Raw genomic sequence first — 56,557 nt, 5'->3', positions numbered from 1 at the left:
GACCCGCTTACTTTTAACCTCCGACTCGTTTTGGAAATCACCCTCGACAAAAAAGACGAACAGCAGGGCGCCCTGCTGACCGTGCGCCTCACGGAAGCTGACTACGCCGAAGCCGTAGAAAAGCAGATCAAGGACGTCAGCAAACGGGCGCAAATCAAGGGCTTCCGGCCGGGCAAGGTGCCGGTAGGGCTGGTGCGCAAAATGTACGGCAAGGGCGTACTGGTGGACGAAATCAACAAGCAGCTGAACTCGGCCGTCGACGGCTACATCAAGGAGCACCAGTTGCGCCTCATCGGCGACCCGCTGCCGGTGCCCACCAACGTGGACTTTGACTCGCAGAAGGACTACGAATTCCAGTTCGAGCTGGGCCTGGTGCCCGAATTCACCCTGCCCACCGGCGAAGGTTTCGAGGTGGAGCGCCCCAAGGTGGAGCTGGACCAGAACACGCTGGAGGAAACCTACGAGCAGATTGGCCGCCAGTTCGGCGAAAACACCAACCCCGAAACCTCGGAGGCCGGTGACTACATTTCGGGCCAACTGAAGCAGGAAACCACTGATTTTTCGCAGAAAGTGCTGCTGCCCACCAACAAGGTGAAAAACGGCGCCGACAAGTTCATCGGCGTGAAAGCCGGCGACGTGGTGACCTTCGACCTGAAAGACGCTTTCGGCGGCGACGTATCGGCCATTGCCAACTTCTCGGGCCTGTCGAAAGAGCTGGCTGCCGGCGTAGAAGGCGAATACACCTTCGAAGTGGAGCAGATTCACCGCTCCAAGCACGCCGAGTACGACCAGGACCTGTTCGACAAGGTGTTCGGCAAGGACGCGGTGACCTCGCGCGAGGAGTTCGACGCCAAAATCAACGAGACGATTCAGCAGAACTACGACCGCGAAGCCGACAACGTGCTGACCCGTCGCCTGATCCAGAAAATCGTTGAGCAGACCGAAATCAACCTGCCCCGGGAGTTCTTCAAGAAGTGGCTGCTGGCTGCCAACCAGGGCAAAGTAACCCAGGAGCAGATCGATGAGCACTACGAGGACTACGCCAAAGAGCTGAAATGGTCGCTCATCCGCAACAAAGTGGTGGAAGAGCAGGGCCTGAAGGTGACCAACGAGGAAATCCTGGAGCGCACCATGGACAAGATTCTGGCCCAGTTCAACATGCCGGAAGTCGGCGACGAACTGCGCGAATCCGTCCGCGGCTTTGCCGACAACTACCTGCGTCAGGAGAACGGCAAGAACTACGTGCAGGAGTACGAAGCCATTCTGGCAGATAAAGTAGTCGAGAACCTGCGTGGTCAGATTGTTGTGAAGGACCAGCCGATGACGGCCGAGGACTTCCGGAGCAACCCGCAGGCGTAATTTCCGCGCCGGGGTTGATTCCCGCTAAAAAAAAGCCCTTACTTCGTCGGAGTAAGGGCTTTTTTCGTACCCTTGGCTTCCGGCGCAGTAGCCACCATCAGCCGTACCAACCATCCCTCCTACCTTTTCAGTCAATGCTGAACAAACAGGAATTCCGCAAATTCGCCGTTAAGGGCCAAGGCCTGAGCGGCTTGGGTGTCGACCAGTATCTGCACCACATCGAAGGGCAAAGCCGCCATTTCGTCACGAACATGACGCGGTCGGTTATCGAGGAGCGCCCCACGCGCTTCGCCGAAATCGACGTGTTCTCGCGCCTAATCATGGACCGCATCGTGTTCCTGGGCACGCCCGTCGACGATTACATTGCCAACATCATTACCGCCCAGCTGCTGTTCCTGGAGTCGGCCGACGCCAAGAAGGACATTCTGCTGTACATCAACTCGCCCGGCGGCTCGGTGTACGCCGGCCTCGGCATCTACGACACGATGCAGTACGTGGGTCCGGACGTGGCTACCATCTGCACCGGCCTGGCCGCCTCCATGGGCGCCGTGCTGCTCGCCGGTGGCGCCAAGGACAAGCGCTCGGCCCTCCCCCACGCCCGCGTGATGATTCACCAGCCTTCGGGCGGCGTGCAGGGTCAGTCGTCGGATATCGAAATTACCGCCCGCGAAATTCTCAAGCTGAAGAAAGAGCTGTACGACATCCTGGCCAAGCACACCGGCAAAACCTACCAGGAAGTGCACGACAACTCCGACCGTGACTACTGGATGCGCGCCGATGAAGCCAAAGAGTACGGCATCATCGACGAGGTGCTGGAGCGCCACAAGCTGGATAAGTAAGCAGGTGAAACGACTAAATAGAACGTCATTCCGAGCGAAGCCGAGGAACCGAAGGAAGGCGAAGCCAATCTCGCTAGATAGTATTGTCATGCTGAGCCCCGCGAAGCATCTCTACTGTCAGTAATTCCTGATTCCAACGAAGCGGTAGAGATGCTTCGGCTGCGCTCAGCATGACGTTCTTTTTGCACCGTTCTATTGGCGGCTCAACGTCAGCACGCGAGATGTCTCGACAAGCTCGACATGACGTTCTGATTAGCCAATGCAATAATTGCCCAGCCAGTAATTCCGATCGTTCGGCGACAAAGTTCTGGTGACGAACGGCCGCTCATGCAACCGTCTCATTCTGAATGGTAACTTCAGGGTGAGACGGTTGTTCTTTTTGTAGAAGCCCCGCAGTTCGGCACTTTTATGTGAGAGCGGGGCGTTTGCAAATCCGTACCTTTGAGACGGTATTCGGCCCAGCACGGCTAATTCCGTTAGTTTTTCGACTTTCCTTCGACAATGGCAGATATCACCTGCTCGTTTTGCGGCAAAAGCAAGCGCGAGGTTTCCATCATGATTTCCGGCATCAACGCGCACATCTGTGAGCGGTGCGTCGGGCAGGCGCAGCAGATTTTGAACGAAGAGAACAAGATTCGTTCGAATTCGAAGACGCCGAAGTTCAACCTCGTGAAGCCCCGCGACATGAAGGAATACCTCGACCAGTACGTGGTAGGCCAGGATGAAGCGAAGAAGGTGCTGGCCGTGGCGGTGTACAACCACTACAAGCGCCTGATGCAGAAGCCCGTCGGCAAGGACGACGTGACGATTGAGAAATCGAACATCATCATGGTGGGCGAAACCGGCACGGGCAAGACCTTCCTGGCCAAAATGCTGGCCTCGGTGCTGCAAGTGCCCTTCTGCATTGCCGACGCCACGGTGCTGACCGAAGCCGGCTACGTGGGCGAGGACGTGGAAAGCATTCTGACCCGCCTGCTGCAGGCCGCCGACTACAACGTGGAAGCGGCCGAGCGCGGCATCGTGTACATCGACGAGGTGGACAAGATTGCCCGCAAGAGCGACAATCCCAGCATCACCCGCGACGTGAGCGGTGAGGGCGTGCAGCAGGCCATGCTGAAGCTGCTGGAAGGCACCACGGTGAACGTGCCCCCGCACGGCGGCCGCAAGCACCCCGAGCAGAAGATGATTACGGTGAACACCGAGAACATCCTGTTCATCTGCGGCGGCGCCTTCGTGGGCATCGACCGCATCATCAAGAGCCGCCTGAACACCAAGCCGCTGGGCTTCGCCAAGACGATGCTGGATGAGAAGGTGGACACCAACAACTTCCTGCGCTACATCACGGCCCAGGACCTGAAGCAGTTCGGTCTCATTCCCGAACTGATCGGCCGCCTGCCCGTGCTGACGCACCTGAACCCACTGGACAAGGCCACGCTGCGCATGATTCTGACGGAGCCCAAGAACTCCATCCTGAAGCAGTACAGCCGCCTGTTCGAAATGGAGGGCATCACGCTGACCTTCACCGACGAGGCCCTGGACTACATCGTGGAAAAGGCCGACGAGTACCGCCTCGGCGCCCGCGGCCTGCGCTCCATCTGTGAAAGCATCATGACCGACGCCATGTTCGACATGCCCTCGGTGACGGACACTACGGAGCTGGTCATCGACCTGGACTATGCCCACGAGAAGTTCGAGAAGTCGCCGCTGAAGCAGCTGCGGGCGGCGTAAGGCTTGCACGGATTAAATGCAAGAAAGCTCCGCGACAAAAGTTGCGGGGCTTTTTTGTGTAGCAGATGTGCAGCGTTTATGCGACAACCCTGCACAGTTTCGGGGTGCATCTCGTATCAATCGTGCAAGGATGCAGCACAAATGCTGCACGTCTGCGTATATTCGCCCTGTCAGCCGGTCGGGCGGACACAAAAAGTGGCAGAACGCCGAAGCCTCCTGCCACCTGCTACTACAGCAGCTGCTTAATCAGGTACTCTAACCCGACCCGCATTGCTGCCCCGAAGAACTGCAACCACAGTTTTTCGGTTTTCCGAAAGAAGCCGCGTAGCCACGACTTCTTTTTCGCACGTCCCTTTTTCATCTTGGCTGGAAGAAAGGGTGTTCGAGCACCCACTTCCTGAAGCCCCGGTTGTTCCTGCAGCCGGGGCTTCGTCTTTATAAGACGACGCTTTGGCGGGGTGACTACCGTGCGATAGGCCGAAGATACGCCTTTGCAAACGCCAATGGCCCCGGAAACAGCTGTTCCCAGGTCCATTGGCGTTTGCAAAGGCAGTAACCTTACTTCTTCAAATACCCCACCATCAGCTCCGCCGCTTTATCAGCCGCATTGGTGCGGCCCAGCTTCTCGCGGATTTCGGCGTAGCCGGCTTTCACCTGAGCAATGTATTTCTCGTCGTCGAGCACCTTGTGCAGCTCAATGACGAGGTTGCGGGCGGTGAAGTCGCCCTGGATCAGCTCTTTCACCACTTCGCGGTCGGCAATGAGGTTGACCAGGGAAATGTACTTAACCTTGATAAAGGACTTGGCCAGCTGGTACGACACGGCGCTGGTGCGGTAGCACACCACCTGGGGCACATCGAACAGGGCGGTTTCCAGGGTGGCAGTGCCGCTGGTGACGATGGCCGCCTTGGCATGGCGCAGCAGGTCGTAGGTCTGGTCGACCACGATGCGCACGTTGATGCGCTCGAAGTGGCGGTAGTAGGCCGGATCGAGGTTGGACACGCCGGCCACCACAAACTGGTAATCGAGGAAGGGCGGCAGGATGCGCAGCATTTCGAAGAGCATTTCCTCAATTTCCTGCTTGCGCGAGCCGGGCAGCACCGCAATAATGGGCCGCTTGGGGTCGAAGCCGTTACGCTGGTGGAAGTCGTCGCTCAGGGCGTGCTCGTGCACGGCGTCGGCGGTGGGGTTGCCGATGTAGTCCACGTCGTAGCCGAAGCGCTGGTAGAACTCCCGCTCGAAGGGCAGGATAACGAACATCCGGTCGACCAGGGCCTTGATTTTATGGACGCGGCCCTGGTTCCAGGCCCAGATTTTGGGCGAAATGTAGTAGAATACCTTAATGCCGTGCGCCTTGGCAAACTTGGCCACGCGCAGGTTGAAGCCCGCGTAGTCGACCAGAATGAGCACGTCGGGCTTGTTGGCCAGCAAATCCTGCTCGCACTCCTTGAGGAAACGGCGGAACTTGAAGATGCTGGTGGCGGCTTCCAGGAAGCCCATAATGGCCATTTCCTGGTAGTGGTGCACCATAGTGCCACCGGCTTCCTCCATCATGTCGCCGCCCCAGCAGCGGAATTCTGCTTGGGTGTCGCGCTGCTTGAGGGCGCGCATGAGGCGGGCGGCGTGGAAGTCGCCGGACCGTTCGCCGGCAATGAGGTAGTATTTCATTTCCAATTAAGAATTAAAAATTAAGAATTAAAAATTGAACTGCAGACGGCAGCTGTCGGCAATTATGGGCTGCCAAAGCTGTGTTTGAAGGTCGGGAACTGGACGTTCCGATGAGCTTCAATACGCAATTCTTAATTTTTAATTCTCAATTTTTAATTGATTCACTCGCCAAAATATTCGACGAAGTTGCGGGGCGTCTCGTAGATTTTAATGCCGTGCAGCTGGGCCGTGCTGGTAATACGAGGAAGCTCCCGCTGCAGGATTTCCCAGAAGGCCACGGCCAGGTTTTCGGTGCTGGCGAGCTTGCCACTCATAAAGGGCACGTCGAGGTTGAGGTTCTTGTGGTCGACGTGACGGATGATATGCTCACGGATCAGCGTGCTGAGGGCTTTCAGGTCGACCACGAAGCCGGTATCGGGGTCGGGCTGGCCTTTGACGGTGACAATGAGGTCGTAGTTGTGGCCGTGCCAGTTGGCGTTGGCGCAGGGCCCGAACACCTCCTTGTTGCGCTCCTCGCTCCACGCAGGGTTGTAGAGCTTGTGGGCGGCGTTGAAGTGTTCCTGGCGACTGATGTAAATCATTTGGCGGGATCTTGGGGACTTGGGGGCTTAGGGTCTGGGGGCCATCGGAGTTGAAACTGCGTTCCAAGCTCCCACGCTCCCAAGACCCTAAGCCCCCTTACGTCGCAGCAAATATACGAAGAACGGTACGCCGAACAGGGCCGTGACCAGCCCGACGGGCAGGCCGGCGGGCGGATTGAGCAGGCGGGCCAGCAGGTCGCAGCCGAGCAGGAAGGTGCCACCGAGCAGGGCGCAGAAGGCCACGTTCAGCCGGCCCGTGACGCCCAGCAGCCCCCGCGTGGCGTGCGGTACAATGAGCCCCACGAAGCCCAGCGGCCCGCACAAGGCCACCACGCCCGCCGTAATGCCCGACGAGGCCAGCAGCAGCAGCCAGCGGGTGCGCCCCACGTCGAGGCCCAGGGCGGCGGCCCGTTCTTCGCCCAGCAGCAGCACGTTGAGGTGGCCGCGCAACAGCCAGGCAGCCACCATACCCAGCAGCACCGCCACGGCCGGCCCGCCCAGCAAGGGCCAGCCGGCCCGTTCCAGGCTGCCCAGGCCCCAGGAAATGGCTGCCCGCAGCTGCGAATCGGTTTGGGCGCGGAAGGTGATGAGGCCGCCGAAGGCGTTCAGCAGGGACGACAGGGCCACGCCGGCCAGCAGCAGCTGCGCGGGAATCAGGTGGCCGCGGCGGCTGCCCAGACCGATAACCAGCACCGTGGCCCCTACGGCCCCGGCCAAGCAGCCCAGCGGCACCAGCCAGGGCGTGACGGCGCTGGCCGTGGGCAGCAGAATGTTCATCACCAGCGCGCCAAGCGAGGCACCCGAGGCCGTGCTGAGCAGGTACGGGTCGGCCAGCGGGTTGTTGGTCATGGCCTGCATCAGGTAGCCGCTCAGGGCCAAGCCGCCACCGGCCAGCAGGGCCAGCAGCAGGCGCGGTAGGCGCAGCTCGATGAGCACGACGTGGGCGGGGTTATCGGCATCGAAGTGGTTGAGGGCCTGCCAGAGGGTCGCATAAGTGGCGCCCGCCACGCTGCCTACGCGCAGCCCGACGAGCAGCAGCGCGGCGGCCGCGAAGGCCAGGGCGAGGAACAGCAGCGGGGCGCGGCGGCTCATCGGGCAGGGCGTAGCAGGCGCTGCAGCTCCCGCACCGATTCCACCACGCGCGGGCTGGGCCGGTCCATCAGGTCGCCGGTGACGGGATACACGCGGCGGGTGCGGTAGGCCGTGGTGCGGCGCAGCTCGGGGTACATGCGGAAGAAGGTGCTGTCCATCTGCCCAAACCGCCCGCCGATGATGACATCGGGGTTGAGCTTCAGGATGTACTCCCGCGTGAGGGCCGGGTAGGGCTGCGGAAAGTCCTCAGCCAGCGCATTCTGCCCGCCGGCCAGTCGGATTTTGTCGGTGAAGATGGTATTGCGGCCGAAGGCATAAATCGGGTCGGCGGAAATGACGGCCAGGGCGCGGGGGCGCGGGCCGGCCCCGGTATCGGCCGCCAGCTGGCGCAGCTCCCGCGTCAGCGAATCGGTGAGTCGCCTGGCCTGGGCTTCGCGGCCGAGCAGGCGGCCCAGGTCGCTGAGGCCTCGGAATACGTCGGTGACTTTCTGGTAACGCTGGTAGTACACCGGAATGCCCAGCTCCTGCAGCCGCGCGGCGTCGGCGGGGCTGGTGATGCCTTCGACGGTGAACACCACGTCGGGATGCAAGCCGACGAGCGTTTCAAAATCCAGCGGGTAGCTGTTGACGACGGGCTTGCGCCGGGCGGCGGCCGGAAAGTCGCACACCTGGGTGCGGCCGACGACGGTGCTGGTATCGGCCACGGCGTAGAGCATTTCCGTCATTGAGGCGGCCAGGGCCATGATGCGGCGCGGCGGCGCTTTGAACGTGACCGGGCGGCCGAGGTCGTCCTGCACCGTGAAGGGATGAGGGGCGGCTTGCGGCGTCTGGGCGGTTTCGGGGGCCTGGGAGCAGGCAGCCAGCAGCAGAGCCCCTAGCAGTACGGAATAAAGTTGGCGCATGGCCCGGCAAAGGTAGACGGCAGATGCTGACGGAGGCCAGCGCCGCCGGCCCGATTTCGGATGGTGCCCAGGTGCCGTGCCTGCATCAGACCGAACTTTCCGGGCTTGCGCGGCCTGGTCCTCTGCTGCTGGTGCAAAAGCTGGCACCGGTAGGGGCGGTGCGTGGCCGGAAGCGCCGGCTCCTCGGCGTCGACCAAGTGCTGGAGCCGGCCAGCGGGTCGAGGCCGCGCAGCGGGTTGCCCGGGCTGTAGCACCAGGCAAGCTGGCGGTGGACCATGCGCAGCAGCCGAGCCGCTTCGCTCCCGGGCAGTTGCTGCGGGTCGATAAACTGGTCAGCTACCTTCAGCTCATCGAAATTGAAATTAAACTGGCAACGCTTTCGTTGGCTGCCGGCAAGGTCCGTCGTATCTTCACTTATCCCCTAACCCCTGATGCGTTGTTACCCGCCTCCGCTTCCCGCGCTCTGCTGGCTGGCCTGCTGACGACCAGCTTCACCGCCTCAAACCCGCCGCAAACGACCGGTGGCGCCGCGCCAGCAGCGGTACCGGTCGTCCCGCCAGCTACCAATGAGCGGGTGTATACCGGCACTATCGGCCCGTACCCAGTGGTGCTGAACCTGGAGCTGAGCGACACCACCGGGCGGGTGACGGCCCGCTACTATTACCTACGGCGGGGCGCCGACCTGGCCCTGACCGGCAGCCGCTGGTCCGACTCCCTGGAGCTGGGCGAGTCCGCGGCGCCGTCCTACAACGGGGCATACTCTGAAGCCACGGCCCAGATACGCGCCCGCCTCCACGGCGACAGTCTGCTTACCGGGTACTGGCAGGCCACGGGCAAGGCCCGGCGGCTGCCCTTGAAGCTGCGCCGCCGTCGGCAGGCCTACGACTACGCGTATGCCGCCAAGCTCAGCCCCGGCTACTGGCAGGGTGATTTGTACGTGCAGCCGGTACGCCGAACCGATGATTCGCCGCTCTTCAAGCCCGACCCGGACGAGCCCGAGCCCACGGTGGATCTTTACTCCGACCACCGCTATCCGCTGGTGGCCGGCCTGGCCGACAAGCAAGCCGAAGCCGCGCTCAACGACCTGCTGGCCCAGGACGCCAATGAATGGGCCCCGACGCGGCTGCACCCCGCTAAATCGTACGCCTGGCTGAACCCCTGCTACTCCCATACCACTACGCTGGAGCTGCTCACGCCCGAGCTGGTGAGCATTGCGCGCGAAGACCGGGTCGACGGCTGCGGCAGCCCAGGGTTTCAGCGGCAGCACGAGTACACTGTCCTTTCGATGCCGGGGCTGCGCCCCCTCCCGCTGGATGCCCTGCTGCAAGGTGACTACCGGGCGCTGTTTCGGCGCTACTTCCAGCAGGAGCTGGCCTGGGTGCTCACGGACCTGGTGGACAAGGCAGATTCAGACGACCCCGACGAGCAGTGCACCCGGGCCCACATCCTGCAGACGATAAACGAAACCGTTGCCGCCGCCACTACCACCGAGCATATGCTGCTGACCCACCAAGGCCTCGTTATTCACGAGTTTAACCTGTACGAGTACTGCGTGGGTCCGGGCGTATACGAGCTGAACGTGCTCATCCCCTACGCGGCATTGCGGCCCTACATCCGCCCGAACTCGGCCCTGGCCCGCGCCCTGCCCGCCCCGGCGCGGAGGCCCTGAGCGCGTCCGACCGGCCGGAAACTGCGTACTTCGCAGCTCAGACGAACCCAACTCCAGCTTATGATTATCGTGACGGGCGCAGCGGGCTTTATTGGCAGCTGCCTGGTGAGCCGGCTCAACGCCGACGGCTTCAACGACGTGGTCGTGGTCGACAACTTCTCGGTGGAGCGCAAGCTGCTCAACCTGAAAGGCAAGCGCCTGCGCGAGTACGTGGACCGCAACGAGTTTTTCGACTGGCTCGACCAAAACCACGAGCAGGTGGAGTTTGTCTTTCACCTCGGCGCCCGCACCGACACGGCCGAGCAGGACGTGGCCGTGTTCGATTTGCTGAACCTGAACTACTCGAAACAGCTCTGGCAGGCCTGCGTGCGGTATCAGCTGCCGCTGGTGTACGCCTCCTCGGCCGCCACCTACGGCTCGGGCACCCTGGGCTACTCCGACGACGAGGCCCTGCTGCCGCTGCTGCGCCCCCTGAACCCCTACGGCGAATCGAAGAACGACTTCGACAACTGGGCCGTGCAGCAGGCGGAAAAGCCGTTTTTCTGGGCCGGGCTGAAGTTTTTCAACGTCTACGGCCCCAACGAGTACCACAAGGGCCGCATGGCCTCGGTTATCTTCCACACCTTCCAGCAGGTGCAGCGCACGGGCTCCATGGAGCTATTTCGCTCGCACAACCCCGACTACGCCGACGGGGAGCAGAAGCGGGACTTCATCTACGTGCGCGACCTGACCGACGTGTGCGTGTTTCTGATGCACCAGCGCCGCCACTCGGGCATCTACAACCTGGGCACCGGCGAGGCGCGCACCTTCCTCGATCTGGCCCTGAACACCTTCGCCGTGCTGGAAAAGACGGCCGACATCAAGTTCAAGGACACGCCCGAGGACATCCGCGACACTTACCAGTATTTCACCCAGGCCGATATGAGCAAGCTGCGCAGCATCGGCTACGAGCGGCCGTTCACGCGCCTCGAAGACGGGATTCACGAGTACGTGCGCGACTTTTTGCTGCCGGGCGCGTACCTGTAGGCCCGGACGCGCCGCCCCCCTGCCAATAGCTCCGACAGCGGGTTTGTCCGGAATTTTCCCTTTTTTCGGACGAACTGCCCGGCTCTGCCCGGGCCTGGCCTGACCTAGCATGACGCGGCGCAACATCGTAATTATTGGGGGCGGAGTGGCCGGCAGCCTGCTGGCCCTGCAGCTCACGCGCCTGCCCGGCGGCCCCTGGCCCCTCGATGTCAGCATCGTGGAGCCGCGCCCCCGCCTGGGCCCCGGCACGGCCTACGGCACCGAGCGGCCCGAGTGGCTGCTGAACGTGCGCAGCGGCGGCCTTTCGGCTCTGCCCGAGCAGCCCACGCACTTCGCCGACTGGCTGCAGCGCCGCGGCCTGCCCGACTGCCCCCACGGCTTCTGCTCCCGCCAGACCTACGGCCGCTACCTCGAAAGCCTGCTGGAGCCCCTGCTGGCCGCCCCCGCCCCCAACGGCGTGCGCCTGCGCTGGCACCACACGCGGGCCCTGGCCGCCCAGCCCCTGCCGGGCCCCGGCCCGGCCTTGCGCGTGCAGCTGGCCGACGATACCAGTCTGAACGCGCATACCCTGGTGCTGGCCTTGGGCAACTTCCCGCCCGCCCTGCCGGTGCGCCCCGCCACCGATTACCAGTTGCACCCGCGCTTCCACGCCAACCCCTGGGTGCCCGGCGCCCTGCGCGGCATTGCCCCCGACGCGTCGGTGCTGCTCATCGGTACCGGCCTCACGGCCCTGGACGTGCTGGTGGCCCTGCGCGCCGACGGCCACCGCGGGCCGCTGCTGGCCGTGTCGCGGCACGGGCAGTGGCCGGCGGCGCATACGCCCGCGCCGGCCGCGCCCTACCCGAATTTCTACGCCACTCACCTGGCGGGCCTGCACACCGTGGGCGCGGTGCTACGGGTGGTGCGGCAGCAGGTGGCCCGGGGCGCAGCCGAAGGCTACAACTGGCGGGCCGTGCTCGACGCGCTCCGACCCGATTTGGGTCGTATCTGGGCCGGCTGGCCGCCGGAGGAACAGCGCCGGTTTATGCGCCACCTGGCCACGCGCTGGGGCAATCTGCGCCACCGCAACCCGCCCCAGAACGCCGCCGTGCTGGCCGAGCTGCTGAGCAGCGGCCGCCTGCAGGTGCACCACGGCCGGGTGCGCCAGATTCAGCCCCGGGGCGACAATCAACTGGCCGTGCGCCTGACGCGCCACTACGTCTCCACCGAGCTGACGGCCGACCACGTGGTGCTCTGCACCGGTCCCCAGCTCGACTACGCCCAGCTCGACGAGCCGCTGGTACAGCAGCTGCGCCAGGCCGGCCTGCTCCGCTCCGACGCGCTGCACCTGGGCCTGGCCACCACCCCCGAAGGCGCCCTGCTCGACGCCGCCGGGGCCGCTTCGGCGCACCTGTTCACCCTAGGTCCCAGCCTGCGCCCCCAGTGGTACGAGTCGACGGCGGTGCCGGAGCTGCGGCAGCAGGCGGCCAATCTGGCGGCCCTGCTCGGGCGGCAGCACGGCGCCAGCGTGGCGCAGCCCGACGCGCTGCGGCTGGTACCCTGACCAACCATATTGCCTGCCAGACGGCAGCAGGTACACAAAAAAAGCGGCTCCAAAAGGAGCCGCTTCGGTTAGCAGTAATCCACAGCCGCTTAGGCAGCCAGATCGGTTTCGGGGTAGAGCGGGCGGATGGCGGCGTCGACGGGCTGGGGCAGCACGGCGGCCTCGGGCTCCTGGGAGCGGCGCAGGGCGCGCATCAGCAGGTAGCGGTATTTCTCGGCGTCGGCCAGGGCGGATTCTACGGCGCGCAGCGCGTCGTCGTAGGTTACCACGGGCACCATTTCCACGTCTTCACCGGTGGGATAAGTCAGCTGAAAAGTCGGCACGTTGAGGTATTCGGCGGGTGCTTTCATGGGTGTTATCGGCTGGTTGTCAGTGTCAGATTCAAAACACCAAAGCCGGCCGCGGCATTCCCGAAAACGGCCTAAAAGCTAAAATTATTAGCCCTGACTTTCAACTGGTTACTGCCTCATTTTATTCGCAGCACCAGCTTGCCGCACTGCTCCCCTTCGGCCATGCGCCGCAGGGCCTGCTCACCCTCGGCCAGGGGAAAAACGCTGTCGATGATGGGCACCAGCTTCGTCTCGTTGACCAGCTCCAGCAGGCCCGCAAAATCCTGGGCGGTGCCCATGGTGGAGCCCAGAATATCGAGCTGCTTCCAGAAGATGTGGCGCGGGGGCACGTTGGTCATGGTGCCAGTGGTGCCGCCGTAGAACACCAGTCGGCCGCCGGGCGCGGCGGCTTCCAGCAGCTCGGCCACCCCGGGTCCGGCCGCGCTGTCGATGATGAGGTCGAAGGGCCCGCCGGCCAGCTGCACCAGGGCCTTGCCGCAGCCCGCCTCGCGGTAGCTCAGGCCGCCGCGGGCGCCCAGCGTCTGGGCCCGCTCGATTTTTTCGGGCGTGCCCGACGTTACCCACACCTCGGCACCCCGGGCCACGGCCAGCTGCAGGGCCAGCAGCGCCACGCCGCCGCCGATGCCGGTGATGAGCACCCGCTCCCGGGGCTGCAGGCGGCCGCGGGTAAACAGCGCCCGGTAGGCCGTGACGCCGCCCAGCGGCAGGGCCGCCGCCTGCTCGGCCGTGAGGTGGGCCGGGCGCGGGTACACGTTGGCGGCGGGCACGCGCACGCACTCGGCAAAGGTGCCGTTCTGGGGCAAACCCAGAATCTGGAAGCTGCGGCCCTGGGCGCGCGGGTTGTCGCCCCATTGCTGGCCGGGGTCGATGATGACGGGCTGGTGGAGCAGGCTCGCGTCGACGCCCTCGCCCAGCTCAGCGACGGTGCCGGCCCCATCGGAGCCGAGGATGATGGGGAAGCGCAGACCCGCGTACTGGCCCTTCTGAATCCAGACGTCGCGGTGGTTGAGGGCGGCGGCCTGGAGGCGCACCAGCACCTCACCGGGGCCGGGCTGGGGCGTGGGCACGTCGCGCAGCTGCACCGGCTGGCCGATGCCGTCGAGAACTAAAGCTTTCATGGGAGGCAAAAAGCCGCAAAGCGCGGCCGGGGTGGGGTTTTGGGGAATGGTAAACGGTGCTACTGTCAACCTGTTTACCGCGGTTTTCGTTAGAGCAGAATGTCATCCACCGGCCGCCGCGGCGGCGCAACCTACCGAAATTCCCATGGCCTTACCGCTCGATCCACTGTTTACGTTTGAAGGGCCGGACGTCAATCCGGGGTTTCTGCTGGCGCAGGCCACGGCCCACTGGCAGCGCAGCTTGGCGCAGGTGCTGCAGCCCATGAACCTTACGCCCAGCCAGTTTTTGCTGCTGGCCACGGTGCAGCGCCTGGGGCAGCAGCCCGAGCCGGTGACGCAGGCCATGGTGGCCCAGCGCGCCCACTACGACAAAATGACCACCAGCAAGATTGTACGCGCCCTGGAGGAGAAAGGCCTGCTGGAACGCCCCGCCAACGAGCAGGACGCCCGCGCCCGTAGCCTGCGCCTGACGCCCACCGGCCTGAAAGCCGTAGTGCGCGCCGCCTGGGCCCTGGAGGAGTTCGACCAGCAGTTTTTCGGCCCCGAGGCCGCCGGCCTGGTGAAAACGCTGAAGCGTCTGCTGCCCGGCAGCGGCCCCGACGAAGCCCAGCAGCCCCCGGCCGCTTCGGCCGCCTAAGCTCCCGAGCCAGATATGCACCGGCCGGGCCTCACTGTGGAAGCAGCGGGGCCCGGCCGGCGTGCGTAGCAGCGGGGCGTATCAACTCAGAAAGCGGGCTTTCAGCTCGGCAGTGGGAAGCCAGCATTCGGTCTGGCGGCCAAACCAGCGGTAGCGGTGCCGGGCCACGAAGCGGTAGGCCGCGTCGCGCAGGGGGCGGGGCAGCAGATAGCCGACGCGGAGCAGGCGCCAGGGGCCGCCCAGGCGACTCAGAATGCGCAGAATGGCCGCGGAGTGGGTGTAGGCACGGCCGTTGTCGATGAGCACCACCGAATCGGGGTTGTCGGGGTCGGGGTTGACGCCGGCGGGCATCAGCCGCTGCCCGGCCTCGGACTGCAGGGAGGCGAAGCGGAAGCGGGCTTGCGCATCCCGGGCAATGATGAACTGCACCAGGCCGTGGCACAGGTTGCACACCCCGTCGAAGAGGATGATGGAAGAGTCGGCGGGCATGGCGCGCGGGCGGTGGGGCGAAGGAAGCGGCTCGGGTGGTACGCAGGCGGCGCGCCGGAGTTGGCCGGCGCACCTTTTTACCGGGGCCGACTCCTTTTCTTACCTGCAAAAAATGTGCACAAAAATTTCCGGTTAAAATCTCAGCTTAGGCCGGGTCGGCGGCGTATAAGCCCCTTGTGTTGCCTGTCGCAACGACTTCATAATCAACACCCACAACCAACACCCCCGCCCTATGAAACGCACTCGCATGCTCGGCATGGTGGGCGCCCTCAGCGCGCTGCTGGCCCTGGGCGCTTGCAGCAACGACGGCAACTCCAACGCCGGCTCCGGCATGGGGGCCGATGGCAACCACTCCAAGCCCGGCACCAACATGAGCTCCGACACCGCCCCCGATACGACCATGAGCAGTTCGGCCACGGACACCAGCACTACTACGCCATAGCTATTTCGTCGGTCTTACTACGCTTCGCACTATTTGGAAAGAGGAGGGAGAAAAAGGACGTCACGCTGTGGCTGTCCTTTTTTTCTGCCCTTGCGGGGCCCGCAACGGCCTTTTTGACAAGCTCGGCGCTATCCCAAATGCCGCGGCTGCGTAGTACCGGGGGCAAGCCGCTCTGGTCCCACCCAGCCTGGTCACCGGCCGGGCACCGTTTCGTTTCCCAATTCACCCACAACCAACACAACCATTTCCGATGAAAAAGTCCTTTGTCCCGGCCCTGGCCTTTGGCGCCGCCCTGCTGCTGAACGTAGCCGTTAGCAACTCCGCCGCTGCCCAGACCACCGGCACCACCACCGCCGGTACGACCGGCACGACCGGCACGACCTTGGGCTCGACCACCGGCACTACCACCATGGGCACCACCACCAGCGGTACCACTGGTACAACCACGATGGGCACCACCGCCGGTACTACAACCACAGGCACCACCAGCGGCACCACGACCCGCGGTACGACCAGCGGCACCACCGCGGGCTCGACCACCATGAGCACTTCGGGCACCACCGCCGGCTCGACGACGATGGGCACCACCGCTGGTACCACTTCGGGCACGACCAGCGGCTCGACCACGATGAGCACCTCGGGCACCACCAGCGGCACGACCTCGGGCCGCCGCGGCCGTACCACTTCGGGCCGTAGCACCTCAGGCAGCCGCACGACCAGCGGCCGCACCACTTCCGGCTCGACGTCGGGCTCGACCACGCGCTAATCCCAGCTGACTTTGCAGTACTCGGCCGACTTGCTGGACCGGGCGTCAGGGCAACTTCCCCCCGCGGAAGTTGCCCTTTCTGCGCCCTCCCCTGCCCCGCCTCCCGAACGGCCGGCCGCGCGGGGGTGGGCGGTGCTGCGGCGGCCCTTCGTACTCGATTTGCGCGCCCTGGCGCTGCTGCGCATGGCCGTGGCGGCCGTGGTGCTGCTCGACCTGGCCATCCGCAGTACCGACCTGGAGGCACACTACACCAACCTGGGCGTGCTGCCGCTGTACGTGCTGTTTGAGCGCGCCTGGAACCCCTACGAGTTTTCGGTGCACACCAGCAGCGGGCTGTGGCAGGTGCAGGCCCTGCTGTTTCTGACGGCGGCCGGCTGCGCCGTGGGGCTGCTGCTGGGCTGGCGCACCCGGCTGATGACGGTGCTGTCGTGGATGCTGCTGGTATCGGTGCAGAACCGCAACCCGATGATAGTGCAGGGCGGCGACGATTTGCTGCGCATGCTGCTGTTCTGGGGCATTTTCCTGCCCTGGGGCCGGGTGTGGGCCAAGGATGCCCAGGACCAGCCCCCGCCCGCCCGCTACGAGTACTTCAGCGCCGCCACGGTGGCCTACGTGGTGCAGCTGGCCCTGGTGTACGTGTGCACGGCGGCCCTAAAAAGCGGCCCCGAATGGCGCACCGAGGGCACGGCCCTGTACTACGCCCTGAGCTTGGACCAGCTGCTGATGCCCGGCGGCCGGCTGCTCTACCCGCACTACGAGCTGCTGCGGGCCCTCACGCACCTCACCTTCTACATGGAGCTGCTGCTGCCGGTGCTGCTGTTCATTCCGGTAGCCACCCCGGTGTGGCGGCTGGTGTTCGTGGCGGCCATCTTCGGCTTTCACACCATCATCAGCCTGACGCTGTTCGTGGGGCTGTTCTTCCTCATCAACTTCGCCTCCGTGCTGGGCCTGCTGCCCGCTTCGGCCCTCAGCTGGCTGGAGCGCCGGCTGGGCCCACCGCTGCGCCGCGCCTGGGGCTACCGGCCCCGCCTGCCCACCTGGCAGTGGCCCTGGCAGCTGCGGGTGCAGGCCGACTGGCACCCGGCGGCGCGGGCACACCGGCACTTCCGTCTGCTGCCCGCCCTGCGCGACACCGTGCTCTACGTGCTGCTGGCCTACACCATCTGGTGGAACCTCGACGGCATTGCCCGCCCCGACTACGCCCTGCGCGAGCCGCTGCGCTGGTTTGGCTACCTGTTTCGCACCGACCAGCACTGGGGCATGTTTGCGCCCACCGTGTTCAAGGACGACGGCTGGTACATTCTGGAAGGCCGCACCCGGGACGGCCGCCTGCTCGATTTGTACCGCGGCGGCCGGCCCGTGACGTACCGGAAGCCCTACTCCATCATGGCGCTGCACAAAAACGACCGGTGGCGCAAGTACTCCGAGAATTACCTGTTCGTGAGCAACAGCTGGATGCGGCCCTACTACTGCAACTACCTGCTGCGCCTCTGGCAGGAAAACCCGCGCAACCCGCGGCTCAAGCAGCTGGAGGTGGTGTACATGAAGGAAGTGTCGCTGCCGCGCTACCGCACCGAGCCGGTGAAACGGGAGGTGCTCTGCGGCTGCGCGCCCTGAGTGACTGAGTGAATGAGTGAATGAGTGAATAAAGCGTACTGACTTCTTTCTGGCAGGTGGGTTGTTCCGCTGACTTGCCGTTTCTGCTTCTCCTGGTCGGCGCTGCCCGTGCGCAACGCCGGCTACTTTCCTTCTGACCATCCGACCTTCATTCCCTATGAGCGAGTATCTGGACCACCTCAAAGCCCGCCCCAACCGGGCCACCACGCCCGAGCTGCAGTTTGTGGCCCCCGGCGTGTGGGCGCTGCGCAACGTGTTCGTCAACCTGTTCTTCGTGCGCCAGGGCTACAACACCGGCCCCTGGGTGCTCATCGACGCGGGCCTGCCGGGCGCGGCCGGCAAAATCCGGCGCACGGCCGAGCAGCTGTTCGGCCCCGATGCCCGCCCCGAGGCCATCATCCTCACCCACGGCCACTTCGACCACGCCGGCGCCCTCGAAAGCCTGGCCAACTACTGGAACGTGCCCGTGTACGCTCACCCGCTCGAAATGCCCTACATCACCGGCCGCTCCAGCTACCCCCCGCCCGACCCCACGGCCGGCGGCGGGGCCATGGCCTGGCTGTCGGGGCTCTACCCCAAGCACCCCTACGACGTGAGCCGCCGCGCCCAGCCCCTGCCCGACGACGGCTCGGTGCCGGTGCTGACGGACTGGCGCTGGGTGTTTACGCCCGGCCACTCGCCCGGCCACGTGTCGTTTTTCCGCGAGTCCGACCGGGTGCTCATTGCCGGCGACGCCTTCGTGACCACCCAGCAGGAATCGGCGCTGGCGGTGTGGGAGCAGCGCCAGGAGGTGCACGGCCCGCCCCGCTACTTCACCTGCGACTGGGAATCGGCGCGCCGCTCGGTGGAGCGCCTGGCCCGGCTACAGCCCGCCGTGGCGGCCACCGGCCACGGCATCCCGATGCGCGGGGCGGTGCTGCAGCGCGAGCTGACGGAGCTGGCCCAGCACTTCCGCGAGCTGGCCGTGCCCGCCGCGGGCCGCTACGTGGATGCCCCCGCCGTGGCCGACGAATCGGGCGTGCGGGCCGTGCCCCCGCCCGCCCACGACGCGCGCCTGCCGTGGATTCTGGGTGGCCTGGCCGCGACTATCGGCCTGGGCATCGGCATCTGGCTCAGCCAGCGCGACGAGGGCCGCAAGTCTTACAAGCGCTACCGCCGCCACCGCCAGCACCACCTCGACGACCCGGCCGCCTACAGCGTCGACCCGTTTACGCCGGTGGACGAAACCGACGGCTGGTTTCCGGGGCCGCAGAACCTGTAGGTGCGCCGGCCGATTCAGCCCGCTGTGATATGAAAAGTGCCCACCGATTACTCGGCGGGCACTTTTGTATTACGAGAAACCCTTTGCCACCAGCTCAGGAGGCACTTTCCAAAGCGTAAAAGCCTGCTCCGACTACTCAGCGGACACTTTTTCAGTCGTAGAGGCCCGCCCCGACTACTCAGCGGGGACTTTCGCATCATGCCAAACCCCGCCCTGAGTTGCCGGCGAAGCCATTTTCGGGTTGCCCCCCCCGCCCGGACTTATCGGCAGCCGCACGGCGGAAGTGCGCAGCCCGCCGGGACTTGTCTCGAAGCACTTCGGTGAGGCGAAAAGTGGCCCGCGATTAGTCCCGGGACGCAACATCAAGTGTAGAAATGTCCCGCGTCTAGTCGCGGGGCACTTCGACAACCTGGAATAGTGCCTCGCGACTAGACGCGGGGTATTTCATTACTTATTGCAGGGCGTCGAGAGTTGAAGCGGGACGCGGCAACAACCAGAATGAGGCACCGCGACTTGAAGCGGAGCACTTCAACAAGCTGAAATGCCCGCCGCTTCTCGAAGCGGTGGGCTTTGGCGCCGGACTACGTCCCGGCCGGCAGCAGGTCGCAGTACCAGAAGGCGGCGCCAAGGGGGTCGGGCTCGTCATCGGTAGCCGCGGCGGGGCTCTGGTAGGTGCGGCGCAGCAGCTCGCCGCGCTGCACGGCTATGGGCTGGCTGAAATAGGGCGCGTCGTACACGAAGCTGTGGTACTCGCCGTTTTCGCCGCAGCTATCCACCGTGGCGGGCAGGTCGCGGATAAAGTCGCGGTCCAGCTCCCGGCCGCAGAAGCTTTGGTCGAGGTGCTGCTCGCTCACGCACACCACAATGGCCCGGAAGCCCAGATCGAAGAACTCGGCCAGCAGCTCGGCGGCGGGCTTATGCCAGATGGGAAAGCGCGCCTGCCAGCCGATGCGGGCCAGCTGCTGCTCGCGGTACTGGCGCAGATCGGCCAGGTGCAGGTCGCCGAAAAGGCTGGTGCGCACGCCCCCGGCCGCCAGCTCATCCAGGGCCGCCGTCATGCGCTGCTCGTAGATTTCCATCGAGGGCATTTCGGGCAGCCACACCTCCGTCAGCGGCAGGCCGATGCGCCGGGCCTGGGCCTGCAGCAGCTCGGCGCGCACGCCGTGCATGGCCACGCGGCCGTAGTGCTCATTGAGGGTGGTGAGCAGGTGGGCGGGGCGCAGCGCGGGGGCGCGCAGGGCGTGGTAGAGGCCCAGGGCCGAGTCTTTGCCCCCGCTCCAGCTCATCACGGCGGGCAGCGGGCGGATGTCAGTAGGATGCACAGCCGCAAACCTACGGCGTGGCGCGAATTGCCGGCAGCCCGGCAGTACCGAAAAAATCCGGTTGCTTCACGCGCCGGAGAATCGGCCGGCATGACCATATTTGGCCTCGCCCGCGTATACGGGCACACGCACTGCGCTTCTCTCATTCCAAACCCTCCCGCATCCGCTATGCTGACCTCCCTTCGCGTGCTCGGCGCCGCTCTGCTTCTGCTGCCCCTAGCCTCCTGCGACAGCGGCAACCCGCTGAACCCCGGCGTCAACGACCGCACCAACAACGACTCCTTCGCCTCGGCTCCCCCCGCCACCCGCGTCGATACCGAGCGCGACAGCGTGTCGGGCGGCGGCAAGGCCTACCGCCCCGTCGGCACCGGCTCCCTGAACCGCTCCACGGCCGAAGCCATCAGCTCGCAGCCCGGCGGTGAGCCGAACACCTCTAAGTACACCGACGGCGGCACCACCGACGGCAGCAGCACCACCAGCGGCCGGAGCCTGACCAACCGCGGCACCTCCGACACCGAAGTGCCGGGCACTACCAGCGGCGCCAGCAACAGCAGCGGCCAGGGCCGCGGTACCCTCGGCAACGCCCCGCGCGAAACCAACCCGACGGGCGCCAGTGAGTCGATGAATGGCACCGGGTCGACGCAGCAGACCAACCAGCCCCGGCGCGGCGCCCAAAACTAAGCCTGCTGCTACCGCCCCGTTTACGGCCGCCCTCTGCGTCACCGCGGAGGGCGGCTTTTTTTCGGCCGGCCTACTTCGATTTGGGTATAACCCCGGAGCCCGCGCCCGCATAACGCATTAAAAATCAGTATTATTTCAGTTGGCGCCACCCCCAAAAAGGGCATCTGAAACGCGTATAAGAGCCAGAAGAGCATTGCTCATTTTCTCATCCAAATTCTGACTTGTCATGCGTAAACCCTGGCTTCCACTGCTGCTGGGCCTGACCCTGTGCGCGGCCCCTGCCCTGACCTCCTGCGACGACGATGATTCGCCGAGCACGACCTCCGGCACTACATCCGGCACGACCTCGGGTACGACCTCGGGCACCACGTCCGGTACTACATCAAGCACCACCTCCGGCACTACTGGCACTACCAGCAGCACCACTTCTGGCACAACTGGCACCACTAGCAGTACCACTTCGGGTACTACCAGCAGCACCACCTCAGGCACCACCAGCAGTACCACCTCCGGCACGACCGGCAGCACGACCTCCAGTACCACTAGCGGTACTACTTCGGGCACCACGGGCTCGACCAGCGGCACTACGACTGGTAGCACTTCGGGCACTACTGCCGGTACCACCAGCGGCACCACGACCTCGGGCACTACTACGTCGGGCACGACCAGCGGCACTACCTCGGGTACGACTTCGGGCACTACGGGCTCGACTACCTCGGGTACCACCGGCGGTACTACGGGCTCGACTACCTAAACTCGCTTCGCAGCCTGGCTCCGGCCTCTGCTACCCTGACGCCCCGGCGCGGGGCGGCAGGGGCCGGTTGCATTGGTGACGAATACGGAGTGGGCCCGGAAGCTAAAATCAGGGTTTTCCGGCTTAAAATCCGGGTAAAGCGGCCGGGGCGGCTTGCGTAAACCGGAGGGCAACCACTACCCCTAGCCATGAGTTTTTCGGCCTCCCAACCCAAATCCTATTCCCGCTACTCCGCAACCGTAGTAGCCACCAGCTCCGCCCCTCGCTACTGCTACTCCTCGTCGGCGGCGCCTACGGGCCAGTACCACCGCTACCGCTACGGGCGGCACGGCCGCACGCCCCGCAGCCAGGAGCCCCGCTCCGACGCCGCGGCGGAGTAGCCCGCAGCACGGAAGTCCGCTGCGTCTCGCGGCTACCTGAACGCCAAACGGCCCCGCAACGCAGGTTGCGGGGCCGTTTGGCGTTTTGTATTCGGGCTTACTGCTGCTTGGCGGCCCAGGCGTCCATTTTCTGCTCCAGCACGGCCAGGGGCATTACCCCGTCCTTGAGCAGCTCGTCGTGGAAGTCCTGGATCTTGAACTTCGCGCCCAGCTGCTGCTCGTACTTCCGGCGCAACTCCTGGATCTTGAGCTGCCCGATTTTGTACGACAGCGCCTGCCCTGGAATGGCCATGTACCGCTCGATTTCGGCCGTGGCCCCGTCCAGGTCGATGGCCTCGTTGTCCATCATGTACTTGATGGCCTGCTCGCGCGTCATGCCCTTGGTGTGCATGCCCACGTCGACGACCAGGCGGATGGCGCGGTGAATTTCGTCGCCCAGGGCGCCCATGTACTGGTAGGGGTCGGTGTAGAGGCCCAGCTCCTTGCCCAGGCTTTCGGTGTAGAGGGCCCAGCCTTCGCCCATGGCCCCGTACCAGGCAAAGCGGCGGAATTTGGGCAGGTCGGTGTTTTCCTGCTGCAGCGAGGTCTGGTAGTGGTGGCCCGGAATGGCCTCGTGCAGAAACAGCGACTCCATGCCCGAAGTGGTGCGGAAGGTTTTCGCGTCGAGAATGGGCACGTAGAAGATGCCGGGGCGGGAGCCGTCGGGCGTGCCGGGCTGGTACTCGGCCGAGGCCGATTTCTCGCGGAACTCCTCGGTCTGGCGAATTTCAAACGGCGTTTTGGGCGTGCGGCCGAACAGCTTGGGCAGGTTGGGCGTGATGCGCGCCTGAATGCCGCGGAAGGCGTCGAGTACCTGCGCGTCGGTTTTGTAGGGCGTGAAGCGCTTGTCGGAGCGCATGTAGTTGAAGAAGGCGTTCAGGTCGCCCTTGTAGCCCACCTGCTGGCGCACGCGCTCCATCTCGCCCCGGATGCGCTTCACCTCGGCCAGCCCGGTCTTGTAGATTTCGTCCTCCGGCTTGTTGGTGGTGGTCCAGTAGCGCACGAAGTAGCGGTAGATGCCCGCCCCACCCGGCACCGACACGATGCCGGTGCTGGTGCGGGCCTTGGGCAGGTACTCGTTCTTCATAAACTGGCCCAGCTTGCGGTAGGTGGGCACCAGCTCGTTCTGAATGGCCGCCCGGTAGGCCGCGGTGATGCGCTGCTGGTCGGCGGCGGCAATACCGGTCTTGCCCAAGTTGCGGATGGGGCCGTAAAAGTCGCTCTGGGTGGGGTCGGCTTTCACCTGGGCTTCCAGCTGCGGAATGATCTTCAGCACCAGCGGGCGGGGCAGCACCACGCCGGCCTGCATGCCGCGGCGGAAGTTGCTGATGGCCGTATCGGCCCACACCGAGAAGCCGCGCACCCGGCCCAGCCAGTTGTCGTAGTCCTGAGCGGTTTTGAAGGGCTGAATACTCTCGCCGGCCCCGTACTGGGCCATGCTCAGCGGCAGGCCCCAGAACTGCTGAAACGGAATCATCCAGGTGTTCAGCTTCAGCCCTTCCAGGCTCATCTGCAGGTCGTATTTGAAGATATCGTAGCTGATGCGGTCATTGTCCGACAGCTTTTCGCGGTCGAACTGTCCGAGCTGGTCGAGGTACTTCTGGTAGTACTGGCGCTGCTGCTCGCGGAAGGCGGCCGTCTGGTCGTTGGGCAGCTGGTCGTTGTAGCGGTTGTCGCCGTTGGTGGTGGCGTTCAGCGGGAAGAGCTTGGCGTTTTCCTCCCAGTACTGGTCGAGCAGGGTGCCCAGGTCTTTCACGTCGGCGGCGGTGGCGTTCTGCGACGCTTGGTTTTCGGTAGTGGTAGCCTGCTGCGAGCAGCCCAGCAGCAGGGCGCCGGCCAGCAAACCGGCGGCGAAGTAGCGGTTCTTCATGCGGGGAGAAGGAGGAAATGCAAAAGAGTGGGCTGAATCTAGCGGCTTTCGGGGCATTTTTCCGCATCCGCCCCGCCAATTCTGCTCTCTCCCGAAAGGAGGTACGTTGTGGCTTTTAGCGCTGCTTCCCATTGCGGGGACGTCCGGCGTGCCGCAAGTCGGCTGCCTCTGCTATTTTCGTCCGTTATGCCCAATTCCATTCCCGACGCCTGCTACTTCCAGAACCCCGCCGCTACCATCAACCACGTGGCCGGCGAGGATTTTCTGCGTTTGCACTGGAGCGCCGCCAAAACCAGCCCCGACGAGCTGCGGGCCGTGTACCAGCACACGCTGCGCGCTTTCACGCACTTCGGCTACCGCAAGCTGCTCAGCGACCATTCGCAGCGCCCGCCCATGCCGAGCGAGGTAAGTACCTGGCTGGCGGAGGAGTGGATTCCGCGGGCGGTACGGGAGGCCGGCTATTCCCACTGCGCCGTCGTCGACAACAGCACGCCGCTGGGGCGGCTGGCGGCCCAGGCCGTGGGGGCGCAGCTGCCGCCGGGGCTGCTCACTTTCCGCTACTTCCCCACGCTGGCCGAGGCCCTGGGCTGGCTGCGGACGCAGTAAACCAAGCGCACAAAAAAGCCCCGCCTGATGACCAGGCGGGGCTTTTGCTTGGGAGGGGCGGCTATTTCTTGTGCTGTTTGAGGTACTCCTTGGCTTCGCGATACTCGCTGGATTTGTGGTCGGCCTTGTCCTGCACCACGGCGTAGTAGCGGCGGGCGGTAGCCACGTCGCGGCGGTCGGCGGCCAGGCGGGCCAGGTGCTGATTGGCCAGCACGTAGAAGCCCGGGCCGGTGTCGCCGGTGCTTTCGGCAAAGACGATGCAGCGCTGGTAGTAGTCCTGGGCCTTGGCCGGGTCGTCGTAGCGGTTTTCGTGGAGCCAGGCCAGGAAGAAAGTGGCGTAGCGGCCGCTCACGGCCTCGTAGCCGGGCAGGCCGCGGTTGAGTTTGTCGAGAATGTCGCGGCTTAGCTTTTCGCACTCGTCGTACTCGCCGCGGTTGTAGCACACCAGGGCGCAGAAGCGCTGGAAATAGGCGTTGTCGGGGTAAGTGGCCACCAGCTTGCGGGCCACGGGCAGGGCGGCGGCGGGGTCATTTTCGTCGTTGTAGAGAATCTTCATCAGGAAGAACCGCGCCTCCGGGGCCGTGTAGAAGCCGTTGTCGGCCACGTTGCGCAGCTGCTGCAGGCCCAGCTGCTTGTTGCCCTTGGGAAAAAACAGCAGCACCGGCCGCAGCAGCGGGTAGTTATCCGAAATCCAGGGGGCGTAGTAGTTCATCAGCGCCTGCCCAAACAGAAATTCCGGGCTCAGCCCGTTGGCTTCCTGGCTTTTGGCGAGGTAGTTCAGGGCCTCCTTGCTGTAGACGGTGGCCTTGCCCCAGTTCTTCCGCTCGGCGTGCAGGCGGGCGGCAAAGCCGTAAGCGGCCGAGAGGAAAAAGCAGGCCTCGTAGTTCTGGTCGTCGGCCTTGTACTGGGTTTCGGCCTTGGTAATGGCCGTGTCCATGTAGGCGAAGAAGGGCCGGTCGTAGAGCTTGACCTGCACGTTCGAGGGCACGATTTTCCACCACTGGCTCAGGCCCAGCAGAAAGTACGGCATGGGGTGCTGGGGGTAGCGGCGGCGCAGGGAACGGAACTGCTTTTCGGCCCGGTCGAACTTGAAGTTGTAGAGGTTGCGCACGGCCCCGTCCAGCTCCAGCTGAATGTCCTTGTCGAGCAGCAGCCAGTTCTTGGTGTTGATGGCGTCGGGCAGCACCACCACGCTGTCGAGCTGAATGGGCGGGCGGCGCCGGGTGGTATCGGGCGTTTGGGCGACGGCACTGCCCGCCAGCGCCAGGCACCACACCAGAATAGACACGAATAGCCCCGCGGGGCGTGGCAGCAGATGCATAGAGTAGACACAAAGGGCCCGGCGGAGCACGGCAGGCTCGGGGAACAACGGCCGGTGCGGGGCAGCTAACATACGCGGCGGCCAGCTTTTCGGCTGCATTATCGTCGGGCTTCGCGCAGAAAATGGATTCAAAACGGGAAAACCCGGTCTGCAAATCGGAGTTATACAGGCTTTCCAATCTTATCTATTTCCCTTCAACATGGAAGTACTCAACGGTAAAACGGCACTGGTAACGGGCGCCGGGCAAGGCATCGGGCGGGCCGTAGCGCTGGCCCTGGCGCAGGAAGGCGTGCGCGTAGGCCTGCTGGCCCGCAGCGAAGCCCCGCTGCGCGAGCTGGCCCGGGAAATCGAGGCGCTGGGCGCCCAGGCCGCCGTGGTAACGGCCGACGTAGCCGACCGCGCTGCCGTGGAAGCGGCCGTGGCCCAGGTGCAGCAGCAGCTCGGCCCCATCGACATTCTCATCAACAACGCCGGCACGGCCGCCTTCGGCAAGTTTCTGGAATTGGAGCCCGCGGCTTGGGAAAACATCATCCAGGTGAACCTGCTGGGTACCTACTACACCACCCGCGCCGTGCTGCCGCCGATGATTGAGCGGCAAACGGGCGACATCATCAACATCAGCAGCACGGCCGGGCAGCGCGGCGCCCCCGTCACCAGCGCCTACAGCGCCTCCAAAGCCGCCGTGCTGGCCTTGTCGGAATCCCTGATGCAGGAGGTGCGCAAGCACAACATTCGCGTGACGGCCCTTACGCCGAGCACCGTGGCCACGCCCCTGGCCGCCGAGCTGAAGCTCACCGACGGCAACCCCGAGAAAGTCATGCAGGCCGAGGACCTGGCCGAGCTGATTGTGGCCCACCTCAAGCTCAACCGCCGCGTATTCGTGAAGGAAGCCGGCCTGTGGAGCACGAACCCGTGATGAGCGGATACAGCAGAACGTCATCCTGACGAAGGAAGGACCTTCCTCCCACCCCGCACCGCCGCTGATGTCAACGTGCAGACGCCAATCAGCCAGAACGATAAAAGCGCAGCTACCACCATTAGGGCGTTGGTAGCTGCGCTTCTTCGTTGGTGCAGGGTTCGAGCAAGGTCCTTCCTTCGTCAGGATGACGTGCCGGGTTTACCCGCTCATTCACTTACCTTTTTTACTCCCTGCCCGGCGCGGGCGTAGGCGAAGCGGGCCAGGGGCTCGGCGCGCAGGTAGCCGTCGAGGCCGCTGATGCACACGTCGTCGAGGGCGGCCAGGTCCAGGGTACCGTCGGGGCGCAGGGCTTCGGGGGCCAGGTATACGTGCTCCACCGCCCCGATCAGCAGCACCGTGCCGTTGGCCTGAATGGGCAGCTCCTCCAGCAGGCGCAGGCCCACGCTCAGCTGGCTTTCGGCCACGTAGGGCGCCGGAAATTCGTCGCGGTACGCCGGCGTGAGGCCGCAGGCGTCAAACTCCGATTCGGCGCGGGGGAAGTTGGCCGAGGTGTAGTGCGCCTTGTCGACGAAACCGGCGTGCACGTGGTTGAGAGTGCAGCAGCCGGTGGCCCGGATGTTCTCGTAGGTGTGGCGCGGCACCGTGGTCGGGCGCGTTACCAGGCCCAGCAGCGGCGGGTCGGAGCCCAGGTGCAGGGCCGAGCTGAAAATGGCCAGGTTGGTGGCCCCATCGGCCGCAGCCGTGCCAATGAGGTTGGCCGGCTTGTAGCCCGAGAGGGCGTTGACGAGGTTGAGCCGGTAGATTTTGTCGAAGCCCTGAATGTCGGCGCGGGTGAGGTGGTGCATGGGGGCGAAGCTGTGCGTGGCAACTGCACAGCTCTACTGCCGGAGCGCCCCGGAAGTTTACCCCGGCCGCTGGTTGTGGCGCTTTCCGTGTCCAGCCCGGGCTACCCCGACCGCGGTCCGTCGTCCTCTACCAGTCCCGGGTTTGGGGCGGAACCTTTCGCGGTGGCTACCGGGTTAGCCCCGCGCATCCCATGCAGGCGTTTGGTTTCGTCCAATGCTCAGGAGCGAAACCCGCCGAAAAGGCCCGGCCACTTGGTCGGGCTTTTTATGTTGGTCCGCCTGATTTCTACGCAGGTCGAGAAGCCGTAGTAATACGCGGCAAAATAGTAGCAAACCACTGTATACCAGTGCGGCGGCTTCGCGTATACGGGGGCACCGATGCGCCACCGGGGCGCTGCCACGGTTTATCCCGCTCGCTATGTCACTGCACGCCATCCCACCCGCCTCCCACCAGGGCCTGCCCCCCGCCCGCCCTTCCGACCCGCTTCGCTCCCCGCGCCCGCGCCGCTCGCAGCAGCCCGGCCAGGAGCCCGAGCAGCCCAACTGCACCCAGCCCGCCTCGCAGCCCCGCTCCGTAGGCCGCTGGTGCTGATACTGCCCCTTCGACTCCGATAATCATTGAGCCCGGCCCATCGGCCGGGCTTTTTTGTGGCCGTCTGCCAGCTGACTGGCGCCCCCCCTGCGGCTACACCTGCCTGGTCCCGCCCTGGCTGTACAAAGACGCCCCCGCTGAAGAGCTGCGGCGGCGCCACCCCGACCCGCAGCTGGCCTCGCTGCGCCTGAGCCAGCTCGTCGACCACTTTGCGGGCATCGTCGGGGCGCTGCCCGAGAAGCCCGTGCTCATCGGCCACTCCTACGGCGGCCTGCTCACCCAGCTGCTGGTGCAGCGCGGCCTGGCCGCCGCCGGCGTGGCCATCGACTCGGTGCCGCCGCAGGGCGTGTTTACCTTCAAATGGTCGTTTTACCGGGCCACCTGGGGGCCGCTGGGCTTCTTTACCGACGTGAACAAACCGTTTATGATGTCGCTGCGGCAGTGGCAGTACGCCTTCGTCAACGGCATGCCGCTGGACGAGCAGCGCGCCGCCTACGAGCAGCTGACGATTCCCGAGTCCAAGCGCATTTCGCGCGACGGGCTGACGCGGGCCGCCCGGGTCGACTTCAGCCGGCCGCACGTGCCGCTGCTGCTGGTAGCCGGCGCCGTCGACCACATCATGCCCGCCGCGCTGAACCGCTCCAACTACCGCCGCTACGCCCGGTACGCAGGCAGCGTCACCGACTTCAAGGAGTTTGCGGGCCGCAACCACTTCATCCTCGGCCAGCCCGGCTGGCAGGAAGTGGCCGATTACGTGCTGAGCTGGCTGCAGCGGCACGCGCTGGCCCCCGCCCGGGCCGAGGCCACCCCGGAGCTGGCGGCCTACTAAAGCCGATGAGCAGTGGCCGCGAACCAAAGCAGCGTAGCCAATCGACAGGTCGCGGCCACTGCTCAGGCACTGCTTCGACGTTGCGGGGCCCGGCGGCAGCGCGCCGGGGTGCCTGAGGCAGCGGCAGTTAACCAGAGGTGCCGCTCAGCCGTATCCGAAAGCGGTTTTACCCCCGCATGCACCACATTATCTACGTCAGTACCGCAACCCGCCCTTTGACTTCGGCCGAGCTGCAACAGCTGCTGCGCGAGGCGCGCCTGCGCAACGCCCGCTACCACGTCACCGGCATTCTGCTCTACCACGAAGGCCGCATTACCCAGATTCTGGAGGGCGAAGAGGCGGCTGTGCGTTACCTCTACGAGCGAATTGAGCAGGACCCGCGCCACCACGGCGTGGTAAAGCTGGCCGATGAGCCCCTACCCCACCGCCGCTTCGCCCAGTGGCACATGGCCTACTGGGAAACCGAGCCCGACGAGTTGGCCTACGCCGCCGGCTACATTCCGCTGCAGCACTGGCAGCTGCCGCCCGGCCGCTTCAGCGAGGAAGACGTGCTGCGCCTGGAAGCCCTGCGCTACTTCGTGACCAACCAGGACGACGACCTGCCGCTGACCTCCTAAGCCGGCGCTCAGGGGCGTTGACTGAGGCCGGTGGGCTGCACCTCCAGGTAGCTCGTGCTGCTGCCGCTCAGTCCGTCGGCCGTGAGGCCCTGCACCACCACCAGGTAGCGGCCGGGCTCATCGCCGGTACTGAAGCGGAGCTGCCCGCGCCCGTCGGCGGCGGTAGTAGCGGCGGGGTTCCAGTAGAGCAGGTGGCGCAAATCGGCGCGGCGGCTATGGCGGTCGGCCGCGGTGGCGTAGCGCGGCACGTAAAACTCCCGCTCCCACTGCAGCCCCTCGTAGTCCTGCACCAGGGCCCGGGCCGCGGGCGTGTAGCCGGCCAGGTTGCCGCGGTAAGTGGAGTAGCTCACGATGCCACTGTAGAGCAAAGGCCCCTGCAAGTACAGGCCCTTCACCACCTCCAGGCGCTGCACCAGCAGCGGGTCGAGGCGCATCACGGCGTTCAGATCGAAGATGGGCACCCCGTCGAGCAGCACCAGCGGGTCGGCCTGGAAGGTGCTGCGCGTGATGTCGTCGAGCACGCGGAAGTGGTAGCCGTTGCCGCGGCGGCGCACCAGCACCCCGGGCACGTACTCGCGCATCACGTCCTCCATGGTCTTGAAGCGGGTGTAGTCGTCGAGGCGGAACCGCTCCCCGCCCACCCCGAAAAAGGCCAGCGAATCGGCGGGGCGGAAGGGGCGCGGCTCCAGCAGGGCGCGGAAGTAGGCGCTCTGCGTTTGCACCTGCAGGTGGCGCTGACTCAGAATGGCCCGGTAGGCTTCCGTCAGCACCAGCGGCGCGGCAGGGCGGGCCGGAGCGGGCGGCGGGGCGAAGGGGCTCAGCAGCTCGAAGCGGTAAGTACTGTCGCGGCGCGGGTCGGTTTGCAGCACCAGGCGGTTCGGCCCCTGAAACTCCTTTAGCTCAAACTGCACGTGGCCGTCGGGCTGGCTCAGGGCGTTGTAGAGGCGCGGGTAGCGGCTGGGCGCCGCCAGAAATGCCGCCACGCCCGCGGCCGGGGCGCCCGTGCCGCTGTGCAGCACCCGGGCCTGCACCAGGTGCCCGTGCAGCTCCGGCGCGTAGGGCCGCGGCGGCGGTGAGCCGGCCAGCACCTCGGCCCAGCGGAAGCGCCGCCAGCCCTGGGTCAGCATGAGGTTATCGGCAGCCTCCTCGGCGGCGGCGGTAGCTTGCAGGTAGTAGCCGGCGTTTTCCACCTCGCCGCGCAGCTCCGAACCCAGCCAGAGCGCGGCGCTGATGTCGGCCGGAGCGGGCACGGAGGCCATGAGCGTATCGAGCCGGTACACGGCCACCGAGAGGCTGGCGGGCCGGGGCCGGCCGGCGGCATCGGCGGCGGTCAGGTTCAGCGCCACGTCGGTCCGCTCGCCGTAGCGGGGCTGCTCGGGCGTGGCCGCGAGCTGCAGGCCGGCCGGGGGCCGCTGAAAGAACAGCCGCTCGGCCACGGGCTGGCCGCCGGCGGTGAAGGCCGTGAAGTGCAGCACCCCAGGGGGCAGGCTGGCGCGGTCGAGCAGCAGCTCGGTGCGGCCGTTCTGCAGGGGCAGCAGCCGGGCCAGGAAGATCTGCTGGCGGGCGTGGCCGAGCACGTACACGTCGGGGGCCGCGCCCGGGCTGGCCGCCACCGTCAGGCACAGCTGCTGGGGGCTGGCCGCATCGAGGCGCAGCACGTAGCCCTGAGCCTGGGCCGCGGGCAGCACGCACGTAATGCGGGGCCATTCGGGCGGGCCCATGATGGCCAGGTAGCGGCCGCCGGAATGGGGCGTAAACTCCACCCGGCCCATGCCGAACGGCCCGGTGCGGAAGCGCGCCACCGGTTGGCTACGCTCATTTATGATTACCCCGTCGCCGGCCAGGCCGCGGCCGTCGGGGCCGGTAAACTTCACGCCCAGCCGGGTCGGCAAGCCTTCTACCAGCTGTCCGCCCTCCGGAAATACCTGCAAATCGGGCTGGCGCCGGGCGGCCGAGTCGGCCCCGGCCGCCCCGCCGGGCACGAAGGTGTTGACCACCGTGATGCTGGTGCGGAAGAAGTAGTCGGCGTCGAAGTTGCGCATCCAGCGGGTGTAGGCCCGCACGGTGTAGCGGCCCGAGGCCAGGGTGGCCGGCAGCTGCAGGGAGCCGTGCCCGGCGGCTTCGCGCAGGGCTACCTTGGTTTGCAGCACGGGCCGCTGGCTTGCGTCGAGCACCTCCACGTAGGCCACCTGGCTGAGGGGCAGCGGCCGGTTGCGGGTGCCCTCCACGGCGTAAATCTTAAACCACAGCAGTTCCCCGCTCAGGTACAGGGGCCGGTCGAGGTGCAGGTAGAGCTTTTCGTACAGATCGTGCTGGTGGTAGCGGGCCAGGGCGGCGCCGAAGTCGGCGGGCTGCTGGGCGGCGGCGGGGCGGGCCAGCAGCAGGGCAGCGGCACCGAGCAGGCCGGCGGGCAGAAAGTAGCGCGGCTGCATCATTGCCAGAAAGGAGGACGGACGTTGGTGCCCCGCAGGCGGCAGTCGACGCAGGCCGTGGGCGCCCCGATGTAGCCCAGCAAGAACCCGTTGACGATATAAGGCTCCACCGGCAGAATTGAGGGGTTGTTGTTGAAGTACACCAACGCCAGCGGCAGCTCGATGGTGTCGGGCGGGCAGACGTTGGCGGTGTAGCCCACGTTGGGCATGCTCCACAGCGGCGGCAACTGGCTGCGGCTGATGAACAGGCGCTTTTCGGCTACCGAGTATACACCCACGTAGCCCAGCACCGGCGCCTCGGGCGTGCTGAGGCAGCGCAGGTTGCCGGTCAGCTGCGCGGGCAAGGGGTCGAAGAGCCCCCCAATGCTTTCGGTGTTTTTGCGCAGCAAGTCCCAGTAGGCAAATTCTTCCGCCGTCTGGGCGTACTGGCGCACCAGCATGCTGTACTTGTAGCGCAGTTGCACGGCCGTGGGCGGCAGCGTCAGCAGCGGGTACTGCGACACCACATCCTGGCTGAGGCGGGTGGTGCTGCTGAGCCGGATGGCCGTGCTCGGGCGCGAGGCCCAGCAGCGGTAAATATCCTCGGTGCGCGGCCGGAACTGTCCCCCGCCGGCGTACTCGATGGTGGAGCGGAAAGCCGAGGTGTACTCCCAGGTCTCGTCGTAGCTCCAGCGGTAGTAGCGCGTCTGGTTGCTCGGGTCGTGGGTATTCACGTTGATCTGCACCCCGTCGGGCGTCAGGCGCCAGGTCACCGAGTCGATGGGCGGGGTGGGGCGCACGGCGGTGTAATCGGAGGCGTACTCCTGGCCGCCGGCAAACAGGTGCAGGCGGTACTTGCCGGCCGGGTTCAGCCGCAGCGCAGCCGAGGCGTAGTTGCCGGGGGCCGCGGCCGCCTCGGTCAGCGGGTAGCGCGCACCCTGCTCGTCCTCCACGTACACCTGCGCCCGGCTTTCCACCGGAGCCGTGCCGCTGGCGGCCGTACTCACGCTGAAGGTGCGCGAGAGTTTGATATTGCTCACCCCGTCGCTGTTGATGAAGCCGTCGACCACCAGGTAGTTGGTGGCCACGTCCTGCACCTCGGGCCGGAACGGGTCGATGCAGCTGCCCAGCAGCAGGGCCAGCAGCGCGGCGGCCCCCGCGGCCCCGGAAAGAAGTCGGCGGCGAATCATGGGCTAGAACTTGAAGTTGTAGGTCAGGTTGGGAATAGGCCGGGCGAAGATGGACAGCTGGTAGCCGTTGATGCGCCCGTTTTCGGCCTTGAAGTACACCGAATACGGGTTGCGCCGGCCGGTCAGGTTGTACACGCCCAGCGTCCAGTAGCCGTGGGCCAGCTTGCGCACCTTGTGGTTGCCCTCAATGTTGAGGCCCACGTCGGCGCGGAAGTAATCGGGCACGCGGTAGGCGTTGCGGTCGGAGTAATACACGCGCAGCGAGTTGCCGAGGTAGTACTGGGCCAGGGGCAGCGTGATGGGCCGGCCGGTGCTGTAGGTCACGTTCAGCGAGGCGCTGAAGCGGCGGTTGACGCGGTAGTTGCCGGCCAGCGTCGCGTCGTGGGGCTTGTCGAAGTTGCTGGGGTACCAGCGCCCCCCGTTCACCATGTCGGTGGCCACGGCGGGGGGCACCCGCAGCAGGGCGCGGGAGTAGCTGTAGCTCAGCCAGCCGTTGAGCTTGCCGGTAAGCTTCTTCACCAGCAGCTCCACCCCGTAGGCCCGCCCTTGGGCATTCACCACGTCGGTTTCCAGGTTGCGGTTCAGCAGCAAGGAGGCCCCGCTCTTGTAGTCGAGCACGTCGCGGAGCCACTTGTAGTACACCTCCACCGAGGTTTCCACGGTGTTGCGCTGGAAGTTGTGGTAGTAGCCCAGGGCCACCTGGTCGCCCAGCTGGGGGCGCAGGTGGGCGTCGCTGAGCTTCCACACGTCGGTGGGCGACACGGCCGCGGTGTTGGTGAGCAGGCTGATGTACTGGCGGGTGCGGTTGTAGCTGGCCTTGAGCGAGGAGCCCGTGGTGAGGGCGTAGCGGGCCGAGAGGCGGTACTCCGGCCCGTGGTAAGTAGCCAGCACCCGGCCCCGGCCGTACTGCACGGTATCGAGCACGGTGGCTTCGGAGCGGGGCACGCCGGCCAGGTAGCGGCGCACGGCCTGCGGGCCCAGGGCCTGGTACAGGGAGTAGCGCAGCCCCACCGCCACCGACAGCCGCGGCCCCAGCTCCAGGCGGTCCGACACGTACAGGGCGCTTTCCTGGCCCTGCTCCCGCGCCAGCACCTCGGGCCGAATCAGGGACTCGGTGCCCCGGGGCTGCAGGCTGCCGGGCTGCACGCGGTAGCGGGTGCTGCTGGCCCCGAACTCCAGGGTGTGGCGCTGGCTGAGGAAGTAGCTGAAATCAAGCTGCCCGCCGCCCTGGGCCAGCTGGTAGCCCAGCTCCGAGGCGTTGACGGCATTCTGCTCGCTGCGGATGCGGTACTGGTAGCCGCTGTAGTTGGCCGTGGCCACCGCGTACAGCTTGTTGGTGAAAATGTGCTTCCACTTCAGGCTGGCCGTGCGGTTCTGGTAGCGGAACGTCGTGTCGGAGGCCAGCCGGAACTGGTCCTGGCTGAGGTAGCCGGTGGCGTACACGGAGTTTTTGGCGTCCAGCTCCCAGCTCAGGTGGGCGCTCAAATCGTTGAACGAGGCCGAACTCTCGCGGAAGCTCTTGACGGGCAGGCGCCGCAGTAGCCAGTCGGAGTACGACGAGCGGCCGCTGATGATAAAGGAGGCGCGGTCTTTCAGGATGGGGCCTTCCACCGTAAGGCGGCCGGTGAGCGGGCCGATGCCGCCCGAAGCCCCGAACTTCTTGTTGTTGCCCTCGCGCGTGACGATGTCGAGCACCGAGGACAGGCGGCCGCCGTACTTGGCCGGAATGGCGCTTTTGTACAGCTCCACGCTCTTGAGCATGTCGGGGTTGAAGGCCGAGAAGAAGCCGAACAGGTGGGCCGGGTTGTACACCACCGCGTCGTTGAACAGGATCAGGTTCTGGTCGACCGCGCCGCCGCGCACGTTCAGGCCGGTGCTGCTCTCCCCCACCGACTTCACGCCCGGCAGGGTCAGCACCACGCGCAGCAGGTCGGCCTCGCCGAAGGCGGTGGGCACCTGCCGGATGGTCTTGATGTCGAGCCGCTCCAGGCCCATCTGCAGGCCCGACACGTTCTTGTCCTTTTCGGCCTCGATGACCACTTCGCGCAGGGCCGTCACGTCCTCCTCCGTCTCGATTTCCAGCTTGCCGTCGGCGTGCAGCACCACGGTGCGCCGGCTGTCCTTGAGGCCAATGCCGCGCACCAGCACGGTGTGGCGGCCCAGCGGCAGGGTGAGGGCGTAGTAGCCAAACTCGTCGGTGGCGGTGCCCGCGCTGGGCTGCTCGGTGTACACGGTGGCGCCCACCACCGGCTCGCCGCTGCGGGCGTCGCGCAGGTGGCCGGCCAGGGTGGCCTTGCCGCTGGCCGGGCGGGGCTGGCCCAGGCCGATGTCGTACACGCGGTCGGTGGCGCGGCGCACGGGGCGGGCGCGGTTCAGCCCGGCCAGCGGGTCGTCGTCCTCGCTCAGGCTGGGGGCGGCGGTGGTGTCGCGGAAGAAGCCGGGCGGCAAGCCCAGGCGAATGGGCTGCCCGGCCGTGACGAACACGCGCCGCTGCCGGTCGATGGCGTAGTGCAGCCCGGCCCGGATGAGCACCGCGTCGAGCAGCACGGGCAGGGGCTGGCGCTCGGCTGCCACGTTCACGCACAGCGTCTCCACGCTGGCCGGGTCGAAGTAGAAGCGGTAGGGCGTCTGGCTTTCCACGCTGCGGGCCAGCTGCTCGAAGCCGGCCTCCACGAAGCGGCCGGTAACCAGGGTATCGGGCGCGGCCGGGGCGGGCTGCTGGGCGTAGGCGGCCGGGGCGCCGCTTAGCAGCAGGCCCAGCAGGGCCAGCGCGGGCCGGCGGTGTGGCGGGTGGGGGCTGCTCATGGGGCGGTGGCGCTCGGGGCCTTTAGGCGGTCATACTCGGCGGCCAGCACCGCGGCGGAGGCGGCGCGGTTGTCGGCCGTGAAGCTCAGCTGCCGGGCGGCGGCCAGTTTTTTCAGCTCGCGGCGGTGCCCGTCGAGGGCCGTCAGCACCGAGCCCAGCCGGCTGATGGCGTAATAGCGACCGGCGCGGCGCAGGAAGGCCTGCTCGCGGCTGCGGTACTCGCGGCGGCCCTGCCGGTCGCCCGGCACGATGTAGAGGTACTTGCTGTGCCGGGCCAGCACCTGCAGGGAGTCGGGGCCCTGGTACAGCAACTCGTAGAAGCCGGGCGTCAGCTCGGTGCCGGCGGGCAGCCGCACGAAGCGGCGCGGGCCCAGCGTAAAGCCGGTCACCCGCTCACTGACCAGGCGAATCTGCCCGGGGCCTTCGTGGCGGCGCGTCACCACCGCGTCGAGGATGAGGTCGTACCACAGCGGCACGGCGGCGTAGGTCTGCCCGTCGTAGCTCACGCTGCCCGTCGAGGCCTCGGTGCCGGCGCCGAAAAAGGGGTGGCCCTGAATGATGGGCGAGGAAAAGTAGCCGTACTGCAGGCCGCTGTACAGGCCCAGCTGCCCGCCCAGGGCGGCGCGGTACTGCGCCTGCATCTGCCGGGTGGCGGCCCGCAGGCTCGAATCGGCGGTGACCAGTGCCTGCGCCGCGGCCCCCTGCTTCGACAGGCAGCCGCCCAGCACTGCCCAGGCCAGGAGTAAGGGTATGCGCATAGGCAACAACGCGGAGAAGTTGGTGGGTAATAGACCCGAAAAACGGTGGTATAGTGGCGCTGGGGGGGGCAAATTAAGTATTCGGCCCCAGCTCAGCCGTACAACGGCGGCCAATTCTGCTGCTTTGCCCCGTCGGTAGCCCCCTTTTACACGCGTCGGAGCCGGCCCGGGACACGCCCGGGCCGGCTCCGACCTCTCATTCACTGCACTACTCTCCGGCGGCGCTACTGCACCACCACGCGCCGGGCCTCGGTGGCGTCGCCGTGGAAGCGCAGCAGGTACACGCCCGGCGCCAGCTGCCCGCTGGGGATGCTCAGGGTGCTTTGCCCGTCCACATCCAGGTGCGCCAGCACCCGGCCCACCACGTCCACCACCTCGATGCGGCGTACGCGGGTGGCGTTGGCGCCCAGCTGCACCGTAATCTTATCGGTGGCGGGGTTCGGAAATACCTCGATGGGGCTGGGGCGCCGGGCGCGGCCGGCGGCGGTAGGGCGGCAGTTGGTACCCGGCTGGCCCTTGCCCGTAATGGCGGCGGTGGAGGTGGCCACCACCAGCTTATCGAGTTGGGCGCTGCCGCCGGTGTTGTACCCGATGGTGAGCGTGTGCGGGCCCACCGTCAGGGCGGCTTCGCGCAGCTTCAGCCAGCGCCAGCCGGCGGCCCCCACTTCCTTGATGCTCACGTCGTCGATGTAGTAGGTGTTGGCCACCTGCCCCATGTCGAAGAGCACGGTGGTGGAGGCCACGCCCGCGGTGATGGTCCACGTGACCTGCTGCCAGCTGGTGCCAATGGTCTGGTCGGCCTGGTACTGGGGGCTGCTGGGGCCGGTGGAGAGGCGGATGGAGCCCCCGGCATTGGCGGCCCGCACCCAGTAGGATATGACGTACTGCCGGCCGATGGTCGTCGGGAAGGCGGTGCTCGTCACCTGCACCCGCCACTGGTTGCCGGGCTGGGCGGTGGGGTTCACCACCTTCATCGAGCCGGTGCCGTTGCGGGCCTCGGCCGCCACGGTGTTGGCCGTGATGGTAGCCCCGTTCGAGTTCAGGGTGGTCCAGCCGGTCAGCCCGTTCTCGAAGCCGGGGTTGGTGGCCAGCTGGCTCGTCACGGCCTGGAAGGGCCCGTTGTCGACTTTCACCCAGTAGCCGTACTCTTCGGTGGCCGGCACGTTCAGGCGGGCCAGGAAGTTGTAGGTGGCGGCGCTGTCGGCCGTGAAGGGGTATTCCAGCAGAGCCGCCGGGGCGGTGGGCGCGGTGGTGGGGCTGCTTAGCCCGCTCTGCACCCGCACGTAGGAGCCGCCGGCGGCGGAGGTGTCGGCCACCACGTCCCAGCTGCTGCCCACCGTGCCGCACTCGGCCTCCAGCCAGTAACGCTTGCCCAGGGGCTCGGGCTGCAGGTAGGGCGTGGGCGTGCCCCACCAGGCGTACCAGCGCTGGTAGTTCAGGGCGGGGTACGGGTGCACGGTGATGTTGGTGTTGGCGGCGGTGTTGCCGAGCAGGAACTTCTCCACGAAGGCCTCCACGGCCGGCGTCTGGGTGGCCGGCACGGCGCAGTGCCCGTGGCCCCCGTCGATGTAGAAGCCGAACCGGTCGGCGATACCGAAGGTGTTCCAGACCACGTGGGCGGCCCGGGCCGACACGTAGGCCGAGGGGTTGGCCAGCCACTCGAAGTCGGTGTTGCCGGTGACCAGCAGGGCCCGGGGCGCAATCATGGCCATCAGCTCGTGGTGGTCGTGGGGCAGCTTGGCTACGTTCGAGCCCTGAAACTGCTGCATGTCGTCCTTAAACCAGCGGTAGTCCGTAGCGCCGAGCTTCTCTACCGCGCCCAGGGTTTCGGACACGCGCCAGGCCGGGGCCCCGCCCCCACCCGACTCCTGGGCAATGGTCAGGGCAATGCGCTCATCGAAGGCGCCGGCAAACAGGGCCATCTTGCCCGCGTAGGAGCAGCCCGTCACGCCGATGCGGCGCAGGTTGATGGGCAGCGTCGATTGCACCAGCTCCAGGCCGTCGATAAGGCGGCTCACGCCCCAGCTCCAGGCGCTGTACTGGCCGGAGTTGGCCAGCGTCTGCGCCGGGTACAGGCGGTAGAAGGGGTCGGTCAGCTGGGGGTTGGAGTAGGTCGTGACCTGGTTGTGGTTGAAGCGGATGGTGGCCACGTTGCGGCTGGTAAACACCGCGGCCGGGATGCTGCCGGTGGCGCTGTTCATGCCGATAACGGCCGGAAACGGCCCGGTGCCCGCGGCGGGCAGCACCACTTCCGAGGTCAGGGTGAGCGTCTGCCCGTTCTCGGTCACCACCACCGTCAGCGTGCCGGTGTTGGGCGTGGTGCCGGCGGCGTAGGTGGCCGTAATGTTCTGGGGCCGCGGGGGCTTGGTGCCGATTTCGTAGTGCTCGATTTCGGCCTTGATTTCGTTGCGTCGGCACTCCCAGTCACCGAAGCTGGTGGAGCGGCCCGAGTTGTCGGAGCGCATGAAGGGGTCGGGGAGCGGCTCCACGCGCGGCAGCTGCGCGAAGCTGGGCAGGGCCGGGGCGGTGCAGCCGGCGCCGGTGTTTTCGGCGGTGTACACCAGCGGAATCTGCGCCGACAGGCTCAGACCCGCCAAACTCAGCCCGAAGGCCAGCAGGGTACTTTTCAGGTTCATAAGGGTTGGGAATGGGTCAGGTTGGAAGCAGGCAGCGGCGGGGCAATGGCCGGTCAGGTCCGGCACGGCGGAGGTGGCAGAACGGTGGCTCGGTAGGCAGCAAAGGGGATAAAAGTGAATGTCAGCCCGCCCCACGTAGCAGCATAGTACAATTGCCGCAAGCCCCATCAGGCACCCATCGGGCCGGAGCAACGGGTTGACAAAGGGGAAGATAACCGCCGCTCTAAGCCGCGCCAGCCCCGATTCTGCCACCCTGAAAATGAAAGTATTGCAATCGATTGCGGAAACGATTGGATACGCCGCGACGGAAAAAATTTATTCTGCGCACGGCGTTTCCGGTCCGCTCAGAGGCGGGCAAGACCACCGCCACCGGTCCCTTGCTTACGCTGTATAGTCCAATAAGCCAGCTTACCCCAGCAGCCGGTTGAGGCTAAAGCTAGGGTTAGTTCCCCTCCTCAGATGAGGAGGGGCTAGGGGTGGTTGAAAGGTTAGAGTTAAAAAGCTAAAGGCTAGATGACGTTCTGGCATCAAGGTCAACCACCCCTAGCCCCTCCTCATCTGAGGAGGGGAACTAACTCTAGCTTTAGCCTCGATCAAATACGCTCCGGTAGATGCCCTACCGGCATGTTGCCGCTTGAAAATGCCTCGGTAGGAACCCTACCAAACTGTTTTCAATTGAAAATGCTCCGTTAGGCCTCCTACCAGCGTGTTTTCAATTGAAAATGCCCTGGTAGGCACCCTACCGGAGCATTTTCAATCAGGAATGGCTTGGTAGGTCGCCTACCGACGGGTTTTCAATTGAAAATGCCTTGGTAGGATGCCTGCCAACGCCCCGGGCCCAGCCGCCACCGGGGGCTTGACTAACCCGCATTCTTTTCGCTACTTACCGGCGTAGCGCATTGTTTTTCTGCCGATTCCTTTCCCGATCATGCTTTCCCCTACTCCCGCGCCCGGCAACAACCCGCCGGTGCCCAAACCAACCAAAACCGCCCCCAGCCTGCCCGGCACCGAACTGGCCCTGGCCGAGCTGGCCCTGCTGGCCGCCGATGAGTGGCTGCTGCGCCCGCAGCTCACCCTGGTCTGGACCAGCAGCGCCGATTTCAAGCAGCTGGCTACCGATTTTCGGGCCAGCATCAAAACCACCGACGACAGCGGCGACGCCCTGGCACCCCAGACCAGCCGCCTCGCCGTGCTCGACGAGCTAATCAACAAAAATCTGCGCTACGTGCGAAACGCGCTGACCCTCAAGTACAGCGACGAAAACGACGGCCGCCCCTACTACGGGGAGTTCGGCATCGTGAAAGAAAACAGCACCTGGCAGCTGCCCAAGGACCGGGTGGAGCGCACCAAGTCCCTGCAGAAGCTGGTGGAAGCCCTGCCCAAGCACGGCCTCGGCAAGGAGAAGTACGGCACCGCGTTCTGGGCGCCCATTGCCACGGAGTACGCTCTGCTCACCAGCGGCAAAGCCAAGGACAAGGGCAGCCGCTCCCTCGGCGTGGCCGAGAAGGGGACGTTGCGCCAGCAGGTAGAACTCACCCTCGAAGCCCTCAAAAACCTCATCAAAGCCAACTACCCCAAAACCCACAAAGCCGAGAAGCGCAAGTTCGGATTCCTGAAGGAGTCGTATTGACGGCCTTCCTCGCCCGCTGAAAACAGAACAGCCCGCCGGTGTGCGCTACACGGCGGGCTGTTTTTTGTGTTGGTCTATGTCGATTAGTATCGATGCAATTCTACTGCCACAGCTTTTAGAGTTGTAGATAGCATAAGCCAATTGTAAGATGATTAATAAACAGTATAAACATTAGCCAAGTATGCATGGATATATCATCGTATTTATATATTCATGTAAAAATCATCATTTCAAATCTCAAACCACCAAGTGCCATGAAACACAACTACTGCCTAACTCTGCTCATGCTTATTGGTATCAGTAGCTCTTTAACCAACTGCCAGACCTCGACAGGTGTGTTCGATAAATCAGTCGCAGGTTCGCGTGCTGGTATAGTACGTGCCACAAAATTTGAAAGCAAAAAGGGCACTCTGTTTTGGTCGCATTTTGATGCCACTAAACGCTCATCAATTATCAGTACAGACAGTTCAGGTCGGACCTTTGTATTGGCTGAAGTTACTCCTGATGCAGCGGTACAGAAAACACTTGATCTATTGTCAAAAGCTAAAGTAACAGATAATGTAGATGCCGAAGCCCAGTTAAAAACGGCTAGCACAATTGCCCAACTTGGTCAGCGGACAGCCAACGTAAATATGCTGCGCGATGCTTTGTATAGAATTGCCGAAGGAGCAAATAATAATCCAGATGCGTTTTACAGATGTGGTTGCCCTTCAGATGGTGATAAAGCATCTACACCACCAAGTCCAGCTCAAACGACTTCAAATGATACCATTAAGAAGTCAAACACGACACAAACCAAAACGACTACGAGTACAAAACCAGGTAAAGCAAACACAACACAAACTACGTCTAGTGAATCAACTGAGAAATCAAGTACAACACAAACTGTCAGTACAAAAGCTGGTGCTACATCAGCTAGCACCATGTATGAACGTTTATTTCAAGCAACCTTAGCTACCTATGCCGCAGCAGTTAAATCAGAAGCTGACGCCGAGATTGAAAAAGCCAAGGCCGAAGTTGAAAAAGCCAAACTTGAAGCTGCAGCAAAAAAAGATAAAGACAAGCCAATCGATACAGCATCGACTACCAAACCTGTTGTAGTCAAAGATTCCATTACTACTGAAGTCACACTCAAGATAGACTTGAATGCTAAGACAGCGCCTGTGAAGAAGAAAATACCGGAAACGAAGGCAAAAATTAAAAAGTAGGACGCTGCGAAATGCACAGGGGCCCCAGCCATGCGCATGGCTGGGGCCCCTGTGCATTTCTCTCATTCTGGTCGCCTCACTGAAACGGCGCTACTGGGTAAAGCACAGCTTCACATCATGCCCGGCACGAGTTGCAAGCTCATACCTGTACCGCCATCCTACTTTCATCACCCGGATACTCCCCTTCACGATTCCGTAACTTCACCGCGCACCACTTTCCCATCCCTGTGCGCAACCTCCCCAAGTTCCTGTTGCTGCTCGGGCCGCTGCCGCCCGGCGGCAATGCGGAGCTGCTCTACCGGGCGAGGCTGCGCCTCGCGTCAGGCCAGGCACTAGCTACAAGCTCGCGCCAGTTACTTCATCACCTGAAACCCAACAAAAGGCGCCTGAGTGCTATCTAAATCCGTGATGAACACCAGGCGCCTGTCTACCTCCTTCATCAGGTAACCGATGCCTAGCACCTTGGCACTATCGATGTGGCCCTCTTTGAAGCCAATGAGTAGCACACTGTCGGGGCTCAAGACGCGCAAAATCTTGAACATGCTGTACGTCTGGGCTGAATCCGTATAGCTCTGATTGAAATATTCCTTGTGAAACCCCTGCCGCCGCATACCCGCCAGCAGCTTGTCGATTCGGACGTATTGCTTACGGTACCGCTCGATGGTGCTGGCCGGATATTCGAACGATTTTGTGTTGCCTTGTCGGGTGATATTTACCCGCACAAAATCATACGGCGCGCCCCCGGCCTGAAAGCGGGCTTTGCTGATAGCGTAAGCGCAGCCGGAAGCTGGATAATCTAATTCCGCGGCCGGCCCGGCGGTGGCGGATTCGGGGTTGGCAATGGTTATTTCGATGTAGCGGCCCTTGCTCTTGCGCCCATCACCGGTAAGCTTATACCCGGCTTTGGCACTGACCTCGGCCTCATACACGGCGCCGATCTTTCTTAGAATAAGCAGCTCCTCATCAGTTACCGAAGTGCAGCCGCTGCTGAATAGCGCAGCCGCCGCAAGCAATATTCCGGACAGTAAGCGGTGGTAGCGGTTTGCTGCAGGCAGGGTCATAAGCGGAATTATAAACGGTGTAGAGACGCATATTGGCATCTTCTCGTTGAACGATTCGGGACTACCCGACTGGCATCCGAACCGCTCCGTTACGGCGCGGCCGATGAGACGCAACCGAAGGCAGGCGTAGCCAAATATGCGTCTCTACATACCAGGCGCAAGGGGCGCGCTTCGCAATGTACGAGCAGCTTCCGGCTGACAAAGGCTCGTTTGCGGCCCGCCAAGCCCAAGCTTCATCATTCCGTAACTTCGCCGCGCACCACTTTCCCATCCCTGTGCGCAACCTCCCCAAGTTCCTGTTGCTGCTGTTGCTGCTCGGGCCGCTGACGCTGCCGGCCCAGCACCGCAAGAAGCCCACCGCCAAGAAGAAACCCGCCACCCAGGCCGCCGCCCGGCGCCGCGCCGTGCCCAAAGCCGCGGCCGTGCAGCCCGCCGCCAAGGCTGCCAAGCCGGTGCCCAAGACCACGGCCGCCCAGAAGGCCGCGGCGGCCAAAGCCCGGCCCGCGGCCCAGCAGCCGGCGTTTCTGCAGTATCTGCACTCGCCCTGGGTGGATTCGGTGATGCGCACGCTCACGCCCGACCAGCGGGTGGCCCAGCTGTTTATGGTAGCGGCCTACTCCAACCGCCAGCGCATCGACGAGGACTCGATTTCGACCCTGATTCAGCAGAGCGGCATCGGCGGGCTGATTTTCTTCCAGGGCGGCCCCGTGCGGCAGGCCCGGCTGCTCAACCGCTACCAGGCCCAGAGCCGGGTGCCCCTGCTGGTGGCCATGGACGCCGAGTGGGGCCTGGGCATGCGCCTCGACAGCACCATCCGCTTCCCCTACCAGATGACCATGGGCGGCATCCGCGACAACGCCTTGCTCTACGAAATGGGCCAGGAGCTGGGCCGGCAGATTCGCCGCATCGGCATGCACGTCAACTTCGCCCCAGTGGTCGACGTGAACAACAACGCCGCCAACCCCGTCATCGGCTTCCGCAGCTGGGGCGAAAACAAGCGCGGCGTGACCCAGAAAAGCCTGGAGTACATGCGCGGGATGCAGGACGCGCAGGTACTGGCCGTGGCCAAGCACTTCCCCGGCCACGGCGACACCGACGCCGACTCGCACTTCGCCCTGCCCCTCATCCGCGCCGACCGCCGCCGCCTCGACACCCTGGAGCTGGGCCCCTTCCGCGAGCTGATGGGCCGCGGCCTGGGCGGGGTGATGATTGCCCACCTGAACATCCCGGTGCTCGACAGCACCGGCACGCCCTCCACCCTGTCGAAGCCCATCGTGACGGACATGGTGCAGCAGCAGATGGGCTACCAGGGCATGATTTTCACCGACGCCATGAACATGAAGGGCGTCACGAGCAAGTACCCGCCCGGCGAGGCCGACGTGCGCGCCATCCTGGCCGGCAACGACATCCTCGAATTCTCGAAGAACGTGCCCAAGGCCCTGCAGGCCGTGCGCGCCGCCATCGACTCGGGCCGCGTAAAGCAGGCCGACATCGACGCGCGCTGCCGCCGGGTGCTGGCCCTCAAGCAGTGGGCCGGGCTGAACCGGTACCGCCCCATCGAGCTGAAAAACCTCACCGCCGACCTCAACAACCCCCACGCTCAATACATTGCTCACCGCCTGCAGGAGCTGAGCATGACGGTGCTGCGCAACCAGAAGCAGCTGCTCCCGCTGCAGCGCCTCGATACCCTGCGCATTGCCACCGTGCTGATGGGCTACAAGGATACCACCGACTTCCAGCGCATGGTGGCCGACTACGCCCCCGCCGCCCACTTCAACATCTCGCCCACGCCCACGATGGACGAGCTGACCCGGCTGCGCGAGCAGCTGAAAGGCTACAACATGCTGCTGGTGGGCCTGCAGAACCTGGGCCGCAACCCGGCCACCAACTTCAGCATCTCGCCGGAGGAAAACGTGCTGCTGCGCGAGTTGGCCGGCCTGAAAAAGAAGATGGTCGTGTCGGTGTTCGGCAACGCCTACGCCGTGGCCAAGCTGCGTGACCTCAGCGCGGCCGATGCCGTGGTGCTGGCCTACCAGGAAAGCAAAAACGCCCAGGAGCTGGCCGCCCAGGTAATTTTCGGCGGGGTAGGCGCTACGGGCAAGCTGTCGGTTTCGGTGCCGGGCAGCCCCTACGGCTTCGGCGCCGGGCTGCGCACCCAGGGCGGGCTGCGCCTGCGCTACGCCACGCCCGAAGCCGCCCGCATGAGCAACCAGCTGGAAGCCCGGGTGGATTCCTTGCTCAGTCAGGCCCTGGCCGCCAAGGCCTTCCCCGGCGGCGAAGTGCTCATTGCCCGCGGCGGCACGGTGGTCTTGCGCAAGAGCTTCGGCCGCCACACCTACGAGCCCACGGCCCGCCCCGTGCGCCCCACCGACCTCTACGACCTGGCCTCGGTGACCAAAGTAGCCGCCAGCACCCCGGCGCTGATGAAGCTGCAGGATGAAGGCAAGTTCAGCCCCGACCAGACCCTGGGCTCGTACTTCGACTTTCTGAAAGGCACGAACAAGCAGGACCTCAAGCTGCGCGATGTGCTGACCCACCAGGCCCGGCTGAAAGCCTGGATTCCGTTCTGGCAGCAGTACACCCGGCCCAAGGGCTTCTTCGCCCGCCTGCTGGGCAAGTACCCGCACGCGCCCATCAAGACCGCGCCCGGCGAGGTGCTGCCCATGAGCCGCAAGTTTTTCCGGGCCGATTCCTCCGCCCGCTTCCCGCTGCAGGTAGCCCAGGGCATGTGGGGCCGGCAGGATCTGCCGGAGCGCCTGCGCCGCAGCATTGCCGAGTCGCCGCTGAACGAGAAGCCCGGCTACGTGTACTCCGACCTTAGCTTCTACCTCTACCCCCAGCTGGTGCAGCAGCAGACCGGCAAGGGCTTCGAGCAGTACCTGGGCGAGGAGCTGTACCGTCCGCTGGGCGCCAGCACCCTGGGCCTGCACCCGCAGTGGCGCTTCCCCAAGGCCCGTATCGTGCCCACGGAGTACGACTCCTTGTTCCGCCAGCAGCTGCTGCACGGCACCGTCCACGACGAAGGCGCGGCCCTGCTGGGCGGCCTCTCGGGCCACGCCGGCCTGTTCGGCAACGCCAACGACCTGGCCAAGCTGCTGCAGCTCTACGCCTGGGAAGGCCGCTACGGCGGGCAGCAGCTGCTCAAAGCCGAAACCGTGCGCGAGTACACCAAGTGCCAGTTCTGCCCCGACAACCGCCGCGCCCTGGGCTTCGACCGGCCCGCCAACGACCCGAAGGTGAATACCGCCGCCGACGCCTCGCCGCGCAGCTACGGCCACACCGGCTACACCGGCACCTACTTCTGGGTCGACCCGCAGTACGACCTGGTGGTGGTGCTGCTGACGAACCGCGTGAACCCGACGCGCCGCAACAACAAAATCACCGAGCTCAGTGTGCGCTCCAAGCTGCTGCAGCTGGCCATCGACGCGGTGAAAGCCGAGCGGCCCGCCGTGGAATCGACGGTACCGAAGGAAGAGTAGCGCCGGCTTTCGAGCGGCGCCTTACGACGCCCGGCCCCGCACGGCCGGGCGTTTTTCGTGCCCCTACCGCATGATTATGTGAGGGCCGGGCCGGCAGCGGCAGCGGTAACTTTGCGTCGTTGCTACAAGCTCATACAACCTTTGGCGCCCCAGCCGACCCTACTAAGCATCCTCCCTCCTTACCGATGACCTCTACCTTCTCCCCGCTCCGCCGGCTGCTGCTGGCCGCGGTACCCGCGCTGGCCCTGGGCCTCGGCGCCTGCGCCGACAAAGACGCGCCCCGCTACAAGCTCAGCGCCGGCGAACGGGCCTGGGCCGAGGCCTTCCAGCAAGGCCACATCTGGACCTTCCGCAACACCACCACCGGCTACGAGCGGCGCTACCGGGTGAAGGAAGTCAAGGACAAGATGGAGTCGAACGTGACCAAGTCCCTGAGCATAACTTCCTACCAGCAGGTGGTGAAGGTGAAGGTGATACGCGAAGACTCTACCTCCTTCCGCGCCACCGGCACCGCCGACGACGTGAACATGCGCGGCTACCAGCTGCTGCTGGCCCTGGAAGCCCAGAGCAGCCAGGACCCGGCCCGCCTGCTGATTAACTGGACCACCGGGTTCAGCGTGCCGGTCGGGGAACTGGAGCAGGGCGCCACGGCCCCGCTGCTGCCCAGCTTTACGGCCGCCAACGGCATTACTTACCAGAACGTGGTGCAGCTGCAGTACACTTACCCGACCGGCCCGTTCTACGGCCCGGCCCCGGCCTGGATACTGCGCCGCCTGTACTACACCAAGGCCGACGGCATTATTCAGTTCGAAGAAACCGGCGGCCACGTCTGGGCCCGGCAGTAACTCCGCTCTATTCTCCCTCCCCCGATGACGACTTTCCCGATTCTGTCGCGGCGCCTGCCCGCTGCTTTCCTCCTGCTGCTGAGCCTGACGCTGGGCAGCTGCGGCCTGCTGGGCCAGAACGACGACAACAAGTATCCCAAGCTGCGCCTGACCACCGAGCAGGCCGCCTGGGCCGCTCCTTACAAGGCCGGCGCCACCTGGGCGTTTCGCGGGCCGGGCGCCCAAACCCTCAGCCTGCAGGCCGTCCGCTTCGACGACCGGGACATGCCCCAGACGAAGTTTGGCAGCAAGAAAAGCGACATTGACTTCTACCGGCAGGAAATCAGCGCTACTCTCAGCGGCCCGGGCGCCGGTGCTACCATTGAAGTGTACGCCGAGGTAAGCCTGGAAAACATCTTTGAGCCCTGGTCGGCGGAGCTGCAATTCAACAACGCCTACTTCACCCTGCCCGTGGTGGCCCTGGAAGCCGGGCAGCCCCTGCCCCCGAGCGCGCGGCTACACCCGCAGCTCACGCTGGGCAGCCGCAGCTACCAGAACGTGCTGGAGCTGCAGCCCTCCATAGTCACCAACAAGGACCGGCCCGAAGCCCTCCGCCGTATCTTCTACACCAAAGCCGAAGGCCTGCTGCGCTACGAGACGCTCGACGGCTCCGTCTGGACCCGCGAGTAAGGCGCGGCCTGAAACTGACAACGCCCGCGGCTCCTGATGCCAGGAACCGCAGGCGTTGGGCGTTGAGGGGTAGCGCCGCCAACCCGTGCGGTGCTAGTTCTGGGTCGATTTCATTTTGGCCTCGATGCTCTGCTGCAGCTCGGGCATGTGCTCCTGCATGCGCCGCTGGCCGATTTCGATGCCGGCGGCCATCAGGGAGCTTTGCTGGCCGACGAATTTCTGGCCGGTGGTGGAGCCGTAGAATTTCTTCAGCTCCTTCAATTCCTTCTCGGTGAAGCGCTGGGCGTACAAGTCCACCATGTCGCTGCGCAGGGAATTCCAGCTCATGTATTTGGTCAGGAAGCTGCGCATCTCGGGCTCCACCACTTTCAGCTCGGGCCGCTGCGTGAGCTGGGCGGTGAGCATCTGGTCGAGGGCGTTGTTGGTGGTCTGCTCCATCTGCATCACCGTCAGGAGTTCTTCGGCGGCCTTGCGCTGCCCCTCCGATACCGGGGCGGCGCTGCTGCTGGTGGCGGCCGTAGACTGGGCCGAGGCGGCCGGGGCGGCCAGCAGCAAGCCAGCGGCGAGAACGAGGAGGTGTTTCATATACCAGCGGTACGGGATTTTCGGGCGCGCGGCTGACGCGGGCAAGCAACCATTCGCGGCCGACTGGCATCTATGGGGTGTAGGCGGCAGCGGGCAAGAGGCAAAAACATCTTCCCGCGGCCGCTTTTTATTTTTCATCCGCCCGCTGGATACCACATGCTTATGCTATTTACACCGACTCACCTGCGCCCCATCTTTGCATCGTCGGCCGCCGCTGCTGGCCGCTCCCCGCTCCTGCCCTGCCTGCCGCTATGAAAACCGTTCTGCTCACCTGGCTCCTGCGCCCCCTGCTGCCCGCCGCGCTGACCCTGACGCTGCTGCCCAGCTGCTTGTTTCCCGAGCCCGAGGTGCAGCAGCTGCCCCAGTACGAGCTGAGCCTCGCCGACCAGGCCTGGGCCGTGCCTTACCGCCTGGGCGAAGAGTGGCGCTTCCACAACGCCGAGGGCTACGAGCGGCGCTACCAGGTGAAGGGCCTGGCCGAGCAGCAGCTGCCGGGCATGGTGCCGGGCACCCAGCGCGTGGGCTACTACCAGCAGGGCCTGGGGGCCCGCCTGGAGCGCGTCGACTCGGCCTACGTGGAGCGCCCCGCGCAGAACCACTACCAGGCTACTTTCAGCCTGACGGCCGCCGTGCCCACCGAACCGACCAAGCCCCTGGCCGCCCAGCTGAACTGGGGCCCGGTGCAGCTGAGCATCCCGGCCGGCGCCATCAATCAGCAGCAGGCCCTGCCCGTGGACGTGCGCCTGCTCCCGACTATCACGCTGGGCAACCGGCAGTACCAGAACGTGCTGGAGTACACCAGCCTGCAGACCTCGGCGGCCCGCGTGCCGGCCTGGCAGGTGCAGCGGCTGTACTACACGAAGGCAAACGGCGTCGTGCGCTTCGTTGAGGCGGGCGGCACCGTGTGGGACCGGCAGTAGCCGCCCCACTTATTGGTGAGTGAAAATGGTGAAGCAGGCGGCTCCTCTAGGGCCGCCCGCTTTGCTTTATCACGGATTGGAACGGATTTAGATTTTGACGATGATGCGGCGGCGGTACATCCACCAGGCCACCAGGCCCCAGAGGGCCGCGTAGATGAGGGAATAGACGAAGGTACCGGGGCGGCTGTAGCCGAAATACGGCAGGAACAGCTGGTCGTAGAGCCACAGGCGCAGGGGCTGCTTGCTGCCGTCGGGCAGGCGCCGGGTCAGCTCCAGCAGCTGCTGGCCCATTTCCGACAGGGCGTAAATCGTCAGGGCGTTGACGCCGAAGACGAGGGGCAGCGTGGTGCCGCGGCGCCACTGCTGCACGTCGCAGAGCCAGTAAAGGGTGCCCAGGCCAGCCCCGGCAATGCCGCCGGTATAGAGCACGTAGGAGCTGGTCCAGAGCTGCTTGTTGATGGGAAACCAGCCGTTCCAGATCAGCCCCAGCCCAATCAGCCCGAAGCTGGCGGCCAGCAGCCAGGCCACCCGCTCGGCCACCGGGCGCGGCTGGCGCAGCCACTGCCCGCACAGCACGCCCAGCAGCCCCGTCCCGATGGCGGGCAGGGTGGAAAGCAGGCCTTCGGGGTCGTGGGCCTCCAGCTCGTTGTAGAGGTGGCGGTGGGTGAAGACGAGCCGGTCGAGCCAAGTGCCGAGGTTGGTGAGGCGGCCCAGGTTGGCCGCGCCCACGCCGGGCACGGGCACCAGGGCCATGAGCAGGTTGTAGCCGATGAGCAGGCCGGCCAGCGTCAGCAGCTGGGTGCGCCAGCGGGTTTTGAGGAAGAGCACGGCGCAGATGCCAAACACCAGCCCGATGCGCTGCAGCACCCCGGGAATGCGGAAAGAAGTGAAGTAGAACTTCGGCACCAGGTCGATGAGCATGCCCAGGGCCAGCAGCAGCAGCACCCGGCGCAGCACCGTGAGCAGGGCGCGGCCCTGCCGGGCCGGCTCGCGCCGGGCCCCGCCGAGGCCGTACACCAACGACACGCCGGCAATGAACAGGAAGAAGGGAAACACCAGATCGGCGGGGCTGCAGCCGTGCCACTCGCGGTGCCCGAACAGCTCGTAGGTCGGCGGCGGCCCGATGTAGTTGACCAGCAGCATCATCATCACCGTCAGCCCGCGGAACACGTCGAGGGCCAGCAGGCGACCTGGGCCGGAAGTTTCGGCCACGGGCGTGGTGTGGGTGGTAGCCTGGGCGGCCTGGTCGGTGGATTGCATGCGGCGGGATTGGGTATCAGGGCTAATGTAGAACGTCCTGTCGAGCGAAGCCGAGACATCTCGCGTGCTGACGTCGGGTAGTTAATCAATCATTCAACGAAGCAATTACTATCCAGCGAGATGTCTCGATCCTCGCTTGATGCTCGACATGACGTTCCAGCGGGATAATCGTCCACAAAATCCGTGAAATCCGAGAAATCCGTCTAAATCCGTGATTCAGACTTTGATGATGATGCGGCGGCGGTACATCAGGCCGAGCACCACCAGCCAGATGAGCACGCAGGTGAGGGCGCCGGCCAGGGAGGCGTTGCGCGGGTCGGTAAAGACGGGCGTGAAGAACGAGTGGTAGAGGTAGTCTTTCCAGCTCACCGTCTGGCCGGCGGCGTCGGTGGTTTTAAGCAAACCCAGGCTGCGGGCAATGATACCGGAGAGGAAGAACACGGTAATGGCGTTGACGCCGTACCAGAGCGCGGGCTGAATCCAGCGGCGCCACTGCTGCACGTCGCACAGCCAGTAGAGCAGGGCCAGGGAGCAAATGGCGTAGCCGCCGGTATAGAGCACATAGGAGCTGGTCCACAGGCTCTTGTTGACGGGCAGCCAGCTGTTCCAGATCATGCCCAGCACCAGCAGCGCGCCCCCGTCGATGAACAGCCAGACGACTTTTTCGGCCGGGGCTACGTCGGGGCGGCGCAGCCACTGGCCGGCCACCACGCCCAGCAGGCCGGTGGCAATGGCCGGCAGCGTGCCGAGCAGGCCTTCCGGGTCCCAGGTGCGGCTTTGCTTCCACAGGTGCGCCTCGCTCAGCACGGTGCGGTCGAGCCAGGCGCCGATATCCTTGCCGGGCAGCAGCAGGGCTTCGGCCTGACCGGGCGCGGGGATGAGCAGCAGCAGGTGGTAGCCGACGAGGATACCGGCAATCAGCCAGAGCTGGGTGCGGCGCGAGGTGGTCAGAAACAGCACTCCGCAGGCCCCGAACACCAGCCCGATGCGCTGCAGCACGCCCAGAATGCGCACCGTGCCGAACTCGAACTTCGGAAACAGGGCCATAAACAAGCCCAGCGCGAAGAGCACCGCCCCGCGCCGCAGTACCCGCCCGATGGTGGGCCCCAGCGGGCCGCCCCGGGCCTTGATGCCGCTCAGCGCGTACACCACCGACACGCCCACGATGAAGAGGAAAAAGGGGAAAATCAGGTCGGTGGGCGTGCAGCCGTTCCACTCGGCGTGCTCCAGCGGCGCGTAGATGTGGCCCCAGCTGCCGGGGTTGTTCACCAGAATCATGGCCATGACGGTGAGGCCGCGGAATACGTCGAGCGAGACGAGGCGGCCCGGCTGCGAGGCCTGGCTTGCGCCTTCCTTCGGTTCGGCCAGCGGCTGGGTGTGGGTGGTGGCTTCGGCAGCCTGGGTGGTGGATTGCATAACCTCGGATGAAAACGGATGCAGGAACGGATGGAAGGGATGCTACCCGGAAGGTAAGGCTCGGCGTGACGTTGCTACGCGGCGGGCCCGACAGCCCCGAGGGGCGCGGCTTAAAAATAGTGGTGCCACGGCTTCAGAGCCGTGGCACCACCCGAACGTCATGAACGAATCCGTTTCTATCCGTTCAGCCATCCGTCAGATCTGCGGTCCTAGATAGCCGGGTCGGCCGGGGTCGAGGGGTTGTTTTCGCGCTCCACCCGCGGGTACGGGAAGTAGTTGCGGTTGCGCTCGGCGCCGGTGGTGCCGGGCGCGGGCCGGTTGAAGCGGCGGCTGTCCTCCAGGCGGAAGCCCTGGAAGGCCAGCTCCACCTGCCGCTGCCGGTAGATGTCGAGCAGGATGGCCTCCTGGGTTTGGGGGCCGCTGTAGGCCGCTAGGCCGGCGCCGGGGGGCGCGGTGGGCAGGCCGCCGGTACCGGTGGTAGCGGCGGCGGTGCTGGTGCGCACGCGGTTCAGCTCGGTTACGGCGCCTGCCAGGTCGTTTTTGCGGGCGTAGGCCTCGGCCCGGATCAGCAGCATCTCGCCGGGCAGATACACCGGAATTGGGGCGTTGGCGGCGGTGTAGAAGCCGGTGCCGCGGTTCTGGGTGGACGTGGGCGCGGCGCGGGTGTAGAATGGAATGCGCCGGTCGTTAGCCTCCGGGGCCAGGGCGGCGGGCAGGCCCAGATTCACGTCGGTGGGCTCGTACACGTTGCGGTTGCCGAAGGTCACCTCGAACAGCGGGTTGCGGGTGTTGTCGTCGAAGTTGAACACCGAGCGGCTGGCCAGGTCCACCCGGCCGGCGGCGGCAATGGCCTTGTCGTAGTCGCCGGCCAGCAGGCTGTAGCGGGCAATAAGGGCCTGCAGGGTATTGGGCAGGTTGATGCCGGGCACAATCTTGCTGGTAAAGTCGGCCGACACCGGCGCGGCGGCCAGCTGGGTGGCGGCGGCTTCCAGCTGCGCCACGGCCGACTGCAGCAGCTGTACCCGGGGCACGAAGGCGGCGTTTTCGCCCGCGGCCAGCGGCCCCTGCTCGAAAAACTGCGCCTGCGTGCCCAGGGCCAGGGCCCGGAAGATGCTGGCGTAGGCCACGATGCCGCTGCGGGTGCCCGGGTCGGCGGCGTTGCCGGCATTGGCCAGCACCAGGTCGGCGTTGGCCTTCACCAGCTGGGTCTGCGTCCAGAGGTTGCGCACCACAATGTTGCTGTTGGTGAGGCTGCCGGCGCCCAGGCTCACGTTGTACTCCTCGATGTTGCCGACGTTGATGACGTTCAGCTCGCGGGTGGTCAGCCCGCCCGAGGCCACGATGTTGTAGAGCGGACTCAGCGCCCCGCCGGTGGTGTAGCGGTACTGCAGGCCGTTGCACACGGTTATCAGCCCGTCGGAAGTGGCTACCACCTGCTCCTGGCTGGCGGTGCTCGGGTTCAGGTATTCTTTGTTGCAGCCGCCCAGCCCGAGGGCCAGCAGCGGCAGCAGAAGCAAGTATCGTTTCATGGGAAAGTGCGAAAGGGTAGTGTTTCAGGCCAAAGGCTCCTGGCCGTCATGTCGGTTCTCCCGCCCGTCATGTCGAGCTTGTCGAGACACCTCGCGTGCTGACGTTTGCGGGTAAAATCTTCGTTCAACGAGAAGATTAGTACCCGAGCGAGATGCTTCGCTTTGCTCTGCATGACGTGCTGGTGGACTTAGCCGGCCGTTCTACATAAGCGCTAGAACGAGGCCGTCAGCTTCACCTGGTAAGTGCGCGGGATGGGCACGTTGCCGAAGTCGATGGCGCGCAGCAGGTCGGAGGCGCCGCCGGCGCTGGTTTCTGGGTCGAAGCCGTTGTAGTTGTCCCAGGAAATCAGGTTGCGCCCCACCAGCGACACGTTCAGGCTGCGGATCAGCGGGCTGAACGTGGGCAAATCGTAGCTCAGGGCAGCCTCGCGCAGCTTCACGAAGGAGCCGTCGTCGATGCGGAATTCCTGGGTGTTGTAGATGGCGAAGATGTAGCCCCGCGGCAGCTCCCCGCGCAGCTCCTTTTCGGCCAAATCGCCCAGGCCCACACCCTGCCGGGTGCGCTTGTCGGCGTTGAACACGTCCACGCCCTGCACCGCGTCGAGCAGCACCCGCAGGGAGAGTTTGCGGTAGCTCAGGCTGGTGCTGAACGAGCCCGTCCACTTCGGGTTGGGGTTGCCGATGAGCACGTTGGCAATGGCCGTGCCGGTGGCGTAGCTGGGCTGCCCGTTGCCCTCCCGGGCCGGCACGAAGTCCACCGAGCCCACGGCCTGGTCGCGGGTGCGCTCGTCCTGCGGGAAGCCCTGCGGCGTGAGCAGCAGGGAGCCGTCGGGGTTGCGGGCGTAGCCCGAGCCGTAGAACACGCCCACCGGCTGCCCGGCCAGCAGGTACACCGGCGCCCCGGCCACGTTGTCGACGGAAATGGCCTGCACCGCCCCGTTAGTGCCCGGCAGGTCCAGCACCTTGTTGCGGTTGCGGTTGAAGAGCAGCGCCACGTCCCAGTTGAAATCCTTGGTGCGCACCGGCGCGGCCGTCAGCTGCACCTCCAGCCCCTTGTTTTCCAGCGACGCCACGTTGTTGGTGATGGTAGCCCCGCCGGTGGAGGGCGCCAGGTTGCGGCGCACCACCAGGTCCTCGGTTTTCTGGCGGTACACCGTCACGCCCAGGCCCAGCCGGTCGCCCAGGAAGCCCAAATCGGCGCCGGCCTCGATTTCGGCTACCCGCTCGGGGCGCACGTCGGGGTTGGCCAGCTGCGAGCCGGGCAGAAAGGTATTGCGGCCCAGAAAGCCCACCGGCAGAAACTGGTAGAACCGCTCGTAGCTGTTGATGCCGTTCAGGTTGCCGGCCTCGCCGTAGCTGGCCCGCAGCTTCAGGGCGTTGAAGGCCTTGTTGTAGCTCGCGTTCTGCCAGAAGCCCAAATCCGACAGCACCAGGGAACCGCTGACTTTGGGGTAGAGCTGGTTGGTTGAGCCCTCAGAGAACTTCGACGACCGGTCGCGGCGCACGGCCCCGGTCAGAAAGGCCAGGTTGCGGTAGCCCAGGGTGCCCTGCACGTAGGCCCCGCTCAGGTCGAACTGGTCCAGGTCGAAGCCCGAGGTGACGGTGGTGCTGGCCGCCCCGCTCACGGTGGTGATGAAGGGCGTCAGGTTCTGGCCCTGGGTGCGCGTGACCTGCTGGCGGCTGTACTGGTAGCTGTAGCCGCCCAGGAGCGACACCTTGAACGACTCGCCCAGGGGCCGCTCGTAGCCCACGTTCACGTCGGAGTTCAGCAGCAGGGCGTTGGCCAGGCCGTTGGCGGCGTAGCCCTGCGGGTAGCGCTGGGCGGGCAGCCCGGCCACGGCCTGGTACGGGTAGGGCCGGATGTAGCTCTGCCCCTCCTGCCCGTACACGTCGGCCCCGAACACGTAGTCCACCGAGAAGCCCTTGAACGGGGTCAGGTTCACCTGCACGTCGCTAATGGTGCGGCTCACGCGCTGGGTAAACTTCATGTCCTCGATGGTCGAGAGCGGGTTCACGCGGGTGGGCTCCACGGCCAGCAGGTTGCCGCTGGCGTCGCGGCGGTTGATGTCGTAGATGTTGTTGGTGATGTTGACCGAGTTGATGGGGCTGTAGAACACGTTGCCGTTGGCCTTTTCGTCGGCCAGGCTGTTGCTGTAGGCCAGCCCGGCCGTCACCTTGGCCCACTTGGCCAGGCGCTGGTCCACGCGGGCGCGCAGGTTGTAGCGGGTGAAGGCCGTGCCGCGGATGATGCCCTGGTTTTTGAGGTAGCCGCCCGACACGAAATACTGCGTCC

48 protein-coding genes (1 of these 48 only partly in view) are annotated in these 56,557 nt (G+C 65.3%); 25 read left to right on the top strand and 23 right to left on the bottom strand.

The features are described 5' to 3' along the window. Positions 1–30: 30 nt before the first annotated feature. From tig to clpX, 3 genes are all read left to right on the top strand, one after another. Positions 31–1,359: a trigger factor gene (gene tig / locus EJV47_RS21935; protein ID WP_126695351.1), complete on the top strand. Its 1,329-nt coding sequence runs from the start codon at positions 31–33 to the stop codon at positions 1,357–1,359. Positions 1,360–1,493: 134 nt separating this feature from the next. Beyond that, positions 1,494–2,198, top strand: a complete 705-nt coding sequence (locus EJV47_RS21930; protein ID WP_059072713.1) for an ATP-dependent Clp protease proteolytic subunit — start codon at positions 1,494–1,496, stop codon at positions 2,196–2,198. A gap of 501 nt (positions 2,199–2,699) precedes the next feature. Then, positions 2,700–3,926, top strand: coding sequence for an ATP-dependent Clp protease ATP-binding subunit ClpX (gene clpX / locus EJV47_RS21925; RefSeq protein WP_126695350.1), 1,227 nt, complete (start codon positions 2,700–2,702; stop codon positions 3,924–3,926). Positions 3,927–4,155: 229 nt separating this feature from the next. Here the strand turns inward: clpX and EJV47_RS21920 are convergent, their stop codons facing one another. The 5 genes from EJV47_RS21920 to EJV47_RS21900 all read right to left on the bottom strand — a co-directional run bounded on the left by EJV47_RS21920 (position 4,156) and on the right by EJV47_RS21900 (position 8,169). Then, complete coding sequence (locus EJV47_RS21920) at positions 4,156–4,461, bottom strand: hypothetical protein (RefSeq protein ID WP_126695349.1); 306 nt, start codon at positions 4,459–4,461, stop codon at positions 4,156–4,158. Between the two features lie 23 nt (positions 4,462–4,484). After that, positions 4,485–5,594, bottom strand: a complete 1,110-nt coding sequence (lpxB, locus tag EJV47_RS21915) for a lipid-A-disaccharide synthase (protein WP_126695348.1) — start codon at positions 5,592–5,594, stop codon at positions 4,485–4,487. Positions 5,595–5,755: 161 nt separating this feature from the next. Then, the gene (locus EJV47_RS21910; protein WP_126695347.1) at positions 5,756–6,175 is read right to left on the bottom strand and encodes a 6-pyruvoyl trahydropterin synthase family protein; all 420 of its coding nucleotides are present in this window, start codon (positions 6,173–6,175) and stop codon (positions 5,756–5,758) included. An 87-nt stretch (positions 6,176–6,262) separates the two neighbouring features. Further along, complete coding sequence (locus tag EJV47_RS21905; protein WP_126695346.1) at positions 6,263–7,267, bottom strand: FecCD family ABC transporter permease; 1,005 nt, start codon at positions 7,265–7,267, stop codon at positions 6,263–6,265. Continuing rightward, positions 7,264–8,169 (bottom strand): ABC transporter substrate-binding protein, encoded by a 906-nt coding sequence (locus EJV47_RS21900; RefSeq protein ID WP_126695345.1) that lies wholly within the window; start codon positions 8,167–8,169, stop codon positions 7,264–7,266. Before EJV47_RS21900 ends, EJV47_RS21905 begins: the two co-directional genes overlap by 4 nt. A gap of 436 nt (positions 8,170–8,605) precedes the next feature. On the opposite strand from EJV47_RS21900, the gene EJV47_RS21895 reads away from it, so the two are divergent. From EJV47_RS21895 to EJV47_RS21885, 3 genes are all read left to right on the top strand, one after another. After that, entirely contained in the window at positions 8,606–9,838 is a 1,233-nt protein-coding gene (locus EJV47_RS21895; RefSeq protein ID WP_126695344.1) for a hypothetical protein, read from the top strand. A gap of 60 nt (positions 9,839–9,898) precedes the next feature. Beyond that, on the top strand, positions 9,899–10,864 hold the full coding sequence (rfaD, locus tag EJV47_RS21890) for an ADP-glyceromanno-heptose 6-epimerase (protein WP_126695343.1): 966 nt from the start codon (positions 9,899–9,901) through the stop codon (positions 10,862–10,864). 109 nt (positions 10,865–10,973) lie between these two features. Further along, positions 10,974–12,407 (top strand): FAD/NAD(P)-binding protein, encoded by a 1,434-nt coding sequence (locus tag EJV47_RS21885; protein ID WP_126695342.1) that lies wholly within the window; start codon positions 10,974–10,976, stop codon positions 12,405–12,407. Positions 12,408–12,496: 89 nt separating this feature from the next. Here EJV47_RS21885 and EJV47_RS21880 read toward each other — a convergent pair whose 3' ends face one another. Further along, complete coding sequence (locus EJV47_RS21880; protein ID WP_126695341.1) at positions 12,497–12,757, bottom strand: hypothetical protein; 261 nt, start codon at positions 12,755–12,757, stop codon at positions 12,497–12,499. 116 nt (positions 12,758–12,873) lie between these two features. Then, entirely contained in the window at positions 12,874–13,875 is a 1,002-nt protein-coding gene (locus EJV47_RS21875; RefSeq protein ID WP_126695340.1) for a zinc-binding dehydrogenase, read from the bottom strand. A gap of 145 nt (positions 13,876–14,020) precedes the next feature. Between EJV47_RS21875 and EJV47_RS21870 the strand changes: the two genes are divergently transcribed. Further along, positions 14,021–14,512, top strand: coding sequence for a MarR family winged helix-turn-helix transcriptional regulator (locus tag EJV47_RS21870; protein WP_165903875.1), 492 nt, complete (start codon positions 14,021–14,023; stop codon positions 14,510–14,512). Between the two features lie 81 nt (positions 14,513–14,593). Here the strand turns inward: EJV47_RS21870 and EJV47_RS21865 are convergent, their stop codons facing one another. Beyond that, positions 14,594–15,001, bottom strand: a complete 408-nt coding sequence (locus tag EJV47_RS21865; protein WP_126695338.1) for a thiol-disulfide oxidoreductase DCC family protein — start codon at positions 14,999–15,001, stop codon at positions 14,594–14,596. A 232-nt stretch (positions 15,002–15,233) separates the two neighbouring features. Here EJV47_RS21865 and EJV47_RS21860 point away from each other — a divergent pair, with 232 nt between their 5' ends. The 4 genes from EJV47_RS21860 (at position 15,234) to EJV47_RS21845 (ending at position 19,087) form a co-directional block, all read left to right on the top strand. Further along, positions 15,234–15,443, top strand: coding sequence for a hypothetical protein (locus tag EJV47_RS21860; protein ID WP_126695337.1), 210 nt, complete (start codon positions 15,234–15,236; stop codon positions 15,441–15,443). A 250-nt stretch (positions 15,444–15,693) separates the two neighbouring features. Then, complete coding sequence (locus EJV47_RS28485) at positions 15,694–16,209, top strand: hypothetical protein (protein ID WP_207895960.1); 516 nt, start codon at positions 15,694–15,696, stop codon at positions 16,207–16,209. Between the two features lie 159 nt (positions 16,210–16,368). After that, positions 16,369–17,826 carry a hypothetical protein gene (locus tag EJV47_RS21850; protein WP_243651266.1) on the top strand — a complete coding sequence of 486 codons (1,458 nt, stop codon included), beginning with the start codon at positions 16,369–16,371 and terminating at the stop codon, positions 17,824–17,826. A gap of 157 nt (positions 17,827–17,983) precedes the next feature. Then, positions 17,984–19,087: an MBL fold metallo-hydrolase gene (locus tag EJV47_RS21845; protein WP_126695336.1), complete on the top strand. Its 1,104-nt coding sequence runs from the start codon at positions 17,984–17,986 to the stop codon at positions 19,085–19,087. 581 nt (positions 19,088–19,668) lie between these two features. Here the strand turns inward: EJV47_RS21845 and EJV47_RS21840 are convergent. Continuing rightward, on the bottom strand, positions 19,669–20,409 hold the full coding sequence (locus EJV47_RS21840; RefSeq protein WP_243651265.1) for a Dph6-related ATP pyrophosphatase: 741 nt from the start codon (positions 20,407–20,409) through the stop codon (positions 19,669–19,671). 168 nt (positions 20,410–20,577) lie between these two features. On the opposite strand from EJV47_RS21840, the gene EJV47_RS21835 reads away from it, so the two are divergent. The 3 genes from EJV47_RS21835 to EJV47_RS21825 all read left to right on the top strand — a co-directional run bounded on the left by EJV47_RS21835 (position 20,578) and on the right by EJV47_RS21825 (position 22,224). After that, positions 20,578–21,090 carry a hypothetical protein gene (locus EJV47_RS21835; RefSeq protein WP_126695335.1) on the top strand — a complete coding sequence of 171 codons (513 nt, stop codon included), beginning with the start codon at positions 20,578–20,580 and terminating at the stop codon, positions 21,088–21,090. 226 nt (positions 21,091–21,316) lie between these two features. Continuing rightward, complete coding sequence (locus tag EJV47_RS21830; RefSeq protein WP_126695334.1) at positions 21,317–21,844, top strand: hypothetical protein; 528 nt, start codon at positions 21,317–21,319, stop codon at positions 21,842–21,844. Positions 21,845–22,032: 188 nt separating this feature from the next. After that, positions 22,033–22,224 (top strand): hypothetical protein, encoded by a 192-nt coding sequence (locus tag EJV47_RS21825; protein ID WP_126695333.1) that lies wholly within the window; start codon positions 22,033–22,035, stop codon positions 22,222–22,224. A gap of 97 nt (positions 22,225–22,321) precedes the next feature. Here the strand turns inward: EJV47_RS21825 and EJV47_RS21820 are convergent, their stop codons facing one another. Next, entirely contained in the window at positions 22,322–24,133 is a 1,812-nt protein-coding gene (locus EJV47_RS21820) for a DUF885 domain-containing protein (protein ID WP_126695332.1), read from the bottom strand. A 186-nt stretch (positions 24,134–24,319) separates the two neighbouring features. Here EJV47_RS21820 and EJV47_RS21815 point away from each other — a divergent pair, with 186 nt between their 5' ends. Continuing rightward, the gene (locus EJV47_RS21815) at positions 24,320–24,739 is read left to right on the top strand and encodes a hypothetical protein (protein ID WP_126695331.1); all 420 of its coding nucleotides are present in this window, start codon (positions 24,320–24,322) and stop codon (positions 24,737–24,739) included. A 61-nt stretch (positions 24,740–24,800) separates the two neighbouring features. Here the strand turns inward: EJV47_RS21815 and EJV47_RS21810 are convergent, their stop codons facing one another. Continuing rightward, complete coding sequence (locus tag EJV47_RS21810; RefSeq protein ID WP_243651264.1) at positions 24,801–26,060, bottom strand: tetratricopeptide repeat protein; 1,260 nt, start codon at positions 26,058–26,060, stop codon at positions 24,801–24,803. Between the two features lie 199 nt (positions 26,061–26,259). Between EJV47_RS21810 and EJV47_RS21805 the strand changes: the two genes are divergently transcribed. Further along, on the top strand, positions 26,260–26,976 hold the full coding sequence (locus tag EJV47_RS21805) for a 3-ketoacyl-ACP reductase (RefSeq protein WP_126695330.1): 717 nt from the start codon (positions 26,260–26,262) through the stop codon (positions 26,974–26,976). 209 nt (positions 26,977–27,185) lie between these two features. Here the strand turns inward: EJV47_RS21805 and EJV47_RS21800 are convergent, their stop codons facing one another. After that, complete coding sequence (locus tag EJV47_RS21800; protein ID WP_126695329.1) at positions 27,186–27,824, bottom strand: flavin reductase family protein; 639 nt, start codon at positions 27,822–27,824, stop codon at positions 27,186–27,188. Positions 27,825–28,242: 418 nt separating this feature from the next. Here EJV47_RS21800 and EJV47_RS28175 point away from each other — a divergent pair, with 418 nt between their 5' ends. From EJV47_RS28175 to EJV47_RS21790, 3 genes are all read left to right on the top strand, one after another. Continuing rightward, positions 28,243–28,416 carry a hypothetical protein gene (locus EJV47_RS28175; RefSeq protein WP_165903874.1) on the top strand — a complete coding sequence of 58 codons (174 nt, stop codon included), beginning with the start codon at positions 28,243–28,245 and terminating at the stop codon, positions 28,414–28,416. A 19-nt stretch (positions 28,417–28,435) separates the two neighbouring features. Beyond that, positions 28,436–29,245 (top strand): alpha/beta fold hydrolase, encoded by an 810-nt coding sequence (locus EJV47_RS21795; RefSeq protein WP_126695328.1) that lies wholly within the window; start codon positions 28,436–28,438, stop codon positions 29,243–29,245. Positions 29,246–29,421: 176 nt separating this feature from the next. Beyond that, positions 29,422–29,862 carry a BLUF domain-containing protein gene (locus EJV47_RS21790; RefSeq protein ID WP_126695327.1) on the top strand — a complete coding sequence of 147 codons (441 nt, stop codon included), beginning with the start codon at positions 29,422–29,424 and terminating at the stop codon, positions 29,860–29,862. Between the two features lie 8 nt (positions 29,863–29,870). On the opposite strand, the gene EJV47_RS21785 is transcribed toward EJV47_RS21790, so the two are convergent. From EJV47_RS21785 to EJV47_RS21765, 5 genes are all read right to left on the bottom strand, one after another. Continuing rightward, positions 29,871–32,297, bottom strand: coding sequence for a hypothetical protein (locus tag EJV47_RS21785; protein ID WP_126695326.1), 2,427 nt, complete (start codon positions 32,295–32,297; stop codon positions 29,871–29,873). After that, positions 32,294–33,463 (bottom strand): DUF4249 domain-containing protein, encoded by a 1,170-nt coding sequence (locus EJV47_RS21780; protein WP_126695325.1) that lies wholly within the window; start codon positions 33,461–33,463, stop codon positions 32,294–32,296. Before EJV47_RS21780 ends, EJV47_RS21785 begins: the two co-directional genes overlap by 4 nt. 3 nt (positions 33,464–33,466) lie before the next feature. Further along, the gene (locus EJV47_RS21775; protein ID WP_126695324.1) at positions 33,467–36,268 is read right to left on the bottom strand and encodes a TonB-dependent receptor; all 2,802 of its coding nucleotides are present in this window, start codon (positions 36,266–36,268) and stop codon (positions 33,467–33,469) included. Next, on the bottom strand, positions 36,265–37,026 hold the full coding sequence (locus EJV47_RS21770; protein ID WP_126695323.1) for a hypothetical protein: 762 nt from the start codon (positions 37,024–37,026) through the stop codon (positions 36,265–36,267). Before EJV47_RS21770 ends, EJV47_RS21775 begins: the two co-directional genes overlap by 4 nt. A 224-nt stretch (positions 37,027–37,250) precedes the next feature. Further along, positions 37,251–39,662 (bottom strand): glucuronyl esterase domain-containing protein, encoded by a 2,412-nt coding sequence (locus EJV47_RS21765; RefSeq protein ID WP_126695322.1) that lies wholly within the window; start codon positions 39,660–39,662, stop codon positions 37,251–37,253. Positions 39,663–40,590: 928 nt separating this feature from the next. Between EJV47_RS21765 and EJV47_RS21760 the strand changes: the two genes are divergently transcribed. Continuing rightward, the gene (locus EJV47_RS21760) at positions 40,591–41,292 is read left to right on the top strand and encodes a hypothetical protein (protein ID WP_126695321.1); all 702 of its coding nucleotides are present in this window, start codon (positions 40,591–40,593) and stop codon (positions 41,290–41,292) included. Between the two features lie 254 nt (positions 41,293–41,546). Next, positions 41,547–42,500, top strand: a complete 954-nt coding sequence (locus EJV47_RS21755; RefSeq protein WP_126695320.1) for a hypothetical protein — start codon at positions 41,547–41,549, stop codon at positions 42,498–42,500. A 353-nt stretch (positions 42,501–42,853) separates the two neighbouring features. On the opposite strand, the gene EJV47_RS21750 is transcribed toward EJV47_RS21755, so the two are convergent. Continuing rightward, positions 42,854–43,561, bottom strand: a complete 708-nt coding sequence (locus tag EJV47_RS21750) for a hypothetical protein (protein ID WP_126695319.1) — start codon at positions 43,559–43,561, stop codon at positions 42,854–42,856. A 275-nt stretch (positions 43,562–43,836) separates the two neighbouring features. Between EJV47_RS21750 and EJV47_RS21745 the strand changes: the two genes are divergently transcribed. The 3 genes from EJV47_RS21745 (at position 43,837) to EJV47_RS21735 (ending at position 48,554) form a co-directional block, all read left to right on the top strand. Then, positions 43,837–47,040, top strand: coding sequence for a serine hydrolase domain-containing protein (locus tag EJV47_RS21745; RefSeq protein WP_243651262.1), 3,204 nt, complete (start codon positions 43,837–43,839; stop codon positions 47,038–47,040). 185 nt (positions 47,041–47,225) lie between these two features. Further along, positions 47,226–47,885, top strand: a complete 660-nt coding sequence (locus EJV47_RS21740; protein ID WP_126695317.1) for a hypothetical protein — start codon at positions 47,226–47,228, stop codon at positions 47,883–47,885. 24 nt (positions 47,886–47,909) lie between these two features. Beyond that, positions 47,910–48,554: a hypothetical protein gene (locus EJV47_RS21735; RefSeq protein ID WP_126695316.1), complete on the top strand. Its 645-nt coding sequence runs from the start codon at positions 47,910–47,912 to the stop codon at positions 48,552–48,554. A gap of 93 nt (positions 48,555–48,647) precedes the next feature. Here EJV47_RS21735 and EJV47_RS21730 read toward each other — a convergent pair whose 3' ends face one another. After that, on the bottom strand, positions 48,648–49,139 hold the full coding sequence (locus tag EJV47_RS21730) for a DUF2059 domain-containing protein (protein WP_165903873.1): 492 nt from the start codon (positions 49,137–49,139) through the stop codon (positions 48,648–48,650). A gap of 251 nt (positions 49,140–49,390) precedes the next feature. Here EJV47_RS21730 and EJV47_RS21725 point away from each other — a divergent pair, with 251 nt between their 5' ends. Then, positions 49,391–50,059, top strand: a complete 669-nt coding sequence (locus EJV47_RS21725; protein ID WP_126695314.1) for a hypothetical protein — start codon at positions 49,391–49,393, stop codon at positions 50,057–50,059. Between the two features lie 87 nt (positions 50,060–50,146). Here EJV47_RS21725 and EJV47_RS21720 read toward each other — a convergent pair whose 3' ends face one another. The 4 genes from EJV47_RS21720 to EJV47_RS21705 all read right to left on the bottom strand — a co-directional run. Then, a complete protein-coding gene (locus EJV47_RS21720) occupies positions 50,147–51,319 on the bottom strand; it encodes an acyltransferase family protein (protein WP_243651261.1) in 1,173 nt (390 codons plus the stop codon). A gap of 216 nt (positions 51,320–51,535) precedes the next feature. Further along, positions 51,536–52,735 (bottom strand): acyltransferase family protein, encoded by a 1,200-nt coding sequence (locus tag EJV47_RS21715; RefSeq protein ID WP_126695313.1) that lies wholly within the window; start codon positions 52,733–52,735, stop codon positions 51,536–51,538. 209 nt (positions 52,736–52,944) lie between these two features. Continuing rightward, the gene (locus EJV47_RS21710; RefSeq protein WP_126695312.1) at positions 52,945–54,264 is read right to left on the bottom strand and encodes a RagB/SusD family nutrient uptake outer membrane protein; all 1,320 of its coding nucleotides are present in this window, start codon (positions 54,262–54,264) and stop codon (positions 52,945–52,947) included. A 212-nt stretch (positions 54,265–54,476) separates the two neighbouring features. After that, a protein-coding gene (locus EJV47_RS21705) for a SusC/RagA family TonB-linked outer membrane protein (RefSeq protein ID WP_126695311.1) crosses the window boundary here: on the bottom strand, positions 54,477–56,557 show its 3' portion. Its footprint extends 1,171 nt past the window's final position; only the last 2,081 of its 3,252 coding nucleotides appear in the window; its start codon lies beyond the right edge, outside the window — the gene reads right to left on this strand; its stop codon occupies positions 54,477–54,479.

The sequence above is a fragment of the Hymenobacter gummosus genome (genome assembly GCF_003970915.1).
In the GTDB taxonomy this organism is placed as follows: domain Bacteria; phylum Bacteroidota; class Bacteroidia; order Cytophagales; family Hymenobacteraceae; genus Solirubrum; species Solirubrum gummosum.
This window is presented reverse-complemented; position numbering and strand designations above follow the sequence as displayed.

Coding starts and splice junctions, on each gene's coding strand:
- EJV47_RS21900 (WP_126695345.1), bottom strand. CDS start 8,169: ATGCGCCAACTTTATTCCGTACTGCTAGGGGCTCTGCTGCTGGCTGCC.
- EJV47_RS21790 (WP_126695327.1), top strand. CDS start 29,422: ATGCACCACATTATCTACGTCAGTACCGCAACCCGCCCTTTGACTTCG.
- EJV47_RS21730 (WP_165903873.1), bottom strand. CDS start 49,139: ATGAAACACCTCCTCGTTCTCGCCGCTGGCTTGCTGCTGGCCGCCCCG.
- EJV47_RS21765 (WP_126695322.1), bottom strand. CDS start 39,662: ATGAACCTGAAAAGTACCCTGCTGGCCTTCGGGCTGAGTTTGGCGGGT.
- EJV47_RS21815 (WP_126695331.1), top strand. CDS start 24,320: ATGCCCAATTCCATTCCCGACGCCTGCTACTTCCAGAACCCCGCCGCT.
- EJV47_RS21875 (WP_126695340.1), bottom strand. CDS start 13,875: ATGAAAGCTTTAGTTCTCGACGGCATCGGCCAGCCGGTGCAGCTGCGC.
- EJV47_RS21835 (WP_126695335.1), top strand. CDS start 20,578: ATGCTGACCTCCCTTCGCGTGCTCGGCGCCGCTCTGCTTCTGCTGCCC.
- rfaD (WP_126695343.1), top strand. CDS start 9,899: ATGATTATCGTGACGGGCGCAGCGGGCTTTATTGGCAGCTGCCTGGTG.
- EJV47_RS21920 (WP_126695349.1), bottom strand. CDS start 4,461: ATGGACCTGGGAACAGCTGTTTCCGGGGCCATTGGCGTTTGCAAAGGC.
- EJV47_RS21800 (WP_126695329.1), bottom strand. CDS start 27,824: ATGCACCACCTCACCCGCGCCGACATTCAGGGCTTCGACAAAATCTAC.
- EJV47_RS21885 (WP_126695342.1), top strand. CDS start 10,974: ATGACGCGGCGCAACATCGTAATTATTGGGGGCGGAGTGGCCGGCAGC.
- EJV47_RS21760 (WP_126695321.1), top strand. CDS start 40,591: ATGCTTTCCCCTACTCCCGCGCCCGGCAACAACCCGCCGGTGCCCAAA.
- EJV47_RS21810 (WP_243651264.1), bottom strand. CDS start 26,060: ATGCATCTGCTGCCACGCCCCGCGGGGCTATTCGTGTCTATTCTGGTG.
- EJV47_RS21720 (WP_243651261.1), bottom strand. CDS start 51,319: ATGCAATCCACCGACCAGGCCGCCCAGGCTACCACCCACACCACGCCC.
- EJV47_RS21725 (WP_126695314.1), top strand. CDS start 49,391: ATGAAAACCGTTCTGCTCACCTGGCTCCTGCGCCCCCTGCTGCCCGCC.
- EJV47_RS21755 (WP_126695320.1), top strand. CDS start 41,547: ATGAAACACAACTACTGCCTAACTCTGCTCATGCTTATTGGTATCAGT.
- EJV47_RS28175 (WP_165903874.1), top strand. CDS start 28,243: ATGTCACTGCACGCCATCCCACCCGCCTCCCACCAGGGCCTGCCCCCC.
- EJV47_RS21905 (WP_126695346.1), bottom strand. CDS start 7,267: ATGAGCCGCCGCGCCCCGCTGCTGTTCCTCGCCCTGGCCTTCGCGGCC.
- EJV47_RS28485 (WP_207895960.1), top strand. CDS start 15,694: ATGAAAAAGTCCTTTGTCCCGGCCCTGGCCTTTGGCGCCGCCCTGCTG.
- EJV47_RS21930 (WP_059072713.1), top strand. CDS start 1,494: ATGCTGAACAAACAGGAATTCCGCAAATTCGCCGTTAAGGGCCAAGGC.
- clpX (WP_126695350.1), top strand. CDS start 2,700: ATGGCAGATATCACCTGCTCGTTTTGCGGCAAAAGCAAGCGCGAGGTT.
- lpxB (WP_126695348.1), bottom strand. CDS start 5,594: ATGAAATACTACCTCATTGCCGGCGAACGGTCCGGCGACTTCCACGCC.
- EJV47_RS21780 (WP_126695325.1), bottom strand. CDS start 33,463: ATGATTCGCCGCCGACTTCTTTCCGGGGCCGCGGGGGCCGCCGCGCTG.
- EJV47_RS21825 (WP_126695333.1), top strand. CDS start 22,033: ATGAGTTTTTCGGCCTCCCAACCCAAATCCTATTCCCGCTACTCCGCA.
- EJV47_RS21785 (WP_126695326.1), bottom strand. CDS start 32,297: ATGATGCAGCCGCGCTACTTTCTGCCCGCCGGCCTGCTCGGTGCCGCT.
- EJV47_RS21820 (WP_126695332.1), bottom strand. CDS start 24,133: ATGAAGAACCGCTACTTCGCCGCCGGTTTGCTGGCCGGCGCCCTGCTG.
- EJV47_RS21750 (WP_126695319.1), bottom strand. CDS start 43,561: ATGACCCTGCCTGCAGCAAACCGCTACCACCGCTTACTGTCCGGAATA.
- EJV47_RS21775 (WP_126695324.1), bottom strand. CDS start 36,268: ATGAGCAGCCCCCACCCGCCACACCGCCGGCCCGCGCTGGCCCTGCTG.
- EJV47_RS21910 (WP_126695347.1), bottom strand. CDS start 6,175: ATGATTTACATCAGTCGCCAGGAACACTTCAACGCCGCCCACAAGCTC.
- EJV47_RS21865 (WP_126695338.1), bottom strand. CDS start 15,001: ATGCCCGCCGACTCTTCCATCATCCTCTTCGACGGGGTGTGCAACCTG.
- EJV47_RS21830 (WP_126695334.1), top strand. CDS start 21,317: ATGCGTAAACCCTGGCTTCCACTGCTGCTGGGCCTGACCCTGTGCGCG.
- EJV47_RS21770 (WP_126695323.1), bottom strand. CDS start 37,026: ATGCGCATACCCTTACTCCTGGCCTGGGCAGTGCTGGGCGGCTGCCTG.
- EJV47_RS21880 (WP_126695341.1), bottom strand. CDS start 12,757: ATGAAAGCACCCGCCGAATACCTCAACGTGCCGACTTTTCAGCTGACT.
- EJV47_RS21710 (WP_126695312.1), bottom strand. CDS start 54,264: ATGAAACGATACTTGCTTCTGCTGCCGCTGCTGGCCCTCGGGCTGGGC.
- EJV47_RS21735 (WP_126695316.1), top strand. CDS start 47,910: ATGACGACTTTCCCGATTCTGTCGCGGCGCCTGCCCGCTGCTTTCCTC.
- EJV47_RS21805 (WP_126695330.1), top strand. CDS start 26,260: ATGGAAGTACTCAACGGTAAAACGGCACTGGTAACGGGCGCCGGGCAA.
- EJV47_RS21715 (WP_126695313.1), bottom strand. CDS start 52,735: ATGCAATCCACCACCCAGGCTGCCGAAGCCACCACCCACACCCAGCCG.
- EJV47_RS21740 (WP_126695317.1), top strand. CDS start 47,226: ATGACCTCTACCTTCTCCCCGCTCCGCCGGCTGCTGCTGGCCGCGGTA.
- EJV47_RS21845 (WP_126695336.1), top strand. CDS start 17,984: ATGAGCGAGTATCTGGACCACCTCAAAGCCCGCCCCAACCGGGCCACC.
- EJV47_RS21860 (WP_126695337.1), top strand. CDS start 15,234: ATGAAACGCACTCGCATGCTCGGCATGGTGGGCGCCCTCAGCGCGCTG.
- EJV47_RS21870 (WP_165903875.1), top strand. CDS start 14,021: ATGGCCTTACCGCTCGATCCACTGTTTACGTTTGAAGGGCCGGACGTC.